The organism is Desulfothermus naphthae (assembly GCF_054657475.1).
Map to the genome: position 1 here is coordinate 1,322,452 of NZ_BAAHYQ010000001.1, position 57,671 is coordinate 1,380,122.

General features: G+C 33.8%; 59 protein-coding genes and 2 pseudogenes (2 of these 61 only partly in view). 20 read left to right on the top strand and 41 right to left on the bottom strand.

Going from position 1 to position 57,671, the window contains the following annotated elements; translation table 11 throughout:
• A protein-coding gene (locus tag ACYQ1E_RS06420; RefSeq protein WP_459876752.1) for a permease crosses the window boundary here: on the bottom strand, window positions 1-100 show its beginning. 386 nt of this gene lie to the left of the window's left edge; 100 of the gene's 486 nt are visible here — the first part of the coding sequence; its start codon is at window positions 98-100; its stop codon lies off the left edge, out of view.
• A gap of 15 nt (window positions 101-115) precedes the next feature.
• Window positions 116-1,204 carry an aminofutalosine synthase MqnE gene (gene mqnE / locus ACYQ1E_RS06425; protein ID WP_459876755.1) on the bottom strand — a complete coding sequence of 363 codons (1,089 nt, stop codon included), beginning with the start codon at window positions 1,202-1,204 and terminating at the stop codon, window positions 116-118.
• Between the two features lie 82 nt (window positions 1,205-1,286).
• Between mqnE and ACYQ1E_RS06430 the strand changes: the two genes are divergently transcribed.
• Complete coding sequence (locus tag ACYQ1E_RS06430; protein ID WP_459876758.1) at window positions 1,287-2,066, top strand: 1,4-dihydroxy-6-naphtoate synthase; 780 nt, start codon at window positions 1,287-1,289, stop codon at window positions 2,064-2,066.
• A gap of 117 nt (window positions 2,067-2,183) precedes the next feature.
• Here ACYQ1E_RS06430 and ACYQ1E_RS06435 read toward each other — a convergent pair whose 3' ends face one another.
• On the bottom strand, window positions 2,184-3,500 hold the full coding sequence (locus ACYQ1E_RS06435; protein WP_459876760.1) for an L-cysteine desulfidase family protein: 1,317 nt from the start codon (window positions 3,498-3,500) through the stop codon (window positions 2,184-2,186).
• A 124-nt stretch (window positions 3,501-3,624) separates the two neighbouring features.
• Between ACYQ1E_RS06435 and ACYQ1E_RS06440 the strand changes: the two genes are divergently transcribed.
• Genes ACYQ1E_RS06440 through ACYQ1E_RS06450 form a run of 3 tightly spaced genes read left to right on the top strand, consistent with a single transcriptional unit; the run spans window position 3,625 to window position 7,087 of the window.
• The gene (locus ACYQ1E_RS06440; RefSeq protein WP_459876763.1) at window positions 3,625-4,893 is read left to right on the top strand and encodes a TIGR04013 family B12-binding domain/radical SAM domain-containing protein; all 1,269 of its coding nucleotides are present in this window, start codon (window positions 3,625-3,627) and stop codon (window positions 4,891-4,893) included.
• Complete coding sequence (locus tag ACYQ1E_RS06445; protein ID WP_459876766.1) at window positions 4,886-6,097, top strand: HD domain-containing phosphohydrolase; 1,212 nt, start codon at window positions 4,886-4,888, stop codon at window positions 6,095-6,097. The genes ACYQ1E_RS06440 and ACYQ1E_RS06445 overlap by 8 nt, the downstream gene beginning before the upstream one ends.
• Before the next feature lie 15 nt (window positions 6,098-6,112).
• On the top strand, window positions 6,113-7,087 hold the full coding sequence (locus ACYQ1E_RS06450) for an aminotransferase class IV (RefSeq protein ID WP_459876769.1): 975 nt from the start codon (window positions 6,113-6,115) through the stop codon (window positions 7,085-7,087).
• A 96-nt stretch (window positions 7,088-7,183) separates the two neighbouring features.
• On the opposite strand, the gene lhgO is transcribed toward ACYQ1E_RS06450, so the two are convergent.
• The 11 genes from lhgO to ACYQ1E_RS06505 all read right to left on the bottom strand — a co-directional run bounded on the left by lhgO (window position 7,184) and on the right by ACYQ1E_RS06505 (window position 21,229).
• Entirely contained in the window at window positions 7,184-8,383 is a 1,200-nt protein-coding gene (lhgO, locus tag ACYQ1E_RS06455; RefSeq protein ID WP_459876771.1) for an L-2-hydroxyglutarate oxidase, read from the bottom strand.
• Window positions 8,380-9,186: a TatD family hydrolase gene (locus tag ACYQ1E_RS06460; protein ID WP_459876774.1), complete on the bottom strand. Its 807-nt coding sequence runs from the start codon at window positions 9,184-9,186 to the stop codon at window positions 8,380-8,382. The genes lhgO and ACYQ1E_RS06460 overlap by 4 nt, the downstream gene beginning before the upstream one ends.
• A 90-nt stretch (window positions 9,187-9,276) precedes the next feature.
• Window positions 9,277-10,509, bottom strand: coding sequence for a menaquinone reductase integral membrane subunit QrcD (qrcD, locus tag ACYQ1E_RS06465; RefSeq protein WP_459876777.1), 1,233 nt, complete (start codon window positions 10,507-10,509; stop codon window positions 9,277-9,279).
• A 6-nt stretch (window positions 10,510-10,515) separates the two neighbouring features.
• Window positions 10,516-11,283, bottom strand: a complete 768-nt coding sequence (qrcC, locus tag ACYQ1E_RS06470) for a menaquinone reductase iron-sulfur cluster-binding subunit QrcC (protein WP_459878469.1) — start codon at window positions 11,281-11,283, stop codon at window positions 10,516-10,518.
• A gap of 26 nt (window positions 11,284-11,309) precedes the next feature.
• Window positions 11,310-13,364: a menaquinone reductase molybdopterin-binding-like subunit QrcB gene (gene qrcB, locus ACYQ1E_RS06475; RefSeq protein WP_459876779.1), complete on the bottom strand. Its 2,055-nt coding sequence runs from the start codon at window positions 13,362-13,364 to the stop codon at window positions 11,310-11,312.
• A gap of 27 nt (window positions 13,365-13,391) precedes the next feature.
• Window positions 13,392-13,928 carry a menaquinone reductase multiheme cytochrome c subunit QrcA gene (gene qrcA / locus ACYQ1E_RS06480; RefSeq protein ID WP_459876781.1) on the bottom strand — a complete coding sequence of 179 codons (537 nt, stop codon included), beginning with the start codon at window positions 13,926-13,928 and terminating at the stop codon, window positions 13,392-13,394.
• 153 nt (window positions 13,929-14,081) lie between these two features.
• Window positions 14,082-15,554 (bottom strand): ATP-binding response regulator, encoded by a 1,473-nt coding sequence (locus tag ACYQ1E_RS06485; protein WP_459876784.1) that lies wholly within the window; start codon window positions 15,552-15,554, stop codon window positions 14,082-14,084.
• A gap of 44 nt (window positions 15,555-15,598) precedes the next feature.
• The gene (locus tag ACYQ1E_RS06490) at window positions 15,599-17,038 is read right to left on the bottom strand and encodes a two-component system sensor histidine kinase NtrB (protein ID WP_459876787.1); all 1,440 of its coding nucleotides are present in this window, start codon (window positions 17,036-17,038) and stop codon (window positions 15,599-15,601) included.
• A gap of 11 nt (window positions 17,039-17,049) precedes the next feature.
• On the bottom strand, window positions 17,050-18,357 hold the full coding sequence (locus ACYQ1E_RS06495; RefSeq protein WP_459876790.1) for a histone deacetylase family protein: 1,308 nt from the start codon (window positions 18,355-18,357) through the stop codon (window positions 17,050-17,052).
• Window positions 18,345-20,036, bottom strand: coding sequence for a hydantoinase/oxoprolinase family protein (locus ACYQ1E_RS06500; protein WP_459876793.1), 1,692 nt, complete (start codon window positions 20,034-20,036; stop codon window positions 18,345-18,347). The genes ACYQ1E_RS06495 and ACYQ1E_RS06500 overlap by 13 nt, the downstream gene beginning before the upstream one ends.
• A gap of 17 nt (window positions 20,037-20,053) precedes the next feature.
• Window positions 20,054-21,229 carry a DegT/DnrJ/EryC1/StrS family aminotransferase gene (locus tag ACYQ1E_RS06505; RefSeq protein WP_459876796.1) on the bottom strand — a complete coding sequence of 392 codons (1,176 nt, stop codon included), beginning with the start codon at window positions 21,227-21,229 and terminating at the stop codon, window positions 20,054-20,056.
• Between the two features lie 293 nt (window positions 21,230-21,522).
• On the opposite strand from ACYQ1E_RS06505, the gene rbp reads away from it, so the two are divergent.
• The 4 genes from rbp to ACYQ1E_RS06525 all read left to right on the top strand — a co-directional run bounded on the left by rbp (window position 21,523) and on the right by ACYQ1E_RS06525 (window position 25,701).
• The gene (gene rbp, locus ACYQ1E_RS06510) at window positions 21,523-21,768 is read left to right on the top strand and encodes an RNA-binding regulator (RefSeq protein WP_459876798.1); all 246 of its coding nucleotides are present in this window, start codon (window positions 21,523-21,525) and stop codon (window positions 21,766-21,768) included.
• Window positions 21,769-22,118: 350 nt separating this feature from the next.
• Window positions 22,119-23,099 (top strand): biotin--[acetyl-CoA-carboxylase] ligase, encoded by a 981-nt coding sequence (locus ACYQ1E_RS06515; RefSeq protein WP_459876801.1) that lies wholly within the window; start codon window positions 22,119-22,121, stop codon window positions 23,097-23,099.
• 27 nt (window positions 23,100-23,126) lie between these two features.
• Window positions 23,127-24,377: a diaminopimelate decarboxylase gene (lysA, locus tag ACYQ1E_RS06520; RefSeq protein WP_459876804.1), complete on the top strand. Its 1,251-nt coding sequence runs from the start codon at window positions 23,127-23,129 to the stop codon at window positions 24,375-24,377.
• A gap of 70 nt (window positions 24,378-24,447) precedes the next feature.
• Window positions 24,448-25,701 (top strand): multiheme c-type cytochrome, encoded by a 1,254-nt coding sequence (locus ACYQ1E_RS06525; RefSeq protein WP_459876807.1) that lies wholly within the window; start codon window positions 24,448-24,450, stop codon window positions 25,699-25,701.
• 44 nt (window positions 25,702-25,745) lie between these two features.
• On the opposite strand, the gene ACYQ1E_RS06530 is transcribed toward ACYQ1E_RS06525, so the two are convergent.
• The 6 genes from ACYQ1E_RS06530 to ACYQ1E_RS06555 form a co-directional block, all read right to left on the bottom strand.
• Window positions 25,746-26,978 carry an ATP-binding protein gene (locus ACYQ1E_RS06530; protein WP_459876810.1) on the bottom strand — a complete coding sequence of 411 codons (1,233 nt, stop codon included), beginning with the start codon at window positions 26,976-26,978 and terminating at the stop codon, window positions 25,746-25,748.
• 84 nt (window positions 26,979-27,062) lie between these two features.
• Window positions 27,063-28,811: an ARMT1-like domain-containing protein gene (locus ACYQ1E_RS06535; RefSeq protein ID WP_459876813.1), complete on the bottom strand. Its 1,749-nt coding sequence runs from the start codon at window positions 28,809-28,811 to the stop codon at window positions 27,063-27,065.
• 55 nt (window positions 28,812-28,866) lie between these two features.
• On the bottom strand, window positions 28,867-30,195 hold the full coding sequence (gene trmFO, locus ACYQ1E_RS06540; RefSeq protein ID WP_459876816.1) for a methylenetetrahydrofolate--tRNA-(uracil(54)-C(5))-methyltransferase (FADH(2)-oxidizing) TrmFO: 1,329 nt from the start codon (window positions 30,193-30,195) through the stop codon (window positions 28,867-28,869).
• A 19-nt stretch (window positions 30,196-30,214) separates the two neighbouring features.
• Window positions 30,215-31,252 carry a DUF2333 family protein gene (locus ACYQ1E_RS06545; RefSeq protein WP_459876819.1) on the bottom strand — a complete coding sequence of 346 codons (1,038 nt, stop codon included), beginning with the start codon at window positions 31,250-31,252 and terminating at the stop codon, window positions 30,215-30,217.
• Window positions 31,253-31,844: 592 nt separating this feature from the next.
• Window positions 31,845-32,606, bottom strand: coding sequence for a TIGR04219 family outer membrane beta-barrel protein (locus tag ACYQ1E_RS06550; RefSeq protein ID WP_459876822.1), 762 nt, complete (start codon window positions 32,604-32,606; stop codon window positions 31,845-31,847).
• Between the two features lie 23 nt (window positions 32,607-32,629).
• Window positions 32,630-35,269 carry a PAS domain S-box protein gene (locus ACYQ1E_RS06555; RefSeq protein ID WP_459876825.1) on the bottom strand — a complete coding sequence of 880 codons (2,640 nt, stop codon included), beginning with the start codon at window positions 35,267-35,269 and terminating at the stop codon, window positions 32,630-32,632.
• A gap of 87 nt (window positions 35,270-35,356) precedes the next feature.
• Between ACYQ1E_RS06555 and ACYQ1E_RS06560 the strand changes: the two genes are divergently transcribed.
• On the top strand, window positions 35,357-36,154 hold the full coding sequence (locus ACYQ1E_RS06560) for a substrate-binding periplasmic protein (protein WP_459876828.1): 798 nt from the start codon (window positions 35,357-35,359) through the stop codon (window positions 36,152-36,154).
• Between the two features lie 27 nt (window positions 36,155-36,181).
• On the opposite strand, the gene ACYQ1E_RS06565 is transcribed toward ACYQ1E_RS06560, so the two are convergent.
• The gene (locus ACYQ1E_RS06565; protein WP_459876830.1) at window positions 36,182-36,526 is read right to left on the bottom strand and encodes a CGGC domain-containing protein; all 345 of its coding nucleotides are present in this window, start codon (window positions 36,524-36,526) and stop codon (window positions 36,182-36,184) included.
• Between the two features lie 152 nt (window positions 36,527-36,678).
• Here ACYQ1E_RS06565 and ACYQ1E_RS06570 point away from each other — a divergent pair, with 152 nt between their 5' ends.
• Window positions 36,679-37,530: a deoxyribonuclease IV gene (locus ACYQ1E_RS06570; RefSeq protein WP_459876833.1), complete on the top strand. Its 852-nt coding sequence runs from the start codon at window positions 36,679-36,681 to the stop codon at window positions 37,528-37,530.
• Between the two features lie 65 nt (window positions 37,531-37,595).
• Here ACYQ1E_RS06570 and ACYQ1E_RS06575 read toward each other — a convergent pair whose 3' ends face one another.
• The 3 genes and pseudogenes from ACYQ1E_RS06575 to ACYQ1E_RS06585 form a co-directional block, all read right to left on the bottom strand.
• The gene (locus ACYQ1E_RS06575) at window positions 37,596-38,201 is read right to left on the bottom strand and encodes a TetR/AcrR family transcriptional regulator (RefSeq protein WP_459876836.1); all 606 of its coding nucleotides are present in this window, start codon (window positions 38,199-38,201) and stop codon (window positions 37,596-37,598) included.
• A gap of 140 nt (window positions 38,202-38,341) precedes the next feature.
• A complete protein-coding gene (locus tag ACYQ1E_RS06580) occupies window positions 38,342-38,494 on the bottom strand; it encodes a hypothetical protein (RefSeq protein WP_459876838.1) in 153 nt (50 codons plus the stop codon).
• Window positions 38,485-38,563: pseudogene (locus tag ACYQ1E_RS06585) on the bottom strand (transposase); the annotation flags it as partial. The gene ACYQ1E_RS06580 and the pseudogene ACYQ1E_RS06585, both read right to left, overlap by 10 nt.
• 126 nt (window positions 38,564-38,689) lie before the next feature.
• Between ACYQ1E_RS06585 and ACYQ1E_RS06590 the strand changes: the two are divergent.
• Window positions 38,690-39,364, top strand: coding sequence for a hypothetical protein (locus tag ACYQ1E_RS06590; RefSeq protein ID WP_459876841.1), 675 nt, complete (start codon window positions 38,690-38,692; stop codon window positions 39,362-39,364).
• 476 nt (window positions 39,365-39,840) lie between these two features.
• On the opposite strand, the gene ACYQ1E_RS06595 is transcribed toward ACYQ1E_RS06590, so the two are convergent.
• Both ACYQ1E_RS06595 and ACYQ1E_RS06600 read right to left on the bottom strand, forming a co-directional pair.
• On the bottom strand, window positions 39,841-40,293 hold the full coding sequence (locus ACYQ1E_RS06595) for a PIN domain-containing protein (RefSeq protein ID WP_459876844.1): 453 nt from the start codon (window positions 40,291-40,293) through the stop codon (window positions 39,841-39,843).
• Window positions 40,286-40,525: a hypothetical protein gene (locus tag ACYQ1E_RS06600; protein ID WP_459876847.1), complete on the bottom strand. Its 240-nt coding sequence runs from the start codon at window positions 40,523-40,525 to the stop codon at window positions 40,286-40,288. Before ACYQ1E_RS06600 ends, ACYQ1E_RS06595 begins: the two co-directional genes overlap by 8 nt.
• A gap of 107 nt (window positions 40,526-40,632) precedes the next feature.
• On the opposite strand from ACYQ1E_RS06600, the pseudogene ACYQ1E_RS06605 reads away from it, so the two are divergent.
• Window positions 40,633-40,773, top strand: a pseudogene (locus tag ACYQ1E_RS06605) (IS1380 family transposase); the annotation flags it as partial.
• Between the two features lie 187 nt (window positions 40,774-40,960).
• Here ACYQ1E_RS06605 and ACYQ1E_RS06610 read toward each other — a convergent pair.
• Both ACYQ1E_RS06610 and istA read right to left on the bottom strand, forming a co-directional pair.
• Window positions 40,961-41,797: a Mu transposase domain-containing protein gene (locus ACYQ1E_RS06610; RefSeq protein WP_459876851.1), complete on the bottom strand. Its 837-nt coding sequence runs from the start codon at window positions 41,795-41,797 to the stop codon at window positions 40,961-40,963.
• Entirely contained in the window at window positions 41,755-42,414 is a 660-nt protein-coding gene (gene istA, locus ACYQ1E_RS06615) for an IS21 family transposase (protein ID WP_459876854.1), read from the bottom strand. The genes ACYQ1E_RS06610 and istA overlap by 43 nt, the downstream gene beginning before the upstream one ends.
• A gap of 424 nt (window positions 42,415-42,838) precedes the next feature.
• Between istA and ACYQ1E_RS06620 the strand changes: the two genes are divergently transcribed.
• The 8 genes from ACYQ1E_RS06620 to ACYQ1E_RS06655 all read left to right on the top strand — a co-directional run bounded on the left by ACYQ1E_RS06620 (window position 42,839) and on the right by ACYQ1E_RS06655 (window position 47,366).
• Window positions 42,839-43,081 carry a hypothetical protein gene (locus tag ACYQ1E_RS06620; protein ID WP_459876857.1) on the top strand — a complete coding sequence of 81 codons (243 nt, stop codon included), beginning with the start codon at window positions 42,839-42,841 and terminating at the stop codon, window positions 43,079-43,081.
• Entirely contained in the window at window positions 43,074-43,427 is a 354-nt protein-coding gene (locus ACYQ1E_RS06625; RefSeq protein ID WP_459876860.1) for a type II toxin-antitoxin system PemK/MazF family toxin, read from the top strand. The genes ACYQ1E_RS06620 and ACYQ1E_RS06625 overlap by 8 nt, the downstream gene beginning before the upstream one ends.
• A gap of 206 nt (window positions 43,428-43,633) precedes the next feature.
• A complete protein-coding gene (locus tag ACYQ1E_RS06630; RefSeq protein ID WP_459876863.1) occupies window positions 43,634-43,885 on the top strand; it encodes a hypothetical protein in 252 nt (83 codons plus the stop codon).
• Between the two features lie 16 nt (window positions 43,886-43,901).
• Window positions 43,902-44,756 (top strand): PGN_0703 family putative restriction endonuclease, encoded by an 855-nt coding sequence (locus tag ACYQ1E_RS06635; RefSeq protein ID WP_459876866.1) that lies wholly within the window; start codon window positions 43,902-43,904, stop codon window positions 44,754-44,756.
• 202 nt (window positions 44,757-44,958) lie between these two features.
• Window positions 44,959-45,342, top strand: coding sequence for a hypothetical protein (locus ACYQ1E_RS06640; protein WP_459876868.1), 384 nt, complete (start codon window positions 44,959-44,961; stop codon window positions 45,340-45,342).
• 5 nt (window positions 45,343-45,347) lie between these two features.
• Window positions 45,348-45,671, top strand: a complete 324-nt coding sequence (locus ACYQ1E_RS06645; protein ID WP_459876871.1) for a hypothetical protein — start codon at window positions 45,348-45,350, stop codon at window positions 45,669-45,671.
• A gap of 96 nt (window positions 45,672-45,767) precedes the next feature.
• Window positions 45,768-45,965, top strand: coding sequence for a hypothetical protein (locus tag ACYQ1E_RS06650; protein WP_459876873.1), 198 nt, complete (start codon window positions 45,768-45,770; stop codon window positions 45,963-45,965).
• Between the two features lie 252 nt (window positions 45,966-46,217).
• The gene (locus ACYQ1E_RS06655) at window positions 46,218-47,366 is read left to right on the top strand and encodes a hypothetical protein (protein WP_459876876.1); all 1,149 of its coding nucleotides are present in this window, start codon (window positions 46,218-46,220) and stop codon (window positions 47,364-47,366) included.
• Between the two features lie 96 nt (window positions 47,367-47,462).
• On the opposite strand, the gene ACYQ1E_RS06660 is transcribed toward ACYQ1E_RS06655, so the two are convergent.
• The 13 genes from ACYQ1E_RS06660 to ACYQ1E_RS06720 form a co-directional block, all read right to left on the bottom strand.
• The gene (locus tag ACYQ1E_RS06660; protein ID WP_459876879.1) at window positions 47,463-48,350 is read right to left on the bottom strand and encodes a radical SAM protein; all 888 of its coding nucleotides are present in this window, start codon (window positions 48,348-48,350) and stop codon (window positions 47,463-47,465) included.
• A gap of 48 nt (window positions 48,351-48,398) precedes the next feature.
• The gene (locus ACYQ1E_RS06665; protein ID WP_459876882.1) at window positions 48,399-49,364 is read right to left on the bottom strand and encodes an MBL fold metallo-hydrolase; all 966 of its coding nucleotides are present in this window, start codon (window positions 49,362-49,364) and stop codon (window positions 48,399-48,401) included.
• Between the two features lie 15 nt (window positions 49,365-49,379).
• Window positions 49,380-49,793, bottom strand: a complete 414-nt coding sequence (locus tag ACYQ1E_RS06670) for a PaaI family thioesterase (protein WP_459876885.1) — start codon at window positions 49,791-49,793, stop codon at window positions 49,380-49,382.
• Window positions 49,790-50,617, bottom strand: a complete 828-nt coding sequence (locus tag ACYQ1E_RS06675) for an SAM hydrolase/SAM-dependent halogenase family protein (protein ID WP_459878472.1) — start codon at window positions 50,615-50,617, stop codon at window positions 49,790-49,792. The genes ACYQ1E_RS06670 and ACYQ1E_RS06675 overlap by 4 nt, the downstream gene beginning before the upstream one ends.
• Window positions 50,618-50,865: 248 nt before the next feature.
• Window positions 50,866-51,171 (bottom strand): DsrE family protein, encoded by a 306-nt coding sequence (locus ACYQ1E_RS06680; RefSeq protein WP_459876888.1) that lies wholly within the window; start codon window positions 51,169-51,171, stop codon window positions 50,866-50,868.
• A gap of 26 nt (window positions 51,172-51,197) precedes the next feature.
• Window positions 51,198-51,368 (bottom strand): hypothetical protein, encoded by a 171-nt coding sequence (locus ACYQ1E_RS06685; RefSeq protein ID WP_459876891.1) that lies wholly within the window; start codon window positions 51,366-51,368, stop codon window positions 51,198-51,200.
• 11 nt (window positions 51,369-51,379) lie between these two features.
• A complete protein-coding gene (locus ACYQ1E_RS06690; protein ID WP_459876893.1) occupies window positions 51,380-51,664 on the bottom strand; it encodes a hypothetical protein in 285 nt (94 codons plus the stop codon).
• A 106-nt stretch (window positions 51,665-51,770) separates the two neighbouring features.
• A complete protein-coding gene (locus ACYQ1E_RS06695; RefSeq protein ID WP_459876896.1) occupies window positions 51,771-52,016 on the bottom strand; it encodes a sulfurtransferase TusA family protein in 246 nt (81 codons plus the stop codon).
• A gap of 231 nt (window positions 52,017-52,247) precedes the next feature.
• On the bottom strand, window positions 52,248-53,468 hold the full coding sequence (locus ACYQ1E_RS06700) for a type II secretion system F family protein (RefSeq protein ID WP_459876900.1): 1,221 nt from the start codon (window positions 53,466-53,468) through the stop codon (window positions 52,248-52,250).
• A 5-nt stretch (window positions 53,469-53,473) separates the two neighbouring features.
• On the bottom strand, window positions 53,474-55,165 hold the full coding sequence (locus ACYQ1E_RS06705; RefSeq protein WP_459876903.1) for a GspE/PulE family protein: 1,692 nt from the start codon (window positions 55,163-55,165) through the stop codon (window positions 53,474-53,476).
• 16 nt (window positions 55,166-55,181) lie between these two features.
• Entirely contained in the window at window positions 55,182-57,131 is a 1,950-nt protein-coding gene (gene pilQ / locus ACYQ1E_RS06710) for a type IV pilus secretin PilQ (protein WP_459876906.1), read from the bottom strand.
• A 36-nt stretch (window positions 57,132-57,167) separates the two neighbouring features.
• The gene (locus ACYQ1E_RS06715) at window positions 57,168-57,647 is read right to left on the bottom strand and encodes a general secretion pathway protein GspB (RefSeq protein WP_459876909.1); all 480 of its coding nucleotides are present in this window, start codon (window positions 57,645-57,647) and stop codon (window positions 57,168-57,170) included.
• A 5-nt stretch (window positions 57,648-57,652) separates the two neighbouring features.
• Window positions 57,653-57,671 carry the final stretch of a hypothetical protein gene (locus ACYQ1E_RS06720; protein ID WP_459876912.1) on the bottom strand. It continues 500 nt past the right edge of the window, so 19 of the gene's 519 nt are visible here — the last part of the coding sequence; its start codon lies beyond the right edge, outside the window; its stop codon occupies window positions 57,653-57,655.

Here is a 57,671-nt window from a genome sequence, read left to right on the forward strand (position 1 = left end):
TTTTATATGCTACATAAATTGCCTTAATGGTTTTATCTTTATCAAAAATAAAGGATATTATTAGTGCACATATTGTAATACTAAGTAAATAATAAAACATATAAATTCCTTTTATTTAATTAGATAAAATATTAAACATTCCATCTCTTTCAACAGGTATGAATCCACACCCTTCTATCATTTCTACTAATTCTTTTTTTGTAAGTACATTGGGTGACTTAGCACCTGCCATGTGGCCAATTTTCTCTTCTACCACTGTTCCGTCAAAATCATCCGCTCCAAAGTAAAGTGCACTTTGGGCAAGTTTTAGACCAAGCATTACCCAATAACTCTTTATGTGTGGAATATTATCCAGCATAAGCCTTGAGATGGCTATGGTCTTTAGGGTTTCTATCCCTAAGACAGACTTTTTAACCTTAATTTTGCTATTTTTTGGTAAAAAAGGAAGGGGTATATAACATACAAATCCATTGGTTTTGTCTTGAAGGTTCCTTAACTTGTCTAAGTGGTCTATTCTATGGACAATTGCTTCTATGTGACCAAAGAGCATGGTACAGTTTGTCTTTATTCCAAGGCTATGGGCAATTTCCATTATTTCCAACCACCTTGTGCCACTTATTTTTTCAGGACAGATCTTGTTTCTTATCTCAGGGTCAAAGATCTCTGCCCCTCCACCAGGCATCATATCAAGCCCTGCTTTTTTTAACTCTATTAAAACCTCATCAACCTTTAGACCTGAAATTTTTGATAGGTGGTCAATTTCAACTGCAGTAAAACATTTTAAGGTAGCCTTGGGTCTTAATTTTTTTATTAATTTTAGCATGTTAATATAGTAGGAAAAAGGAAAATCTGGATGACAGCCACCAACTATATGGATTTCTTTTATTGCTAGAGAAAGACCCTTTATTTTTCTTTCTATATCTTCAAGAGTAAGTTGAAATGAACCTTTTTCTCCTTTTTTTCTGGAAAAAACACAAAACTTACATTGATTAACACAGACATTTGTGTAATTTATATGTTGGTTTAAGACATAGGTTGTTTTTTTTCCGTGTAAACTTTCCCTTTTTAAGTTAGCAAGATATCCTAAAAATAATGGATCCTGGATATTATATAGTTTCAGGGCCTCCTTTTTTGTAATTCTTTGGTTGTTTATAATTTTTTCAAAGATATCTTCAATCTTGTATTTTTTGATTTTTTCTTGCATGATCTTAATTCCTGTTAATTGCATTGAAAGGATTTTAGGAGCAAACTTTTAAAAGTCAACAAAAATTTAGGAGAAAGGTCTTATGGGAAAACTTAAATTTGCTGTATCTCCTTGCCCAAATGATACCTATATCTTTGGGGGACTCTTTTTAAAAAAAGTGAGTTTTCCTTTTGACATAGAGTTTGTATTAGAAGATGTGGAAAGGCTTAATAAGTTTTGCCTTCATGGCCAATATGATGTACTTAAGGTAAGTGCTGCTATTTATTCTCAGGTAAAGGATAAATATGTTCTCCTTAGATGTGGTGGTGCAATTAGCAGGGGTTGTGGTCCTGTAGTTGTATCAAAAAAAGATTTCACTCTATCTCAAATACAAAATAGGACTATAGGGATTCCTGGGAAAAATACAACTGCCTTTTATATATTTAAAAAGGCCGTCCCTGATTTTAAAGGTAAAATTATAGAGCTCAGATATGATAAGATTATTTCCTCTATATTAGAGGAAAAGATAGATGCGGGAATACTCATCCATGAAGCCCGTTTTACCTATGGGGAATATGGTCTGAAGTTGATAATTGACCTTGGCAAATGGTGGGAACATACCACAAACTATCCCATTCCCTTGGGTTGCATTCTGGCAAAAAAGGAACTAGGAGAAAAGGTAATTGGACAAATTGAAGATGCTATAAAGAGAAGTATTGAATATGCAGAGAAAAATTTAGATGATATCTGGCCATTTATTAAACAAAATGGGCAGGAGATGGATGATAGAGTAATAAAAAGACATATTGAGACCTTTGTGAATGAATTTTCAAAAGATATTGGAACAGATGGAATGGCTGCAATTGAATTCCTGACTTCTTGATTTTGGGAATAATATACTCTGCGGATATCTTCCATTGACAATAGAGGGCTTAGGAGGCCTAAGTCTCAAGTATGTTTCTGCGAGGGCTTAACAAGGAGTTCTTCCTTATCTCTTGACTTAAGGGCAGATAAGGTTAGGGGATAAAGATGATTTTCTTTGTGAAATAACTTTTAATAGTTTGATATCCATTTGTGTATAAGCATCTTTTGACAACAACTCTATATTTTTTAAAGTATCATCTAAGGTCTGTCCAGAAATACCATCATATGAAGTAAGGGATATTCCTTTTTTGGCAAGAGAGATGGAATTTAGCGCACTTGATATAGCCATAAGCACTTTTAAAGAACAACCAGGCTTTGCTCCGTCACATAAAATTCCAAACATAGATACAATGTGATTATTAACTGCCCTTTTTGCTATTTCCTTATTGTTAGTCATAAGAAAAGATATAGCTGCTGCAACACCTCCACCAGCAGATAGACCACAACTACAAACCGGGGTAATTCTTCCCATGTGAGATTTTAATTTCGAGGTAAATAAATGAGATAAACAAACTGATTTTAAAAAATTTTGCTCTGATATTTTTAAATGAGATTTTACGACCCATACGGGAACAGTCGCTACTATTCCATTATTTCCACTCCCAGCCGAGCTCATAGCTGGATATGGACATCCTCCCATTCTGGCATCAACCGCTGCAACTACATATTTTTTAATCTCTGTCTCAAGATCTTCTTTTTTAGAATCTCTATAGTCTAAAAATGTTTTTGTCACATTATACCCCCATTTGCCGTTTAGTCCTTCCATAGCCAGATTAACATTCATTTCAACTCCTTTTTTCAAAAAATCAAGGTCCTTAGTGGAGAGTTTATCTAAGAGATCAAACAAGTCATCACAAGAGGTCTCTTTTAAAATATCAATAACATTTAACTCATTTTGTTTATGATTAGAGAAGTGTTTATCCTTTGTGAGAAGTTCATTTCCATTTAATTTTATGGAAATAAGGTTATTGTGAAGGCCTGAGATAACTGCTTCAGATGTATTAGATCCCCCTTTAATTTTTGCCCTACAATAAATACCTCTCTTTTTCTCATCAATCAAAATTGACACTTTGTTTAAAGAAACTAGCTGACGAGCCTTTTGTATGTCAGTGTCAGTATGGGATGAGAAAATTTCTAAATCTTTTGTTGGGTCCCCAGCAATAGCCCCTAAAGCAGCTGCCATATGCACTCCTCTTTCTTGTATGCTACCAGGCAAAAAAACCCCTTTTGCATTTTTATAAAGACCAGGAGATAAAGTTACTTCAATCTCTTCAACAACCCTATCTGGAATCGCCAAGGCTGCGTGAGCACAACTAAGGGCAATACATACTGGTTCTGTGCAACCCAAAGCTGGTCTTATCTCAGCCTGCAAAAACTCCTTTATGTTTAACATATCTTTCCTCCCTTATTCATCCAAAAAATTAATCAATATAATATTTTCAAGTATAAAAAAGCATATTTGACTTTAGTTAAAGAAAATTTATAATTTTTTCCAATTGATTTCACGACTAAATAATATGAGTGATATTGCATTAATTTTTCTTTTTGAAAAGAAGAATAAATATTCTATCAATGCATTGCTTGGTGCCCTGGAAACAAAAAGTTATCTGGACAAAGTTGATATTTTTTTATCCAATAATAAAACCATCTTTAAGCTCTTACCTGAACTTTTTTCAAAATACAAAAAAATAGCTATTGCTTATTCTTTCTTTACCTCTCAAATTGAAGAAGTAATAAATTGCCTAAAACAAATCAAGGCAAGATGGTCTGATATTTTTTTTATAGCAGGTGGACCACATGCAAGTGGAGACCCCAAATCTTGTTTAGCCCTGGGTTTTGATATTGTGGTGAAAGGAGAGGGAGAACAAACAATTGTAGATATTGTAGACTATTTAAATGAAAGAATGTCGCTAGAAAAAATAGGATCTATTTATTACAAAGGAAAGGAATATATAAATTTTACTAGACAAAAAAAGAGTGTAGATTTAGACGAATATTCGCCCTTTAGTGTAAAGTTTAAAAGATTTGGACCTATTGAAATAACCAGGGGATGTCCTTTTGGGTGCTTTTTTTGTCAGACCTCTTATATTTTTGGGAAAAGGCCAAGACACAGGTCTATTGACTCTATACTCAAAGCTGTAGAAATCTTATACAAAAGAGGCATGAATGACATAAGATTTGTAACTCCAAACGCATTTTCCTATGGCTCTTTAGACGGAAAAAATATTAATTTTAAAAAATTAGAAGAATTACTGAGAGGGATTAGGACAATAATAAAAAATAATGGAAGAATCTTTTTTGGTAGCTTTCCCTCAGAGGTAAGACCTGAACATGTGAATGAACAGACTATTGAATTAGTAAAGAAATATGCAAATAACAATAACCTGGTTATAGGATGTCAATCTGGAAGTGAGAGGATTCTTGAGTTATGTCATAGAGGGCATACTGTTTTAGATGTATTCAAAGCAGCAAAATTATGTGTAAAAAACAAATTAATACCTAAAATTGATTTTATTTTTGGATTGCCAGGAGAAGAACAAAAGGATATAGATGAAACCATTAAAGTCATGAAGGAGCTAACAAAAATAGGGGCCAAGATACACGCACACACATTTATGCCCTTGCCAGGCACTCCTTTTGGCAAAATGAGAACTGGAGACATTACTCCTTATTTCCAATTTATTAATCATGCAAAAGCCAGGGGACTTATTTTTGGAGAATTTGAAACCCAAAAAAGGATGGCTGAAAAAATAAAGGGAATAATTGGGAGAATTACCTATGGATAATCTTTTAAACAAATATTGTCCTGAAATATTATCTACAATAAATCTTCTTGCCCAGGTACAGGATGTGGATCTGTTATTGGAAAAAATTTTAACAGAGGCCAGAAGATTGACCAATGCTGATGCTGGCTCTATATACCAAAAAGATTCTAATTATCTTTATTTAAAATACGCCCAAAACGAAACAAAGGAGAAAGAACTTCCACCTAACAAAAAACTTATATATGAGACTTTTTCATTTCCAGCAGACAAAACATCTATTGCTGGTTATGTGGCAGTAACAAAAGAACCTCTGAACATAGATGATGTATATGCAATTCCTGATGATCTTCCTTATAAATTCAACAAAGAAGTAGACAAAAATTCCAACTATAGGACTAAATCTATGCTAACCATTCCACTATTAAACCCAAAAAAAGAAGTAGTGGGAGTATTACAATTAATAAATGCAAAAGATCCATTATCAGGAAAAATTATTGCTTTTGATCCTGCATTTGTTCCATTGGTTACATTATTAGGTGAGTGTGCTTCCATTGTTCTTGAACGAGCAAGTTTGTTAAGGACTATTGTGCTTAGAATGATAAAAATGGCAGAATTAAGGGATCCCAAAGAAACAGGCATGCACGTTAATCGGGTTGGAGAATATTCCGCAATTCTTTATGAGGCCTGGGCATACCAAAATAATGTGACAGAGAAAAAGATAGATAGAAATAAAGATATAATTAGAATTGCAGCCATGTTACATGATGTAGGAAAAGTGGCAATTTCAGATACAATTTTAAAAAAAGAATCAAAATTAACAGATGAAGAATATGAACACATAAAAAAACACACCTATATAGGAGCAAAACTATTTGAAAATCCTACTTCTGAGATTGAAAAAATAGCCAGATTAATAGCCTTAGAACATCATGAGAGATGGGATGGAGATGGATATCCAGGAAAAATTAATGAAATTAATGGTAAAATTATAAAGATAGGTCCAAAAAAAGGAGAAGAAATTTCTATTTGGGGACGTATAGTTTGTTTAGCCGATGTCTATGATGCCCTATCTTCCAAAAGATGTTATAAAGACATGTGGCCTGAAGAAAAGGTGTTAGAAGAAATAGCCAGACAAAAAGGTAAACAATTTGATCCCCACTTGGTTGATATATTTTTTGAGAATATAGACTTGATAAATATGGCGAAAAAGAGATACAGAGAGTAAATTGGAGAAAAATGAATGGAAATTCCTGTTATAGGCTTTGATGAAGTTATAAAAAGGCTGACAAATACATCATATTCCCATCAAAATTTTTATATTGCCATGTATTCTTCATGGCTGGGAGGGATAACTCTTAATCCACGCCTTATGGTCATCCCAATTGACGACCACATGGTCCATAGGGGTGATGGGGCATTTGAAGTGTTTAAATGTATTAATGGTAATATTTATCAATTAGATGCCCATTTTGAGAGACTGGAAAACTCCCTCAATAAACTCCAATTAACTCCCCCTTATCCTTTGGAAAAGATTAAGCAAATAGTCATTAAAACCGTAAAGGTCAGTGGAGAAAAAAATTGTGTTATACGACTTTACATATCAAGGGGACCAGGGGATTTTTCACCCAATCCAGCAAAATCTATAGGACCACAACTCTATGTGGTAATAACTAAATTAGTACAATTAGAAAAAAGAAAAAGAACAATAGGATGTTCCTTAAAAATAAGTAAAGTGCCATCCAAGGGTCCTTTTTTTGCTGCCATAAAATCCTGTAATTATCTCCAAAACGTCCTCATGGAACTGGAGTGTTCTCAATTAGGGGTGGATTATGTCGTAAATACAACAGAAAAAGGAAAAATAGGAGAAGGAGCTACTGAAAATTTTGCTATAATTACAAAAGATAAAAGATTTTTAACTCCCTCCTTTGATCATATTTTAAAAGGTACTACAATTTTACGGGCTATTCATTTTGCAAAACAAATGGTAGATTCAGGACTTCTAAAGGAAGCTACTACTTGTAACCTATATGTGGAAGATTTCAAAAAAGCTGAAGAAATCTTGGTTTTTGGTACAACTATAGATGTATTACCTATCACTACTTTTGAAGAAAATCCTGTAGGAGACGGTAAACCTGGAAAATTCTATAAACTTTTTTTTGAAAAATTTATAGAAGATCAAACAAAAAATAAAAGACTTCTTACTCCTGTATGGTGATTGTGGTTCAAATAAGATTATTCTGTAGAAATTTCAAATGACAATGTTTCTATACCTAAAAATTTTTTAAAATTCCTCTTTACTTCTGAGGGGTAATTATAAAGAAATATAGTTTTCAACAATCCATTTGGTAAAAGGATAGCTCGCTGTAAAGGCGGGTGATACTGCATTTAATATATGGACAGATGTATCATCTCCTTGGACTTTAAAATCCATTACCAATTTTCTTGACTTTATGTCTAATAACTGGGCTCTAATTCCTGGAAGACCCCATTTATTGAATTTTGTTCTATTAATATTTTTTACCAGTCTTAATGCCTGATTAATTAAATAATTTTTATTATATTTTTTTATTTCTTCAAAGGCTAAATTCCTAAACCCAAAGGAGTTAGTCAAAAAAAGTATTCCTTCCCACTTTAATATCTCTAAAAATTCATTTATTTTAAACCTGCTTAAGCCTTTGTAATTTTCCCTCCAAAATGCTGGAATTGCTGTAGGACCTATTTTTATAGTACCATCCACTTTGACTGTATAATGCACGCCTAAAAATGGATTTTTTATATTTGGAACAGGGTATATATTGGTATTTATTGGTTTATCTAAACCGGTATATTCTAAATAAATTCCTTTGAAAGGAATTATTATATAATTTTCAGCAAATCCAAAATCTCTTGCAATTTCATCTGCATATAGACCTGCAGCATTTATCAATTTTTTGTAGTTAAATTGATATTCACCTGCTTTTATAGCATTATTATCTATTTTTGACTTGTAAGATAAATTAAAATAAAAATCAACTCCTGATTGTTCTAACTTTTTCTTTAAAAATATTAATATCTCTTTTGGATTTATAGTAGCTGTTAAAGGTGACCATAATGCCTTTTTATATGTTTTTGCATTGGGTTCATACATCTCTAATTCTTTTTGATCTATTAAATACAATTTAACATTATTTTTATCTCCTCTTTTTTTGAGTTCATATAAAGTTTGCAGATCCTCTTCATTTTGGCAAACAACAATTTTTCCGCATTTGTTTATCTGCAATTTATTTTCTTCACAAAACTTTCTCCAATATAAACAACCATCTTTAGTAAATTTTGCTTTTAATGAGTCTGCTGAGTAATAAAAACCCGCATGCAAAACCCCGCTATTTCTACCTGATGCATGAAAACCTATATCTCGCTCTTTATCTATAACTGCTATTTTTGAGTTTGGAAATTTTTCGAGTAGATTCTTAGCTAATGTCAGCCCAATTATACCACAACCTATAATAATGAAATCATAATGTTTTTTCATATGCTAAAAAATTCCTTTGCATTGTTACTCAATATTTTCCATGTGGTATTTACATCCATGTTTTTTATTTCTGCTATTTTTTTTGCAGTATATACTACATAACCTGGTTCATTCCTTTTTCCCCTAAAGGGGTGGGGTGTTAAAAAGGGTGAATCAGTTTCAACAACCATTCTTTCAAGAGGGATTTGGGATACTGCTTTTTGTAATTTTTCTGATTTTTTAAAGGTAATAGGTCCTGGAATTGAAATCATCCATCCATTTTTCAATATCTTTTCCCCAAGTTCTATATCTTTTGTAAAACAATGCCATATTAATGGCCGATCTTTAAATCCCATGTCTTCTAATATTTTCAATGTATCTGATTCAGCCTCTCTGCAATGGATAACAACTGGAATATCTAATTGTTTGGCAACTTCAAGTTGTAGTTTAAATACTTTTATCTGGTCTGTTTTTTGAGAATAATTTCTATAAAAATCAAGCCCAATTTCGCCAACCGCCCTTAATCTTGAATTCTGTTTAAATATCTCTATCATACTGTTTATATCTTTTTCATCTACTTTAGACGCTTCATGGGGATGGATTCCAAGGGTGAAATATATATTTTGATAGTTTTCAAACAATTTTCTTTTGTTATTATATGAGTCTATGTCTAAAAATACATTTACAATATATGTTACTCCTTTTAATTCAGCCCTTTTTATTACTGCATCTAAATCTTCAGAAAAATTTTCAAGATCTAAATGGGCATGGGTATCAATTCCCTCTGCTGGTAATATAAGATTATCAACTATCTTTTTTTTCATAAATAATACCTCACACCTTTAATAAAGATATGAAGGGGCGATTTATTCGCCCCTTTATGCAAAATTAATTATTTTCAGTAATTTAATATTTTATTTGCTATTTAAATATTTTTCCTGGGGAAATACTGGCAGGTATCTATAAGAGAGAGAGATTATAATTGCAGCATAGGCTATTACCATAACTGATGTTGCCCATTCTGTCCAATTTGGAATGTATATATACCACTTATCAAATGGCATAACAGGAATTGCAAGGGTCTGTACAGTGAAAACAAATCTATTTATAATTATTCCTGTACATGTAAGTATTCCTGCAATATAGAGAAGTGCTGGTATTTGTCTAAGTCTGGGAATAATCAACATAATAGCAGGTATAACTCCGCATATTCCAAGTTCTGTCCAAAGTAGCCATTTTCCATAAACCTCATTATACATTTGATCAAAGGTAAATCCCATTTTAGGGAGTATTCCCGTTGCCCAGCCATAGGTATCTAGGATCTTAAAAAATATATAGATAACGAGCAATATCCCAGATATTTTACCCATTAAGTCTTTGACTGAGTATGAAACCAATTTCTTTTTTGTGAGTTTTTCAATTACAGTGCATATTAATACTGTAAAAAGTGGTCCAGATGCAATTGCAGATAACACAAAGAGAAAGAAGGTCCATGGCCAGATAAAAAATCCTTCCCTAAAAGCAAATGGTCTTCCAAATAGTACTCCATACATTCCACCTAGTGATCCCTGGTGAAAAAAGGACAAAAAGGTACCCACTGCTGCAAATAAAGGCATAAATACATGAAAATTATGTGCCATATGATGACAAAAGGGATTTTTATTTATCTGTCTATTTTCCAATATAATTGGCAGATATTCTATTGTGAGAACCATGAGATAACATGTTATACAAAAAATTACTTCTGTTAACATTGAGTGGACATTTGGATGCCAATAGCCAAACCAAGCCCGTAGTGGTTGTCCAATATCCAGGGCCAAGATCATCATTGCTCCTGAATAACACAAAAATCCTATTATAACAGCAAGGTTTATAATGTGTTTTAGCTCATCTATCCTCAGGATATATCTCAAAAATCCACTGAAAAATGCACCAGCTCCAAGGGCGATTACAGCAAGATCAAAGGTTATCCAGAGGCCAAATCCAAAGTAACTATTAAGACCTGTAACTCCTAACCCTTTCCATAAAATCTTTATGGCAGCAACAATACCTATAAATAAAATCAAGAGCAAAAAAAACATCCAGGCCATAAACTTTGGAAAGGAGCACCTATCTACACCTTCTGGGATAAATTTTTCATCTATCATATTATTTTACCCCTTTTGTTTTTGGTGTTTTATTTCATTATCAGCTTGTTCTCTCACCCATTTTCTCCTGCTTATGTAGTATACCTGGGGTTCTGTCCCCAGTTTTTCCAATAATCTAAAAGCATATTTACTTTTGATAAGTTGTGCTACCTTGTGTTTGGGATTATTTAGATTTCCAAAATAAATTGCCCCAGTTGGACATGCCTCAGCACAAGCTGGCTGATATGCATCCTCTTCCAGATCTAAAGGATTTTTGCCTTCAGCCCTTGCCTTTTCCTTTGCCCGCTGAAACCTATGATGACAGAAGGTGCATTTTTCAACTACACCCCTTGGTCTTGTGGACACAAATGGAGTTAAAGACTTTTCCATACCTTCTGGCCACACTGGATCATACCAATTAAATACCCTTGCATGATAAGGACATCCCGCCATACAGTACCTGCAACCTATACACCTTGGATATATCTGGGAAACAATTCCGCCTTCTTCATCTTTAGTAGTAGCTACAACTGGACATACTGAGGCACATAGAGGGTTTCCACATTGCATACATGGCCTAGGTAGATATGCCTCGTCATAATCCTGGCCTGTTTTTCCATTTGTTAATTTGTAAACAATTAACCAATGTACTGTCCTTAATCTGTCAAAGGGCTTTGTTGCTGGTGGTATGTTGTTTTCTGCTTGACAGGCTACAACGCATGCACCACATCCTGTACACTTATCTATGTCTATGACCATTCCCCATCTAACTTCAAACTCGTGATGAATTTGCATAAGTCCTGACATAGTTTAACTCCACTTTAAATTTTTGAAACATTCACATTAGTTGGGGACCAATAAAATGATCCAGTTTTCTCATCTCTTTTTAAAATAAAAAGATCTGCTATATTCTCTCCAATATCTTTGTTAAATACATCTTCTATGTTTCTTCCAAAACCCATTAAAATAGCAATTGCTCCGTATGTAATCCCTGACTTTGTCTTTATCTTTGCTATTATTTCCCCAGATTCTGTTTTTACCGTTACCAAGTCATTTTCATTCAAATGATAATTTTGTGCAGTAGTCGGATTGATGTAGGCTATAGAATATTTACCTGCTATTTCATCTTCATATATCACATCTAAAGCAAATGGATATAGACCCACTAAATCACTACCTACTTTACTAATACTAATTGGAATAAGTTCTAAACTATTTTTCATATCTGATTTATCTGATAAAAATATATCTTCAAGTCTTTTATCCCAGATTTTAATCCCATATTGTTTTTCAATGGTCTCGTCAGTCCACACATATCCTTGTTTTAATTTATCAATACCAACTCCCAGGTACTCAGATTTTGTCCTTACTATGTCAATAAAAGATGAAACTCCAAGATTTATATCTAATTTTTTTCCTATTTCTATAAATAGATCTGCAGGATTAGGTATATCTGAATCAACAATTTTATCAGCAACGGTGTAGTTGGCGACCCCTGATCCAAAAGGAGTAAAACAGTCATCCAGCTTTTCTAGAAAATACGGAGTTGGTATAATTAAATCGCATTGTTTTGCAGTTTCATTCATAAAAGGAGAAAAACAAACCTTAAAAGGTATATTAAGAAGGGCACCTCTTATTTCTTTTGGTGAACTATAAAATGGATTTGTTTCGTAAAATATAGCTGTTTTTACTTTGGAAATTTTTTTTGTTTTTATCAAATCTATCAAATCATTTTTTAATACTTCTTTATGTTCCATGGAACTTGAGATTATTTGTGGAGGATTTGGAATACATCTAATACCACCTTTTTTGTTAATTCTGTCTAAAAGGATATTTAGCATAAGAGCGGCCAATATATTTTTAATATCACCACTTCCATTTGTTGTTGATCCAGCAATTACAAGAGGACTTTTGGCCTTTTTTAAAGCTATGGCTATTTCTTTTATGTCTGATACACTACATCCAATTTCTTTTGAAACTAATAAAGGATCATATTTATAAGCCAAAAATTCTGTAAAATCTTCTATTCCATAGATTTGAGGTACATTGTTAGATATTTTTATTAAATATGAGGCAATGGCAAATAAAAATTTATAAATATCTCTTTCTGATATTAAAATGGATTTTTTGCATACTACAGATGTATTATTTTTAAAAGGTCCAACAAAATATATTTTTATATTGTTTTTACCAAAGACTTTTTGATTTCTAACATATGTTCCCCAATTATCTAAAAAATTACATCCTGCTATAAGTAGTATGTCTGAATTTTCAATATCAAATCCAATTTCACCACTTCCGTTTAAAAGATCATACCATGCCTTAAAATATTTTTGTCTATCAGATGGTTGATAAAAAAATAGTTTTGAGCCAAGCCGAGAAATTAGCGCAGAAAAAATTTCATTGCAAGAAGATGTATCATCTCCACTAACAAACAAAATAGAATCTTTTTTCCTTTGAGATGCTTTTAATTTAAACATTAATATTTCTTTTGCTTTATCTATAGATATATCCCTAAATTTGCCATTTTTGTCCTTGAGCTTGGCATTTTTTACCCTTGATGGGGAATACATTAAAGCACAGCTAGATGCCCCTAATGGATCAATTCCTCCTAAAGATAAGGGATGTTTCTCATTACCTGATATTGTACAAGGTCTATTCCCAACGAGATTTACAAAAATACCATAGGGAGTGTTTCCTAACTTGACAACAGAACTTTTTTTAACGAGTTCCCCTTTGGGTATTCTTGGAATCCAGGGCCAATTTTGTGACCAAATAGAGATATCATCTGCCAATTTCCAAGGAATTGGAGTAAACAGAGAGCCTATGGCACCACCCACTGCAAATTTTATAAAATCTCTTCTATGTAAAGCCATAACTTGTGCTCCTTGTCCTTGATGTAACTATTTATGACAAATATAACATGCATTGGATGCGTTGTTTTTTGCATGACACCTTTCGCACTGATACATCTTCATTGTATATTTTGAATAACCTGTTATTTTGTTTTCAAAATATGGAGGTAATGTCTTTGAATTACCAACATCTGGATGACAGGTTTTACAATCATATTTTTGGTGGGCTATGTGGGAAAAATATACGTTATCTGGCTGTTTTTGATAAATTTTCCAGGGAACTTCCCTGTTTTTCTTGACATACTCTTCCACAAAGAGTTTTTCATCAGGTGTTCCTGTTATGGGTTCTGCATGGCAGCCTGCACATGATTCAAGAGATGGAATACCATTATATGAACCGTCATCTCTAAAATAGTGGCATGCACTGCAATCGCCTAATTGTTCAAGGTGGGCTTTGTGAGAGAAATTAAAAGGTTGTTCTTGTTTTGAAAAAATTATATTTGGAAAAATCCACCACCCAATAACCAGGGCAGTAAGAAATCCGAGGAAAAAGGGAGTAAGTCCTGATCTTTTTTTCTTATTCACCCTAAAACCTCCAATTTTTTGAAGAAATGTTTATTGTTTTTTGTATTTATATAAATTTCTGACAGTTAGACATGAAATTAGTTGGTTGTCAAGAGAAAAAGCAAAATTAACTTTTGCTCTTGGTGAATACTTTTTTTGATAAATTATACATCTTTAAGCATCGCCTAATATAGGCAATATCACCCGAAATGTGCTCCCTTTGCCAGGAGTACTTCTAACTTCTATTTTCCCTCCTAAATCATCAACTATACTTTTTACCATTGATAAACCCAGGCCAGTGCCTGAAATTTCTTTTGTATGTTCATTTTTTATTCTATAAAATTTATTAAAAATCTTATCTAACTCTTTTTTATCAATTCCAATTCCTGTATCTTTCACCTCAACTATTCCCTTATTATCCATTTTTTTTGTAATAATGGATATTTTTCCTTTCTCAGGCGTATATTTTATGGCATTGTTAACAAGATTATCGAAAAGGATCTTCAGTGCCCTGGGATCGGCCTTTATTTTAAAATCCCCATTTACATCTAATTCCAAGCTTATGTCCTGGTTTTTGAGCTCTGCCTGATCTTTCCAATCCTCAAAAAGGGATCTTAAAAATTTTCCAATATAAATCTCTTTAATATCCACATAGACCTTTCCAGATTCTATTTTAGATAGGTCAAGAAGTTTTTCTATGAGCTCAGTAAGTCTTCTGGTCCTCTGCTTTGCCTTTTCAAGTATCCTTTTATCGGCCTTAAATTCAGGATCTTCAAAAAGATCCTGCAAAACCATTGCAATTTGTTCATGAATTGTAGAAAGACTCCCTCTGAGCTCATGAGATACTCTGGCCACAAACTCAGACTTTAGTTGATCCAATTTTTTTAATGGAGTTATATCCACAGAAATTATCACATACCCCAGAAATTTTCCGCTTTTTGTAACTATACTATTCTTTTTCACCAGAAGATACAACTCATCGGATATCTTAAATTCCTTTGAGCCACCTTCATTTTCGCTTATTTCTGTAGTAATGAAATCTATTATTGCAGGATCCTGGATGTAATAAGATATATTCTTACCAAGTTCAATATCCTCAGGTACATTAAAATGTTTTATGAATGTAGGATTTATAAGCACCACTTCCATTTTGTTGTTGGTTACCAAAACGCCATTTGGAAGTACTTCTAAGATTGTCTTTAATCTACTTTTTTCAGTAATTAAATCTAAAAGTGCCTCTTGTTTTTCCCTGTCTAATCTCTCCTTTTCTCTCTTTAACCTTATATTTTCAATAGCCTTACCAACAACAAGTAATATATGTTCTTTGTCAAAAGGTTTTGATATAAAGTCATAAGCACCTTGCTTCATTGATTCCACAGCAATTTCTAATGTGGCAAAACCAGTAATAACAATTACCATTGTCTCAGGAGATTTTTGTTTTATAATCTTTAACACATCCATTCCATCTATTCCAGGCATTTTAAGGTCCAATAACACTAAATCCATAGTCTGGTTTTTCATTATATCCAATGCAACTTCACCTGATTCTGCTACATATACTTCACAATCAAGTCTTTTTAAAATCCTTTTAAGACCTATCCTTATATATTCTTCATCATCTACCACTAAGATTTTGATTGACTCCATCTTAAATTACTCCACATTTAAATAGAAATCTCTTGATTAAATTTTTATTGTGAGACAGGAAGATCTATTTCAAAACATGCACCACCATCTTCTTTATTATAAGCAAATATTTTTCCCCCATGACCTTCAATAATCCTGTAAGCAATGCTTAGACCGAGTCCAACTCCTTCCCCCTGTTTTTTTGTGGAAAAAAATGGATCAAAGATATTGGGTAGAATATTTTCGGGAATACCTGGGCCAGTATCGCAAAATAAGATCTTAATTGTATTTTTCTCTTTCAAAAAATTTGTCTTAATGCTTAAGACCCCTTTACCTTCCATTGCCTGGGCTGCATTCCAGATAATATTCATAAAAACATGATTTAATTGCTGGAGATCTCCTTTTATTTCTGGGATGTTTTCCTCATATTCTTTAACAATATCTATTAACTTAAACAAAGGATGCTTTTCCAGCAAGAAAATAGTTCTATCAATGGCCTTATGTATATCCACAAAATCATCTTTGCTTTGTGAGGGTCGTGAAAACTCCAAAAGTTCTTTAACTATATCTTTACACCTTCTGGCGTTTTCAAGTATCCTATTTAAATCTTCTTTGATGGGTTCATCTAAATCTTCCTCTAGCAATAGTTCGGTAAAAAGAATTATACTACTTATAGGATTATTTAATTGATGGGCTACTCCTGCGGCTAAATTCCCAATAGCTGCCATTTTTGAGGATTGATAGAGTTGCATCCTGGTTTCTTCTAATTCTTTTTCCATCTTCAGGCTCTCACGAAGGTCTCTAAAAAATCCAATAGTCGCAACTTCTACGCCATTTTCATAGACAATAGAAGCATTTAATTCAACTGGAATAATTTCTCCATTTTTTGCAACCAGTTCCACTTTATATGATTTTAATTTTCCAGGACCTCCATATTCCTTACTTCTGAGTTTTTTCATAACCTCCCTTGCACCATCTCCAGGATATAGATCTCTAATATCAACAGAGTTTAATGCCTCATCCCTTTTATAACCCAATATTTTTGAGGCAGCATCATTAAAAATAAAGATTTTTCCCTTTTTATCTGCAGCTATAACTGCATCAACTGCACTTAATATTAAATTATGTAAAAATGTATTAGAAAGATACAATTTTTTTTCAAGCTTTCCTATCTTTGTTATATCAAAATCCAATTTGACCATACATGGATCACAGTCTGTACCAACTAAAGGAAATAATGTAACTTCATCCTCTAGATAAAGATTATTAAAGTCTTTTCTTTTTTCTTCACCATCTAGAAGTTGTATTATTTTACAATTAGAACAAGGGCTGTCTATACCATAATAAACCTGGTAACACTTTTTCCCCACCATATCCTCGCCATAAATATCTTTAGCAAAATCATTTGCCGCAACAATTCTAAGGTCAGGAGATATAACTACTAGCTCTCTCGGAATAGAATTAACTATTGCAACTAAATATTCTTTTTCCTTTTCTGAGATCATTTTTTTACCTTCTATCTAAATACTTTTTTATTCACCCTATCTATGAACTGGATATGTGAATAACCTTTTTCTTTTGCCTTATCATATTCTATATAGGCAATATTTAAACATTTTTCACAACAATTTAAAGGGGCTTCTATTGCAAGACAATTTTTTACCCGACTGGAAGTGGTTTCAATTTTTAATACTCCCCTGCAATTTTCACAATCCAGTAAATATTCCCTCTGTCTCTCAACAATATAAGAAGTATCATAAAATATCTCTTTATTTCTTACAATCCAATTTCCATCTTTTTCTAGGGTTATATCTGATTGTGGAGGGGAAAAATAATTTCTATAGGCACTTTCGCATGTTCTTTTTATTTGTGCCATGGTATGTTTACCCATTTCAAAATTTTTGGGATTATAATCTGGTTCTTTCACATAGGAATAGTCCAACCCAGCAAGTGCGAGTACTATTCCCAGATTAACATAAGGCAGGGCACCTTGAATTGAATATCCACCTTCTAATACCACTAAATCTGGTTTTAACATTTCACTTAGTTTTGCATACCCCTGGGCAGAAAAGTTCATATTTGTTATAGGGTCTGAAAAGTGATTGTCCTGGCCAGCAGAATTCACTACTAAATCTGGAGCAAAGTCCTGTAAAATAGGCAGGACAACGTTCTCCATGGCATATAAAAAACCTTTATCACTTGTAAGTGGCGGAAGAGGGATATTAATGGTCTTGCCCTTTGCCTTTGGTCCTCCTATCTCAGAAGTAAAACCTGTGCCAGGATATAGTGTCCTACCATCTTGATGGAGAGAAATATAAAGTGTATCTGGATCATGCCAGTATATATCCTGGCTACCGTCTCCATGATGACAATCTGTATCCACTATTGCCACTTTTTTTATTCCATATTTTTCCCGTAAGTATTCTATCATTATAGCTTCTATATTGATATTACAAAATCCCCGACCACCATGAACTACCTTCATTGCATGGTGTCCTGGAGGTCTGACCAAGGCAAAGGCCTTATCTTCCTTTTTCTCCATAACCAGTTTTCCAGCTTTAATACACCCGCCTGCTGAAATTAGGTGGGAATCTGTTATGTTGCTTGAGACATCAGGAAAACAAAAATGAACTCTTTCTACATCCTCTGTTGAGGCTAATTCTGGCTTATATTCCCTAATTCCAGGAATATCAAAAATACCTTCTTCCTGTAATTGATCCATGGTATATAATAATCTTTCCTGTCTTTCTGGATGGGTTGGAGAAATAGCCCAATCAAAGGCAGGAAAAAAAACCACACCTAGCTTATTTTTTACCTGTTGCATACACACCTCACCACCTTTTCATAATCTTTACATATCCTGGGTTTTACCTGGCATTTTACCCTAATATCCTGTCCTACTGTAAATACATCATTTACCATATTCATTGAGCTCTCAAAAATTATCTCTAATTCAGATAAGTCTATATCCCAGCCCAAATTTTCCTTTATATATTTTGACATATATTTTCTTATATCCTCTTTTGCTATTTTAAGATTATAATTTTTAGAAACATTTTCTTTTATTCCAAGGACAGGAATAGTCATTATTTTCTTTTCTGTATCTGCAAAAAGTTCAGCCTGCATTGTTGGTCTAGCTATTGCGGCACCTATGGCATTTGCTACACCAAAGTGTTCTGGCACTATAACTGGAAGTCCAAATACCTTTTCAACATATTTTTTTAATATATTTGCAGGCCCACCCATTAAATAGATCTTTTTTGGTTCTATTTTCCTGAATTTTAAAAGTTCCTGTATTGTATATATTGGTCGCTCATTAATTTCCTCAATAAACTCAAATACCTCTTTTTTTAAAATTTCACACCCCTGTTCCACAATTCTATTTGGAGTGTCTTCAGAAGAACTTTTAAGATCTTCATTTATTTTACGCATACCCTTAAAAGAGGCATCTCTATCTCCGTATGTTTCATCACTTATGCAATTTAAGGCATCTAAAAATGCAGGTACATCTCCACCCTTTGCCATACAAGGACCTAATCTCTTTGGTCCAATTTCTATTTTGCTTCCTTTTACTCTCACAGCAGAGTCACCACCAAGACCAATGGATTTTACCTTCATTGCACGAACTAATGTAGGCCTTTCCTTTAACCGCACATTTTCAGGTTCAATTAAAGGGACCCCTGCTGCAAATACCCCAATGTCTGTAGTGGTTCCACCTACGTCTAAGACAATGGCATCTTCTGTAATATCACATAAACCAAAGATTCCCATGACACTTGCTGCTGGACCTGAAAAAATACTTTCAACAGGAATACGTTTAGCAGTATTATAGGGCATGGTGCCCCCATCGGCCTTTAGGATGTTTAATTGAGGAGAAAGTTTGAACTCCTTTAAGCACCTTTTTACAGAATTCAGAAATTTATCAAAAATAGGCCATACAGCACTGTTGTAATATGCAGTTGCAATTCTCCGTGGAAAATTTAGTTGACCTGATAACTTATGACCAAGGGTAACAAAATCTGCTTTTTCTTGAATCAATTCTGCGATTTTTTCTTCATGTACAGGATTTCTGGGAGAAAATTTTGAGACAACTGAAAAAACCTTGACTCCATAATCTAGTAAATTTGAAATTACCTTATTTGCATGGGAGATATCCAGTGGCTGTATTTCTGTTCCCCTGTGATCCAGACCTCCTGGTATAACTTTATAATAGTTTCCAATGGAAAATTTATGGGGATCAATCCCAGGTCCAGCACTCACTAACACTCCCACAGGTTCTAACAAATCCTGAACAATTGCATTTGTGCATAAAGTGGTACTTAAGTTAAATCTCTTGATTTCAACACCTTTTTCCTGAGATAATATTTCTGAAATAGCCTGTCTAATTGAGCCCAACAGGTCATCTGGGTCTGTGGGAATTTTAACATATGCCCTAACTCCCACTTCACTATCAATGAGTACCCCATCAGTATGGGTACCCCCTACATCAATTCCAAATAACATGTCCCTATTCTCCATTTTTATGGGTTATAAAATTTATAAATACAATCAATTATATAATCCTGAACTTCTTTGTCCAAATATGGATGCATTGGAAGGGCCATTATATTTTCTGATACCCATTCACTTATTTTCATGTCTCCTTGGCTGTATCCAAGATACTCAAATACCTTTTGCAAATGAAGGGGTTTTTTGTAATAAATTGCTGTTGGTACACCTTTTTGTTTTAAAAATTCACATAACCCATCCCTATTATCAGCCAATATACAATATTGGGCATATACAGATTGAACCTCTTCTGGCACATATTGAGGTTTTATGTCAGCAATATCTTTTAGACCATCTCTATATCTTTTGGCAACCTCTTGTCTTCTCGCAATTTCTTCATCAAAGACCTCCATCTTTGCCAGAAGAACTGCAGCCTGAATAGTATCCAGCCTAGCATTTAAACCCAGCCTAAGATTCTCATACTTGTCTTCTCCCTGACCATGAACCCTTATGGATTGTAGAATACGGGCGTACTTTTCTGAATTAGTAAAAACAGCACCTCCGTCCCCGTAACATCCTAAGGGCTTTGCTGGAAAAAAAGATGTGCATCCAATATCACCAAAGGAACAAACTCTATTTAAATGATACTTTCCACCAAAAGACTGGGCTCCGTCTTCTATTAAAATCAAATTATTTTCCTGGGCAATTTTTTCTAACTCTCTGTAAGGCGCAGATACACCAAATATATCAACGGCAATAATAGCCTTTGGATAATATTCTCTAGAATCTTTTTTAATTATCTGGGGAATAGGATAAATAGCTGAATTCTTTTGTTTTACAGCCAAAATGGCCTTTTTTAGATTTTCAGGGTCAATGTTAAAGGTATGGGGGTCAATATCCACAAATACTGGTATTGCTCCACTAAGTGCAATTACCTCTGCTGTTGCAAAAAAAGTAAATGGAGTGGTGAACACTATATCGCCATTGCCAATATCTAAGGCCATTAAACTCATAAGCAGGGCATCTGTTCCTGAAGAACAACAGATGCAGTGTTTGGTACCAACATAGGTTGCAAGAACCTCTTCTAGTTCATATACCTCTGGCCCAAATATGAATTTACCATGTTCAAGCACTCTGCATATATTGTCCTTTACCTTTTTTTCAATTCTTTTATACTGAGCTTTAAGGTCAATAAAGGGAATATTCATTGAATTCTCCTAACCCAATTTTTTCATATATTATCAGGAGTTAGGTTTTAGAGTCAAGAAATAATTTAGAGTCAAAATTATTAACAGATTAATAATTTGCTTAGATATGTATTTGTAATACTTGTTTTTTTAATAAAAAGGAAATATAGCCAAAGCAATATGGTTTTCATGTGTTAATATATTTTTCAAATAGCCTCATTTTTTAATTGACATTACAAAGGAAGTATGAAAAGTTCTTCTCATTGGTAACACTTTAGTGTAACTTTTAATTTTATTTTTTTAGGAGATTTTTTATGAAAAATTTGTATGTGGGAAATATTCCTTACAGTGCAAGAGAAGAACAGGTAATGGAACTTTTTGCTGAGTATGGAGAGGTTCACTCCTTCAACCTTATCAGGGACAGAGAAACTGGTAGGTCTAGGGGATTTGGTTTTGTGGAGATGGACACAGAAAGTGCTAATAGAGCAATCGAAGGTCTCAATGGAAAAGAACTTGATGGGCGAAGGCTGAGAGTAAACGAAGCAAGATCTAGAAGATAAAAAATATATCTGAATTTCTGTGTTAAAAGCCACCTCTTTATGGAGGTGGCTTTTTTATTTTTATTAAGTGCAATTGTTAGTGAATTTTTAGAATTAGGATTTGCCAGGTAATAGAAGCAAAATGTTATAATACATTAAATTAATCTAATTATCCATCATGGAAAATCGCTGCCTTCAAAAAATAGAGTTGAAAATCCTTAGAAGAATGATTAATAGAAATGTATTTGTAATACCAATTTTTTCAGGGACTGTTTCTCTTTTTCTTTTTTTGTTAATTTTTTCCAACTTAAGATATATATTTTTTACATAGTGTTAGGGGAGTCAACTTTTTATAACCAAAATTTCCTTCAATGAAAAAAAGTCCTTTAGAATACATATTAAAACGATTATTATCTGGAGAATTTGTCTCTGGAGAGGAAATAGCACAAAACTTAAATATCTCAAGGACATGGGTATGGAATCAGATTAAAATATTAAAACAGCTTGGCTTTAAGATAGAATCTTCAGCTAAAAAGGGTTATCGGCTCATCTCAACTCCAGATGTATTGATTCCACCACTTATAAAACCATATTTGAGAACAGAGAAACTTGGGAAAAAAATTTATTTTTTTGAGGAGCTTTCATCAACTCAAGACAAGGCAAGGCAACTTGCTGAAGAGAACAAAAGTGAGGGAACGCTTATTTTGTGCGAGAGACAACTTAATGGACGAGGAAGACGGGGAAGAAAGTGGGTTCATATCCCTCAAAAATCTCTCTCATTTTCCATAATTTTAAGGCCTAAACTTTCTCCTTCAGAAGTTATGCAACTTCCTCTGGTAGCAGGTGTTGCTATCTGTAAAGCAATAAATGTATATACAAATCTAGGAGCAGAACTAAAATGGCCAAATGATGTATTAATTAATAACAAAAAGGTTGTGGGCATACTAGCTGAAATGTCTGGAGATACAGATTTTGTTGATTATGTTATCTTAGGCATTGGTATTAACGTAAACCTGGATAAAGCAGACATTCCCCCTGAACTACGAGATTATACTACATCCCTTTATTTAGAAGGAGGGAGATTTCTAAAAAGGGCACATCTTTTAGGAAATATATTAATGTATATTGAATACTGGTACAATATTTATCTTAAGGAAGGTTTTAAATCTATAAGAACGAAATGGATAGAGCTTAGCAACACAATAAACAAAAATGTTATAGTATTTTTTAAAGACAAAGAACTTTATGGAAAGGCCATTGACCTAGATGAAAATGGCAATTTAATTGTTTTAGATGAAAAAAATAAAATTCACAATATAATATATGGGGATGTTACTATACGTACTAATTGAACATAATTAAAAAAGGAGTTGGCTGCTATGCACTATTTTACAGTAAAAGATAATAGATTATGGGCTGAAGAGGTATTAGTCGAAGATATTGTAAATGAATATGGGACTCCTATTTATATCTATTCTGCAAGGACTTTAAAAAGGCATTATCATGCATTTGATTCAGCATTTTATGCTATACCCCACATAATATGTTTTTCAGTCAAATGTAATTCAAATATACACGTGCTTAAAACTTTAAAAGAAGAAGGCGCAGGGGCAGATATTGTATCAGGTGGAGAACTATATAGAGCACTTAGGGCAGAAATCGACCCCCAAAAAATAGTATTCTCAGGTGTTGGGAAACAGGAGCATGAAATAAAAGAAGCACTTTTTGCTGATATTTTAATGTTTAATGTTGAATCCTTAGACGAATTAGTAAAGATTAATGAAATAGCTCTCTCTTTAAACAAAAAGGCCAGGATCAGTTTTAGGATAAATCCAGATATAGACCCCAAAACACATCCATATATATCCACAGGGCTGAAAGAAAATAAATTTGGCATTGATATAAACGATGCAATATACGCATACAAGTCTGCCAAGGAATTAAAAGGAGTAGAGCCAATTGGTATAGATTGCCACATAGGTTCCCAACTAACTGAAATATCGCCTTTTTTGGATGCCTTGGAAAAATTAAAGGTGTTATATACAGAATTAAAGGAAATTGGTATAAATATAAAATACTTAGACCTTGGAGGAGGTCTTGGCATACAATACAAAGAAGAAGAGCCACCCCATCCAAAGGAATTTGGAGAAGCCTTATCAAAATCGCTAACAGGATACCCCTTCACACTTATACTTGAACCTGGAAGAGTTATTGCTGGCAATGCAGGAGTTTTAATTACAAGGGTGATTTACACAAAGGAGACTGAAAATAAAAATTTCCTTATTGTTGATGCTGGAATGAATGATTTGATAAGACCTGCCTTATATGGCTCATATCATAGAATTTCAGAAGTCACTTCAAAGGGAAGACCTCCTAAAAAATATGATGTTGTTGGCCCAATTTGTGAGAGTGGAGATTTTTTGGCCAAGGATAGGGAACTTCCAGAGATCCACGCTGGAGAACTACTCTGTGTTTATTCTGCTGGTGCCTATGGATTTGTCATGTCTTCTCAATATAATTCAAGGCCAAGGGCTGCTGAGGTTATGGTATCTGGTGATAGTTTTTATCTAATAAGGGAAAGAGAAACATACAGGGACCTTACATATTTGGAGGAAAAAATTAATTTTTAATGTATAAATAAACTTAATCAGGTTGGTGTAAAATTTTTTGTAATTTAAATCAAAAAAGCAGGGGATTGCGATGAAAAGCAACAAGTTTTCAACGTCTTCAGGATTAATTTGTGTAGCAATTTTGTTATTATTTGCTACTCAAGGTCTTACAAAAGGTGTTACAAATTGTGAATCCTGCCACGCAAAAATTTCACCCGGGATAATTAAAGATTTTCACAAAAGTAAAATGTCCAAGGCTGGATTAAATTGTGCTACTTGTCATGGCAGAGCCCACAAATCTGCTTCTGATGCTAATAAAGCCCTGCTGCCCACTATTTCAACCTGTAAGAAATGTCACAGAAAACAAGTAAAACAGTACATGAGTGGAAAGCATGCCCTGGGTCTTTTGCCTATTTCAGCTTTTCCAGATTTTGCCCACAAACATCCAAAAGCTTTTATTGCAGGACAAAAAGGATGTAATGGTTGTCACAACCTTGGAATCACAGACAAACACGTAAGAAATAATGAATTCAGAAAATATTATAAATACGGCATGGATTGTCAAAACTGCCATACAAGGCATGCTTTTTCTGTTAAAGAGGCAAAAGAACCTGAAACATGCGCAAGTTGCCATACTGGCTTTGATCATGCCCAGTGGGAATTCTGGTCACATTCCAGACACGGCATAGCATATCTTACTGATAGAAAATCTCATAGAGGTCCTACATGTCAGGATTGTCACATGCCAGATGGTAACCACAGGGTAATGTCTGGATGGGGATTTTTAGCCCTGAGATTACCTGAAAAAGATAAGGAATGGCTGGGTTATCGGGTTACAATTTTAAAGGCCCTTGGTGTATTAGACAAAAAGGGAAAACCTACGCCTAGGCTTGAACTCGTGAAAAAGGTAAATATGGCAAGGTTAGATGAAGCTAGTTTTAAGGCTGAGAGGACTAAGATGTTAAAGAGGTGTGAAAAATGCCATTCTGCCAATTTTGCAGAAAATAATCTAAAAAATGCAGACCTGATGATTAAGGCTGCTGATAAGATCTTTGCAGAGGCAATTGAATTGGTAGCAGGTCTTTACAAAGACGGAATTATTCCCAAAAAGACCAATATGGCAACCTGGCCTTATCCAGATCTTTTGACTTTTTACGAAGTGAATACACCTATTGAACAAAAACTATATGAAATGTTCATGGACTATCGTATGAAGACCTTCCAGGCAGCATTTCATATTAATCCCGATTATACAACCTGGTACGGCTATGCAAAAATGAAAGAAACCCTTGTTGAAATGAAACATCTGGCAGAGCAGATGAGAAAGAAAAGAGATAATGAATAAGCTAAAACTCCCTCTTTTCTCTTTGAAGAGGAGAGAGGGAGTTTTTAAATCATCCACCACGGTACAAGGGAAATATTACCAGGTAATTTGTCTATCTTATCACCTGCATAAATAATGATTTTTCCAATTACATCATTATCCAATATTTTCCCCAGTTTTAAGAGAGAATTGGCATCACTAAAGCTAATTTTGGATTTATATTTTACCTCAATAGCAATTATTCTTTTTTCAATTTCCAGAAGAAAATCAACTTCTATCTCCTTTCCTCCTAGAGTTCTAAAATAATAGAGCCTTCCCCCTAAATTAATACTTAAGGAATACAAATTTTGAAACACGAAATTTTCAAATAATTGGGCATAAAATCTATCTGGGATACTATTTGCATCTTTAAAACCTGCCAGGGCACATATCAGTCCTGTATCCATAAAAAATCCTTTTGGTGCCTTGATTAACCTTTTAGGAATGTTTTTAAAAAAAGGACGCAACCTGTAAAAAATATTGCCTGTTTCTAAAAGGTTAACATATCTGCTGGCTGTAGATGTTGAAATTCCAGCATCACGAGCAGCTTCATTTTGCTTTAATATATTTGCACATCTTAAAGCTAACACTTCCATAAACCTGTGAAAATCTGATAAATTGGCTATTTGAGATAGATCTCTGAGATCCCTTTCAAGATAAGTAACAATATAACCCTGCCACCAAAGAGAAATTTCTAAGCAAGAAGTAAAAGAAGTTACTGGAGGGATTAACCCCCTGAAAAGAAAAAATTTTAGATCTTCTGATTTATCTTGACTTCCAATATCCTGGGGAGGTGAAAAATCACAGCTAATAAAATCACAGAGCCAGGAAGACTTTTGTTTATATTCAGAGAGAGAAAATGGAAGTAGTTCAAAATAAATTGCCCTTCCAGCTAGACTTTCACAAACCTTTTTCATCAAAAGGAGATTAGCAGAGCCTGAAAGGACAAAATGTCTGGTTTTATCTTTATCTACAAGAAGTTTGATGTAAGGAAAAATTTCTGGTGCCTTTTGAACCTCATCAACAACGAGATTCTTATCACTACTTAGTAGCTCTTCTGGATTAGTACGAGCTAAATCTAACACACCTGGATCATCAAAGGAAAAATAGGCCCATTTATTAAATGGTGGCTCATTTAGCAAAAGAGTACTCTTTCCCACCTGACGAGCACCAGAAAGCACTATCACAGGTGTGGTGTTTAAACCCTGCCGCATCAAATCTGCTAATTTACGTTTTTTGTATGATATATTTTGTTTCATGACATGAAACATTATATACCATAAGGTGAAACAAAATGCAAAAAATTTGTAAATGAAATTTTAATGGATCCGGTTCCTTGAAATCTACTTCAATCTATCAATAGATGCATCAAAGTATTTGCCAACACCGTATTCCCTTCTTCTGAAAAATTTCTCTGGATCAGGGCCAATTATCTGCATCTCAGGATGTTTTTTCTGCTCTTCCAGGGCTATTTTCATCTCCTTTGTGCAGCCTGTTGAAAAAGTAGCATCTTTACCAGCCCAGATTGGAGGCACCTTCATCCCCATAAGTTCAAAGCTCTTTTCAATGTCTGAGACAGTTTGAAAACGCCAGATATCTATAAGGCCACTTCTCTGGACTATTTCCCACATATACATAAGATCATCACCATCCATACCAGGTTCAAAGTGTTCAGCTGGATTTATAATGTATGTGGAATCCAGTTTTTCCCTTAAATAATTTACAAAGGTGTTAAGTACCCTGATGGCCATCTTGGTCTGTCCTGGAATACTACCAACAATTGCGCTGTAAAACATCACTTTTTGACCTCTGGCCTTTGCCTTTTTCATCTCCTCTATAATTGTTTTTGCCTTTGCAACTATCTCTTTTTCAGTTATTTTTCTAACCCGTGGACTCTTTTCTTTAAAAGAAAAACTTACTATTCCCTCATCATCCCTATAAAGTGCTATGATATCCCTTGTAAAAAAATGGGAGTTTAGAATAAGTCTTCTGTAGTTTCCATTTCCCTTGGCAATGATAAGGTCTGATTCCTTCCATGCCCTGGCAAAGGTCACCGAGGTCCTATATAAATTTAGTCTCTCCCTTGTTCCATCAGATATAACTACCAGTCTGGCTTCATTTAGATGTTTTAATAGCTCTTTTTTTGAAATCTCTTTATCTTCAATAAACCGTGCATCTTCCAAGAGATGCTGTAGAACTTTACAATTATCAACATCCCAAAAGGTGGGATAATCAAAATAAAATCCCTCTTTTAAGGCCAAAATTACTCTATGTCCCATTTTTATGAGACCTTTTGCAATAAGGACATCAAAGACAAGTCCACCGCTGGAATTTGGTAAATACAATATTGTAAGTTCAGGCTCTGTTTGTGCTTTTGGAAAAAGTCCCTTTTCCAGAATACCTTCAAACCCCTGCATTTGATTTAAGACAGAATTCACCTTTGAAAAATCATTTTTCTTCCATATATCTTCGTATAGAGATAAACAAAAGAGTCTTTTTAGTTCAATTAAATTTAATTTATTCCTAAGTTCTTGAATATTTTTACACTCTAGTACGTCAATTGGACACACACCCACAAAATCTAAAAATTCCTGAGAGGATAAAAAAGAATAGGCTCTTTCATTGTATTTGGATTTTCGCTTTGAATATGGGTCTATTTGTGCAGATTGGGTCAAGATTATGGTCAACATCCTTTTGTTTAATCTAGAGGGAATAATAAATGGAGAACGATATGCCTTTTGAAACTTGTGCTTGCACAAAGTTATTATTTTACGTCTGGAATAGTCATCTTTTACAATGTGATATATGAGTCTCACCAGGTTTTTCCATAAATTTCTATATTCTTTTTTTAATTCGTCATCTTGCTGGGACCTGAGCAGGATCCTGAGCATTGAATCTGAACAGGGAACAAAAACCTGATTTTCATCTAAATCTACCATAAATCGCATTTGTTCAGGAGAGGCATTTTCATATGGATTTGCAAGGTATTCAATGTTGTTTTCAGTCATAAAATGAAGTAACCACGCATCAAGATATGGATTTTTACCATAATAGAGGTCTAAAACTGAACTGAGTTTTGGTATTGGAAACACCTAACACCTCCAAAAGAATAATAGACCATGTTGAAATTTATGGGACAAAAAATATTTAAATTGTTTCTAACCATCTATCAAAAGCTTCAAGAGCCCTTTGGACAATGAGTTCTCTTTTTTTGGATTTTTTTGCACGAACATTTATAGGTTTAATCAGGCCAAAATTCACATTCATGGGTTGAAAATCCTTGACATTGCGCCTAAGATGAGCCATCAACCCACCAATTGCAGTCTCTTCAGGGGGAAGGTTTATATCTTCACCTGCCAATTTTTTTGACAAAATTATGCCCAATACAAGTCCACACGCAGCAGATTCCACATATCCTTCCACCCCGGTTATTTGACCAGCGAGATAAACATCTTTTAACTCCTTAACTTCTAAATAAGGAGTCAGAATTTTTGGGCTGTTTACATATGTATTTCTATGAATACTTCCAAGTCTTAAAAACTCTGCATTTTCAAGACCTGGAATCATCCTAAAAATCCTTTTTTGCTCTTTGTATGTGAGCTTGGTCTGAAACCCAACCATGTTGAACATGGTTTTTTCTCTATTTTCAGCCCTGAGCTGGACCACAGCAAAGGGCCTTTTTCCAGTCCTTGGGTCTATTAACCCAACTGGCTTAAGGGGACCATAGGCAAGGGTAAGCTCTCCCCTCTCTGCCATGACCTCAATTGGAAGACATCCTTCAAAGTGGATTTCTTTTTCAAAGCTTTTAAGTTTTACTTTTTCCCCCTTTATTAACTCCTCTCTAAACTTATAATATTCCTCTTCTGTCATAGGACAATTTACATAGTCTGTGCTCTCTTCATCATATCTTGAGCCCCAAAACACCTTATCCCAATTTATAGACTCAGCACTTACAATTGGGGCAATGGCATCATAGAAATAGAGCTGTTTTCCTCCAATTTTTCCAAGCAAATCCTTAGCTAGGGGCTCAGATATTAAAGGTCCTGCCGATATAACAACCACATCAAAGCCAGTTAAATTGGGGTCTTTAATGGATGTTATCTCTTCTCGCACTATTTCTACATTTGTGAATGATTCCAATTTATTGGTAATATAGTCTGCAAAATGCTCCCTATCAACTGCCAGAGATTTTCCCGCTGGAACCTCTGTTTTATAAGCAGCTTCCATGATCAGAGAATTTAATTTTGTCATCTCATGTTTTAATAGACCAACTGCACTGGTTAGCTCTTTTGAACGGAGAGAATTTGAGCACACAAGTTCAGCTAGTTTGTCTGATTTATGGGCAGGAGTAAATTTCTTTGGTCTCATCTCAAATATACTAATCCTATGCCCTTGTTTTGATAAAAGATTCGCCACTTCAACTCCAGCAAGACCGCCGCCTATAATTGCAATTTTCTTTTTCACAATGATAGTCATAATGTAAACACTTTAAAGTTTACCTGTTTAAAGAGTTTGTAACATCCCTTAATCTTTCTCTAACAGTTATTAAATACCGTGCCATCTTTCCCCTGTGGTCTGCAAAAATAGAATCATGGGCACCTCTTAATACTACTAAGGGATCGTATGTACATATCTTATCCATGGCATCAAATGCCAGCTGCAAATTATCTTTACCACCCCTGCTCTCTATTTCAGGATATAGGTAGGTCAAAACATGTAAAAAGTCCCTTAAAACAAGTATAACTCCCTGAGTGTAGTAAATTCTATTATCTAATTCTAGATATTTTACTTTTTCATTAGGTTCGACAAGCAGCCCCAGAGGCTGATCTAAAAATTCTGGGCTTAATATAAAACTAAAAAGAGAATAGAGTTTATCACTCCTCACATTATACACTGCATCACCCTCAAGCAATCTCTTTTCATATCTTCTTACCATCTCAATGCCTTTCTTGTATTGATTTTCTGAAGAAGGAAACCACCAGCTATCCGGGGTATAGGCAAAATATTCTTCCCTGGCCTTTTTGAGGTCCTCATCTTCAGCGCCTGCTCCACCGTATTTGGCAAAGTTTGTTGCAAAGAAATTTACTAACATCCTGGTAGCAAAGATAACTCCTCTTTGTCTGTTACTTCTATTATCAAGCCATGCAGTAGGCGAGATAATAATATCATTTACTGACCATCCAAGTCTTGAATGTAATTCTTTATTTAATCTATTTATTATTGCCTCACAAAGGGCGACTCCTTTTTTGGCTGGGGGAGAAGAGGAAGAAGTGGTCTTCATTAAATTCACAATTGTATTATCCAGTTTTGGAAATTCTGTTGGGTCTATAAGTTTATAGAGACTATTTCCTGACCAGAGGAGTCCCAGGCCAAGTGGCCATATTAAAACAACAATTAATGCCAGGATAACCAGATATTTGACCCACCATACCATTTCTTTTGCCGGCAAAGGAGGAACCCTTTTTGCAATCTTTTTTTTATTTATAGCCTTTTTCTTTGATGATTTTACTGAACTCTTTTTTTTATCTTGCATAATCAAACTCTCCTTTAAACTTTTTGTTTTTCCTAAAAAATCAAATTGAGCCCTTGATACCTCAGTTCATATTGATTATGCTTTTTAGCTCAAATTAAGAAAAATCACAAGGAATAAAGGGTCTTATTATGAGAAAATTTTCATACCCGTTAATTATCTTTTGTATGGTATTTTTATGAACCATGTTGGTTTTAGCAAAAGTCTATCTCCTCCCAAAGAGAATAGTATTATAACTGATATACTTAAATTTTTTTAAAAAGGTTATCCCAAATTTCCTATAACTGTCTAAGTCGGGAGATATTATGTAAGGAAGGCTCCTCTATGCTTATCCCATCTAATAACTCTTCTATTGTTGAAAAAGCTTTTGCAAAGTCTCCTGAAGGTGATAGTGTATGACTTAACAGAGTTACGTCTAAAAAGAAACAGGTGGTTTCAAACTTAGAATTAAATTGGATTCCTTAAGTCTTTTTCATGTCCTCTCGTTTGAGTCTATATTTCAAAAAAATGATTTTGAAAATATTTCAATGTTTTTCAAAACAATAATGGTGATTAGAAACTCTTAAAAAAGATCATCTCAGTTTAACCTCTCACTCTAAAAACTAATTCCTAATTCCATAAAAGGACCTGCTAACTCAATGTCTGAATCCACATCAGTGTAGTCAATTTCTATTTTTTCATATCTGTATCCTCCACTTAAAAATAATGGACCAAAGGGATGTAATTTGATCCTTCCTATCAAATCATAGTATTTGCTTCCAGAATAAGCAACACCCCTGCCTTCTGTTTCTATGGTGAGCCATTTAACTGGTTTTACCTGGATGCCTATATATAACATTGGGATTGGAATAGTAGTTGACTTTGTTTCCGATAAAGATAAATTTGGCTGTTGAATTTTGCCATAAAAGTCAATTATTTTTAAATTTAATCCAGCTTCTACATTTAAGATTCCAAGGGATAATGTGTTTAAAAAAGGAATACCATAATAGAGGGCAATATCATATTGATTTAATTCTAATTCAGATTTATATGGTATATTAGCCTGAAATGTGACATTTCCAAATTTAAAAGAATTGGACTTTATTCCATATCCATCAAAATCCATTGGAGAATACATTAAATAGATATTTGGTATAAATAGGGGCATATCTATCTTTGCCCTTGCCAGTAATTTACTCTCTGTGTCGTATCGTAATTCATTATCCACACTTAATTGCTCACCCTTATAAGAAAAATATCCATTTGGATCCTGCTGCCATAGGCCCAAACTTACCTCAGCCCCTATTGCAAAAGCCACTGATGGAAGATTAAGTAAAATCAATAAAATAAATACAATAATTACATTTCTCAATTTCATAAAGTTCCCTCCTTTTTAAAAAACTAATGGCCTTTAAAAATTTCTTTTAAAACCTTTTCAAGTTCCTTTATTGTATAAGGTTTTTTAAGTGAACCCTTGAATCCATACTTTTTATAATTTACCATAGCTGGATCATGTGTATATCCGCTGGATACAATTCCAACTACATCTGGATCGATCTTAAGTAGCTCTTTAATTACCTCTTCTCCTCCTTTTCCGCCAGGTATTGTAAGATCTAAAATTACTAACCTAAATTTTTCGCCCCTGTTTAAAGCATCTTGATATAAATTTATGGCTTCATCTCCATGGGTAGCTAAAACAATTTCTTCAAATCCAAGGTGTTTTAAAAGTTCTGTTGTTACTTCAGCAATCATTACGTCGTCTTCTAATAAAAGAACTTTTCCTGAAAATTGAATTTTCCCATTTTCCTTCAACTTCTCATCTCCTTCTATATCTTTTGTGTCTAAGGCAGGGATAAAGATTCTAAAGGTTGTCCCAATACCCAAGCTTGATTCAACGAGGATTTCTCCGTTATGAGCTTTTATCAAAGAGTAACATATAGCAAGTCCAAGGCCATGTCCTTTTTCTTTGGTAGTAAAAAAAGGATCAAAAATTTTATCCATTTTGTCTTCAGAAATTCCTTGACCATTATCTGTAATAGCTATTTCAACATATCTTCCTGGATTGAGAATTTTATTCCCCATCTTTGTCCTTGTTTTAATTTCCCTAGTTCGCACATAAATATTGATTCTTGGATTCTCCACTTGTTCACATGCCTGTTTTGCATTAATTATTATATTTTGGAGTATCTGTGATATTTGAATAGGAGCAATATTAACTTTATACAATGGTTCAATTATATCCACATTCCATCTAATATTAGAGCCAGTTAAAACAAATTGCACTGTTTCTTTTACTATTTTTCTAAGAGATGTCACTTCTTTTGAGGGGGAACCCTTTTTGGAAAAACTAAGCAGTTGAGACACCAGGGAGGATGCGTGATTTACTGCCTTTTCAATAAGATCCAACCTCTTTCTAATATCAATTATAGAATGAGAATATTTCATTAAAGAAATATTGCCCATTATTGAAGTTAAAATGTTATTAAAATCATGAGCAATGCCGCCTGCAAACAAACTTAAGGCCTCTAGGGTTTGTCTCTTTAAAATTTCTTTTTCCAATATCTTTTTTTCTGTAACATCTATACCAACATGAAGAACACCTCTTGCTTTTCCATCTTTGCCCCTAAGACACGTACAATACCATGATATAACTTTTTTGTCTCCCTTTTTAGTAACAACCTTTGATTCTCCCCCTTCTATAGGAATTCCTGTAGCCATTACGTTATGTACTAGTTGTAGCATCCTTTTTCTATATTCTTCATCAGGATAAATAAGTTCCCATCCACGGACAGTCCCCAAAACTTCTCTTCTTAGATATCCTGTAATTTTCTCTGCAGCCCTGTTTCCAAATAACAGTTTGTGGTCTTTGTCTGTAACTAAAATTAATACATTGACAACATCCATAAGTCCCCTTTGAAACATAATTGATCGATCAATTTTTTTTAATAAATCCACTTCAACCGATATATCTGAAAAAACCATCACAACTCCCAGAATATTCCCCTGATCATCTTTAATTGGCGCTGCACTGTCTTTAATTGGTATTTCTCTTCCATTTCTGGAAATCAGTACTGTGTGGTTCGCAAGTCCAACTACAGTGCCCTGATTAATAACTTTTTTTACAGGAGCCTCGACGCGCTTTCTGGTAACTTCATTTAAAATAACGAAAACCTCATCAATATTTTTTCCCTTTGCTTCGTCCTCACTCCATCCTGTAAGCCTGCATGCAACTTCATTCATAATCTCTATTTTCCCATGAGAATCTGTGACAATAACTCCATCTCCAATGGATCGCAAAGTTACTTCCCTTCTTCTGGTCAGTAATAGCAATTCTTCTTCATATTTTTTTAATTCCTGCAACATAAAATTATACTGTTTTGCTAAAAATCCTAATTCATCTTGTCCTAGTTCTGGAATTTTTTGGGAGAAATTCCTTTGAGACACAGAAGATAAACCCTTTGCCAATTTATTTATTCTATTAATTATTATCCTTTGGATAAGCACAATTAAAAGAACACACAAAAACAAAATAATTAGTCCAAATTGAGCGAGTGAGTGTAACATGGAATTTTTTAATTTTTGATATACAAACTTAGGAGTAACAAATACATGGACAGATCCAATTTTTTCTTTTTTGTGTCCTGTATTAATCCAAATATCAGCATAGTTGTATATGAGATTCTCTGTGTCTAGCTTTTTAAAATCAGATATCCTTTTAATCTGCCAATTTTCGTCCCTGCTGAGACCTGCAAAAAGTAAATTATCTTCATCTAATAGGACTATTGCATACACATCTTTATCTACCATCTCTCCCCTTAAGAGTCTAATGGCACCTTTTTTATCCATATTCCATAAAGGTCCTATTGCACTGACTTTTAGTCTTTTTATGAATAATTTCGTCTTTTTATTAATAGAATTGAAAACATTATTTTTTGAATAGTTGTAGAAAAATAGCCCCCCGCCCATATATACTATTAATAAAATCAATACCACCCAGAAAACTATTTTTGTTTTCAAAGAGTTAAATATATAATCTGCCATTGTCTGTCCTTAGTATTTACATAATATTATATTTTTGATAACAAAAAATATAATAAACATTTTTAACCAGGGGGTCAAGTTATTGTAATGAAATACTTTTTTAAGCTAATAAAATGGTTAGTTCCAGGAGTTATAATCACTTACTCAATGATTTTCGCTCGAAGTTTGAGTACTCAAAAAATTCTCCTTTTGACTTTGAACTGGTCGCCATATGTTGGAGAAGAATTTCCTAACAACGGTAGTGTCTATCTATTAGTAAAAAAGGCTTTTGAAAAAATGGGATATTTGGTTGAAATAGAATTTAAGCCCTGGAACAGGGTTATAGCTATTGCCAGAAAAGGGAAAGTTGATGCTTTTTTCCCAGTATATTATTCTAAAGAGAGAACAAAATATTTTTATATGTCAAATCCTGTATTTGGTGGACCGATTGTCTTTTTGACAAGAAGAGAATATCCCATAACACATAGGAATATAGAAGCACTAAAAACATATAGAATCGGACTGGTGAAGGGTTATGTTAATACAGAAGAAATTGATCAAGCAAATTTTCTTAAAAAGGATTTTGCTCCAAATGACCTGATAAATATCAAAAAATTGATAAAAGGAAGGGTGGATCTGATAGTAATAGATAAATATGTGGCATATTATTTAATAAAGAAATATTTTCCAAACCATATTAGTAAATTAAAGGTTTTATCTCCTAGTATTGAATATAAAAATCTATATGTTTGTTTTCCTAAAAAAAGAAAAAATTCTAAAAAACTTTTACAAGACTTTAATACAGGTCTGTCTCAGTTAAAAAAAGACGGAACAGTAGATAAGATATTCAATAATTGGAAAAAAGTTCTAAGTAAAGAGGTGCTAATTGAGGACATGAATAACTAGGGACAAAAAACTGTCCCTAGTTTCAATTTACTTATATTCATGTGTACCTAAAATTACATCAATGCCAAATGTTTCTTTAATTTTTTTTGCCATTTCCTCAGGTTTGTAGTAAGGACATGGTGGAAAAGACCCTGCAAGACAGGAACTAAAATAAATTGCATCTGGTTTTATTTCAGATAACTTCATGGACATCTTTGTATTGGGTATTACTGTTTTTCCCGGACATTCACACCTTATCCAGAACACTACATTAGAGGGTTCATCAAACTTTCCTTCTCCCAGTGCTGCTGCTTTAAGGCACCTCCATTCTCCAGGACATCCATATCCTGAATCTACATATTTGCCACAATAAACTACTGCTACCTTTTTCATTTCAAAACCTCCTATAAATTAAGAGTTATAACCAAAGACCTAAAACTTTAATCTTTTCCTTTACAAGGTTATACTAACTGGTTAATTTTCAATTTTCAAATATATATTCATTTAATGGAATAGTAAAGTCTTTTGAAGAAAAAGGTATTGATATGCCTTATCTAGGTGCCCACATGTCCATTAGTGGAGGAATCCACAAGGCAATTGATAGAATTAAAAAAGTTAATGGCACAGCCCTGCAGATATTTTCTAAAAATCAAAGGCAATGGAAAGCACGACCCTTGGATGGAAATACTATTGAAATTTTCAAACATAAGTGGCGTGAATGGGGAAGTTATGAGATCGCAATCCATACATCATATCTAATAAATTTAGCGGCCAAAAATAAAGAAATTCGAAAAAAATCTATTTATGGACTAATAGATGAATTAAATAGGGCATCTCAACTTGGAATAAAATATGTTGTTGCACATCCAGGATCTCATGGTGGTGATGGAACAGACCCTGGCTTAAAAAGAGTGGTTAATTCAATTGAATCTGCAATAGAGGAAAGTGGCCCAGATAATGTATTAATTCTTCTTGAGACCACGTCAGGACAGGGAAATAGTTTAGGAAGTCGATTTGAAGAATTCGCGTATATTATAAAAAAATGTAAATATTCAGACAGACTGGGTGTATGTATTGATACTGCCCACATATTTCAGGCAGGATACGATATAAGGGATGAGATGAGCTATAAAAGGACTATAGAGCTTATTGATAAATTAATAGGGCTTGATAAAATACGATTTTTTCACTTAAATGATTCTAAAACAGAATTAGGATCCAAAGTAGATAGGCATGAACATATAGGGCAAGGAAAAATAGGGCTCTCAGGATTTAGAAACCTTTTAAATGACCCTTTATTTAAAAACCATTCCATGGTATTGGAAACTCCAAAAGGAAAGGACCTTAAAGAAGATAAAAGGAATTTAAAGGTATTAAATAGCCTTATAAACTATTAAACCTCACTGCTTAACCGAAATCTTTTCAGCCATTCTCCTACCAATGAATTCCTTACTTCTTAATCCTATTTTTTTATCTCTATCCCATCCAAATACATTTCTGCAATCTGTTCAATTACCTGTTCTAAAGAAAGCCCTTTGTCAGGTTTGAACCAAAAATATAACCAATGGATAGCGCTGATAATTGTAAAGGTCATAACCGTTGGATCAAATTTTTTTATCAATCCTTGATCCATAAGCTCTTTTAAAAAATCCCTGAGTTGATGCACATTTTCTGTTTCTTTATCCAGAATAACCCTTTTTTTTTCTGGTGAAAGAAATTCTATTTCATGCAGCAGAATCTTGTTGAAATTTTTGTTTTTAAGATATGTTGTGGCATATTCTAACATTATGTCTTTAAGTTTTTCTTTTAAAGGGACATCTAAATTTTTGTTCCTGGAAATTGCCCTTTTCATATTGCTTATGAGTTCATCAGCACCTCTTAAGCATATTTTAAATAAAATTTCTTCTTTGTTGGTAAAATGATGATATAAAGCCGCCTTTGAAATTCCTACCTTTTGAGAAATCTCTCTGGTAGTTGCTTTCTCATAACCCTTTTTATAGAAAAGTTTCTGAGCAACCTTTAATATTTCAATAGCTGTGTCATGGAAGTTATCCCTTTTATCAGGCATATTTAGAATTCCTTTTTTGTAAATTGTAAATTGAAAAATAAAATTGAAAAATAAAAAAAATTTTATAATAATAATCCTGGTCCATTTTTTTACTGGTCGCCCATTAAAAAACATGTTTTGGAAAATGTCAATGATTATAGTTATCCGCACAATTTCATATAATATGGGGTGACCTTTAAAAATTTTTCTATCCAACTTTTAGCAAAACTTAGTTTTTTACATAACCTATTCCATGCTTCTGATATAACCTCCTCCATCTCTTTTATATCTTTTACAAAAACTAATGAAAGCACTCTTTTTATACTTTTCCAGATATACTCAATAGGATTTAATTTTGGTGAATAAGGGGGAAGATAGACTAGATAATTAACAAACTAAAGTTCCGAAAACTGGATGTTGATTTGTGTTATGAATTTCTTAGTTATTGATAAGTCCCATAACTTTGCCTGAAAAAAAAATTGAATGTTCACAGGTAATTTCCTAAATAGGTGATTAGTCAACACTCCATAAGGAGGAAAATTACCTGTGAACAACAACTTTATCGCTCAATTTTCAAAAAATATCAAGTTTTCTACACATCTTTTGATCGTGTTATTCTTCGCGGTTACATTGTAGACCTCTTCTATGAAGCAGGCGTTGCTTCTTTCCTTAAATCTATGGGTTTTGTTAAACGCTCTAATGGCGTTATGCGCATTTCCACTGACCCGCCTGCCAATAGCCTTGACATTCAGTCTTTTAAAGGACTTATTGATATTGCACTGCTTAGTCTAGTTAACTACCTCATATTATTGGTGAGGCACTGGCGGGCAGGAACCACCATTAACAACCCTAAATCGCTGGGGCTTAAAAAACCTGTTCTCTATCTACAGGCCTATTTATGGAAAGGTCTTGATGCCAATAACAAATTCCTCAATTGTTGTGCTGACGTTGATCTCTCCTCATTATGTGAAGTTGAACCGGACATGTTTTCAAAACCTGTTCTTGACCACCTTAACCATAAGGTCCCTGCTCCTGATCTCAGAAAAGACAGACAACTTGCTCTCATCAAAGAATTGCTTAAAACCAAATATTCCTCTTTTGGATTTAAAACTTCTGAACTCAGAAATGCTCTATCCAACTACTTCCGAAATTCCTCTCAAATTCGCTATGAATTGAAAAATTAATCTCTAGAAAGATAGTCAAAAAGGCAAAAGGTAAATCATTTTATGTGGTTACTAAATTTGGCTGGAAGTGGCTTTGGGCTACAATTTGTGCTAACGACTTTTTTAAAAATCCCATAATTTCAAGGTGTTTTAAAAAGGACTTACAAGGTGTTTTAAAAAGGACTTAGAACATAATGTATCACAACCATCTAATATTGAAAAGTCCTATCTCCTCATCCATCAAGGCTTAACCCTCATTACTCAAGAACTTGCAATGATTTAGGCTCCTCTAAAAAACGTAAATTTTTTTCACGTTTTTAAAGAGAAAAGCTTAATTAGCCATAAGTACTGGATTAAAAAGACTGGCAAAAAAAATATACTCTAAAAACGCCACCAGGAAGGTTTACTGGGAGGGTGGAGGGAAAACTCCGTCTTCCCTCTTGACATACTTATCATGGATGTCCCCTTTTTTGTCCCTTTTTTGTCCCCGTCAACTTTTATTCAATTCCTTGCAAGTCCTTTACAACGACCACATCTGTAACTTTTTTAAAATCTTTTAAATTTTCTGTGTAAAGAATTGATATTCCATTCTCTAACATAGTAGCTATTATTACAACATCCCAAAAATTTACACCTTTTATACCTTTCTTAGAAGAAAGGATGAGGCTTTTTCTCAAAATAAGCTCTGTGACAGGAAGGACAATGAATATATCAGAAGATAACATTTGTTCAATTTCTTCCTTTGCTTCTTCTGGGGTCAATGGTGCTTCTATACCTCCAAAGATTCGCGTAAGAGAAACATAAAACTCACCCACAATTTGAGTTGAAATAAATCCCTGAAGTTCCTTTCTCTTGATTTTCTCTATTAACCGAAGAGCCTTTTTATAATTTGTCCTTGTTGTATCAATTGAAGAAACAAGAACATTTGTATCCAAAAATATTTTACTCATAAAGGTTTTCTCTTGTAAATTCTCTTATCCCTAAAGCCCTTGGTCTTGGCCATTGTATAGTTTTCTTTTGAATCCCTATTGTCTCTTGGAGCGCTTTTCTAATCAATTCTGTAACCGTGATATTCTTTCTTTTTGCTTCCTCTACTAAAGCGATTTTCTCTCTTAGGGGAATTCGTATGGTAATGGTAACCTTCGGTTCCATTCCTTCATTAATCTTTGCTCTTGTTTTCATTTTTTTACCTCCTAAAAATTGCACTTTTAGTATAATACAAATTTGCACAAAATCAAGTTTTTGGATTTAAAAAATGTGCATTATTTGCATGTCCCCTTTTCCTTTTAATCCGCATGTTTCTAATCCATGTTCCAGCTCGGCTGATGCATGCGGGACGACAATGGTTCCTTCGATTATCGAGGGATTATTTTTTCAAAGAACGTTGGATAAAGATAGAAAATTCCATCCGGTCATTACAATTTGCTTAATCTTTTTTTGAGAGTATCCTCCAAAATAGGATTTTGCGTAAGTCCATGTGCAGTGGTGTGCCTTTACACACCCGTAAAGAGTGCCACTGACCGCAGCTTCTACCTGAAAAAGCCTTCCAAGTCACAATGAGGGAGACATATCCTTTAACATAACAGCTCCATATCTAGGTATCTCTGTCCAGAACAATCAGTTGCTTACGATTGAACTGTAATTGCAGATTTTAGGTCTAAGATTATTACCATACCCGCCACCTATAGCAGATGTATCTATTTCAGCAGGAGTTTCAAATAACCCTTGTTCACAAATCTTCTTCACTGATTTAAAAGAGTAACAACCAAATTTATCTGCTCTAATACATGCAGAATTTATTATGGAATCACTGTAATATCTACGTAAAGAAAGAACACCCTGAATAAGCCTAAGATATTCATTAGGTTTGTGGCTCTTTAAATTCCTGAAAAAAGAAACAGCACCCATGCCTATCTGGCTACACTGTTGTTCATAATATTCTGAACTTCTTCGTTGTTTTCTTTTAGGTATATGTTCTTCTCTTGTTATAAAATTGCCAGTGCCTTTATCAATTGGATGGAGAGCTATTTCATTATGTTCTCTATCATAGATTTTTAAAATATCTCTACCAGCTTTAATGGTTACTTCCTCACCTACATATTTATAAGGGACTGAGTAATAGTTATATCTATAAGAAACATGACCATATCTATTGACTCGTCTCTTTTCTATTGCATAAGTTTCATATCTCTTTGCTGGAAGGTTTATCATAAAAGGCTTTTCTTTATTTTTAAATTCTTCTGCAGGTATCTTTCTCGTAGTACTGTGAATCCTCTTATTACAAGTGTTTTCCATCCATTCTTTGAGTTTTTTCCTGGCAGTTTCTAAATCTTTTGTTTCAAGAGATTTTAGAAAGTTATTTTTTACATACTTAATTGCTGATTCTACCTTGCCTTTTTCCTCAGGTCTTCTTACTTTGCAAGTAATTGGACTGCTACCATAATAAGAAAGCATGTTAGCATATTCATGCTGGACTCAGGTTCATAAAAATTGGCCTTTAAAACACCAGATTTAAGATTATCTATCTTTACTATCTCAGGTACTGCTCCAAAGTATTCAAAAGCATTTATATGACACCTGATAAATGTAGAAACATTCTGGCTTGTTACCAATTCATAATAATCATATCTACTAAAGCTTAGCCTCATACAGAATATCCAGGTCTTGACCTTTTTCCCTCCATAGTTAAAATAACCAGCATAACCAAAATCTACTTGAGCTTCTTTACCAGGTGGGGAAACTATAGGGACATAAGTATCTCTATGGCCCTTTAGTTTCCTCACATATTTTTTCACCCCGCTATATGAAATATCTACACCTTTTTCTGTTAGTTTCTGATGAATTAATACTCCTGAAAACCCCTTCTCAAGATAGCCAATAATCTCTTCTTTATAAGTGTCTAATTTACTTTTTCTCTTTATAACAGGAGTCTTTATTTCCCCATTTTTCACCCTATCTCGTATTTTGCGGACAGTCTTTCGGTCAATGCCAAGATCTCTTGCTATTGCTGAAATACTTTTACCATGCTCAAGCATTGTTTTTACAGTGTAATACATAGCTACCCCCTTCATCTTTATTTCACCTCCGAATAAAATATTTTCAGAGGTGATTATCATATCAGGTGGGGAATTTTAAGGGCCTTTTCCTGAGGAATTTATTTTACCTTTGACACTGTAATTGCAGATTTTAGGTTTTAATTTTTATATGAGAATTATACACTATCCAGTCTGCAATGTCAGAAACAAGTAATAGCATCTTCTACTAAATAATAAAGTTTATCCTGCTTTAACACTTCTATTCCCAATAAATTCTCAAGATGTACATATATTTCATGTTAGAAGAGAAGATTTTCTATAGTAACTGCATGAACCCTTATGCCTATCACTACATGTACCACAATAACTGACTATTTATTGATTTTAGAACCACAAATTGACAGGTATCATATTTAGATATATATTGTTGATATCAAAAAAATTAATTAAGAGGTAAAGTATGAGTAAAAAAGCTCTGACATTGCGTTTGCCTTATGATCTATATGAAGAAACAAAAAAGATTGCTGAAAAAAAGAGGAAATCTTATACAGCTTTTATTCTTGAGTTACTGGAAGAAAAATTAAAAGAAGAAAGGAAAAAAAGTTTGTTCGATGCCTTTACTTTAGTCGCAAAGGATATTGAAGAGGCAGATGTGGAATATGCTTTTGCATCTCAAAGAGAAGTAGTGGTTAAAAATGATTAAAAAAGTAAGGCGGGGAGAAATTTGGTTGGTTAACTGGAATCCATGTAGAGGTTCAGAACAACAAGGCTTTAGACCGGCTGTTATTGTGCAAACTGATGCTGCTAATTTAAACCCCAATTATCCAAATACAATAGTTGTCGCCATAAGCACAAAAGGTAAGGCTGTACCTTTCCATATTACAGTAGAACCTTCGTTGCAAAATGGATTAAAGAAAAGATCTTATATTAAAGCCGAACAATTGTTAACTATTTCAAAAGAAAGACTTGTTAAATGTATAGGATTGCTTGAAAAAGAAATTATGTTTCAACTAGAACAGGCTATAAAAATGGTTTTGGAGCTAACTTAAAAAAGATAAGGATATATCCACTCTAGGCAAATTAAAAGTAAAAAGGAAATTTCAGTGCCTAATTTCCCTCTTTTCTTATTATGTTTTTTGACGAAATTTTTCTTAAAAATAAGAAAAAACTTCCATCTTAACGACATATGGTTGTCGTTTTCTGGTTGTTCAAGTAGTTTAAAAAAAATAAAAATAACCCTGAAGGATAAAACTTAATGATTAATAAAACTTATAGGGAAAGCAGAAGAATAAAAAAAGAAAGATTTGATGTCAGGATAAAAGTGGGACTTTTCTCCCTTAAGACGAGTGTTTGTCTTAGGGGACTGGGAGATGGTGGTAAGAAGGTTAGTTCCTGCACCTGGTGGAGGGCTATGGATGGTCAAAAACTGCCAGGTGAGGCTGGCCATCCTGAAAAGGCGGACTACAAATACCCCACCCAAAACTGCTCTAATGTGCAGTTTTGTTAACCAGGATATTAAACAAATGATAAACGGATATCACTACATTAAAAGTAAACAGATTAATTGGGCACTTAATAGAGGACTTAAGCTTCAGGGAAGTAAAAGAGATAGAGGAGAAAAGGCTTATACAATGACCCTGGAAGAAAATCTTTTTGAGCCTTTACTTGATACAGTAAAGGAACAATTTAAAAAAGGTAAAGGTGGAGAGTTAGAAGGAGATCCCTGTCCCATGCAGGCTGTTCATTCATCTGTCGCTCTTGTAGTAAATGTATTTCAATATTGGATAAAAATTAATGATTATTCGTCCATTATTGAAGCTCTTGGATTTCCAAAAATAGAATGTGAATATTGTAAGTTTGAGAAAAAATTTCCTGTTTGTCGTGAAACTCCACCTCACTTAGATGTAGTATTCTCCTGTAAAAATGAAAAAGAAATCATTATTGCCATAGAAAGTAAATTTACAGAACCCTATTCTTCCAGGGGGAAAAAAGAAGAGATGCACGATGCGTATTTTGAAAATAATCTTTTTTATCTCTGGGAAGATATTCCTCATGTGAAAAAACTTGCAGAAAAAATTAGGATAGAAAAGACTTCTGGCTTTAACTATCTTTATGCTGACCAGCTTATAAAACATCTTCTTGGATTAAAAAAACAATATAAGAAAAAAGATTTTTATCTTGTCTATCTTTGGTACAATATACCTGGGGAGGAAGGATATTTCCACGAGCAGGAAATAAAAGAAATTGGGGGAATTTTCAAGGCAGATGGAATTAACTTCCAAACAATTACCTATCAGGAACTTCTCTTTAAGTTAGCAGAAAATTGTAGGGAAACTCATGCCAGATATATTGAATATCTTACAGAGAGGTATTTATAATGGGTACTATACAGTACAAATTTTGGTAGGACACTCTCACCTTTACCACGGTGGGATAAAACCTTCCCATGTTCTTTTTCTTTCAGAAAATGGACGCTCTGCCTGGTGTTTATATCCACTTTTAGAATCTTTCAATAAGGATTGTAAATCCTCTTCACATAAAGTGTGGATTTGCGATCCTTTTACATTTATAGAGGACGCCATGCTAGTGTCAGGCCTTTTTGTCAGAAAAGATAAAGAGTTATTAAAACTAGCTCAACATTCTAATAAAGAGATATTAACAGCTCAACATGTAGAAATAACAGAAGTTTTATCGGAAAAACAAAGAGAGACTCTTTACGAAAGAAGCAAAAGTATCTCTTGGTATCCTTTAAAAAAAATATGTGTCTCGGTATTTGTTGGATCTTCTATAAAAAACATATCAAAACTTGAAGAATATAAAGACTTGGAGTTTGAAGTGGGTGCTTCTTTTTACAGGAGAAGTTACAATCCTTTTTCTGATGATTTTAAAACTACAGATGACACTAAATCTTCGGACTTTTCCCTTTATTTAGAAAGATTGAAAAGTAGAAATTTTAGAAGATAAAATAAATGGTTCCGGAAGGGAAAACAAATTTTTTATACTTTTCAGATCTTTTGCCTTCAAAATACCCAATATTTTGGCGTAACTTAGCTGAAATACTACAACAAGCTGAAATTAATTACAATTTTTTAGCCCATACAAAGGATATATGGTGCAGAGATTATATGCCTGTTCAAATAGATAAAAATGAATTTATCCAGTTCAAGTATGATCCAGATTATTTGAAAGGTTGGACGAAGCCGCTAAAGTGGCAGGCAATTTTACATAATTTTAGCAAACTAAAGTTCCGAAAACTGCATGTTGATTTGTGTTATGACTTTCTTAGTTATTGATAAGTCCCATAACTTTGCCTGAAAAAAAATTGAATGTTCACAGGTAATTTCCTAAATAGGTGATTAGCACACACTCCATAAGGAGGAAAATTACCTGTGAACAACAACTTCATTGCTCAATTTTCAAAAAATATCAAGTTTTCTTCCACATCTTTTGATCGTGTTATTCTTTGCGGTTACATTTTAGACCTCTTCTATGAAAGAGGCGTTGCTTCTTTCCTTAAATCTATGGGCTTTGTTAACGATCTAATGGCGTTATGCCCATTTTCACTGACCCGCCTGCCAATCGCCTAGATACTCTTTCATTAAAACTACAAACTTGCTATACCCTCCCTTCTCTAGTTAAATACCACTTATTGTCGAGGCACTGGCGGGCAGGAACCACCATTAACAACCCTAAATCGCTGGGGCTTAAAAAACCTGAACATTTCCTACTTTAGAAAATTAATGAACTTTACATTGTTCCTTATTTTTTATAAGATTCATCTGATTAGTATGCGACTCCTTTATATCTAAATGGCTAATAAATAGCTTTGGAGAAAATTAATGAGTCGGAAATATATTCAAATAGTTTCAATTCTTTTTTTAGGTATTGCAGCAGGATTTTTAGGTGGTTATTTATTTAAACAGAGTTCAAAATTAAAAGAAGTAAATAGAATTGTCACCCCTCCTAAAAATGCAACTATGAAATCCAAGCCTCAAAAGACAATTGAGGAAAAAAGCAAAATTTTTAAAAAGGATGTCTTAGCATCAATTACTAAAAGTGATAATGGATCTTCTCTCAAAAATGAGGAAACCATATCAAAAAATATGGAAAAAAAGAGTAATATTAAGAAATGGATAACTGAATACATAATTACCCCCTATTTTATTGAAGATCTCGTAGAATTTATTTTAAACAATTATCAATTAGCTGGAACTGAACATAATCCCACTGATAAGCCGAAGTTAACCATCTCTTTGAGGGCACTTAATGCTAGATACGGTATGGAATTAATAGGATTTAAAATTGAAGCTCCTTCTGTTGAAAAGGCGAGAAAGAAAATCTTACAGAAAATAATGGATCCTGATCTCCTTAAAACACAATATGACCATTTTATTGAGATGTTTATAAATGAATTAATAGAAAGTGCTCAGGAAACAGTTAAAGTTTTTAGAGAAGATGATAAAATTGTTGAACGCCAATTAACGAAAGAGCAAATTAAGACCCTTTTAATATTGGTGTCTGACTATGTGGATGATTTATCCAAAGTACTAACAACTATCTCAGAAGATAGTCACTTACTTACAAAGTTGGATAATTACCTCAAGGAAGAAGCTAAAAGCATGCATTATAATTTCATATTGAACCAGATTACAAATAATTATAAGATGGAAATGGAAAAATTAAATGGAAATACAAGTGATAAAGTAGGTAGAGAAAGAATTTTAGCTGAATTGAAAAAAAAGAGAGAACTAGCCTTGAAAAATTACGAAATATCTATCAAAAGGCGGGAGCGACTGAGAACAAAAATTATAGACATAATTAGAAAAAAGAATCCAGAATTGAGTTTTAATTCCTCTGAAATACTCTATATATGTGAATGGGTGCACCGTAGAATAGTGGAGGGCCAATCTCTGGACAAAATAAAACAAATTGCCACTATTTTTAATCTCGCAGCTGAGCAAATGAGACAAAGAGCAATGGAGTTATGATTTTTTATAGGTATAAATAAAAGAGTTGAGGTTTATTTTTAAATAACTATGTGTAATGGAAATTACATTTCTAAGAAAAACCATAAAAATGATACATTATTTGATTTTGTAAAATATACCTCTCTCCAGTCTAACTGGCTGGATTTTTCCTTCATTTAACAAAATTCTTAAATACTTATTTAATTCTTTTTCAGATATATTAAGTATAGTGCTCAAATCCTCTACTGTGCATGGCCTTCTTTTTATAGTTTCAAAAATAGCAGATTCTATGTCCCTTCTATATGATATTCTCCTTTTGGCCCTTGGTATAGAAGAAATTATCTTTACATTTTGCATATTAAAAATCTTTAAAACATTCGTAAGCTCATTATAGTCAGCACCCTTTAAATTATCTACTGTACCAGGTCTATCAAGTGTGTTTATTTGAACTTCATCGGGGTTTATTTTTTTTATTATTTTTTTTAAGAGAAGAAGTTCTTCTAAGTTGTCGTTATAGCCAGGAAGAATAAATACTTCTAACCAAATTTTTTTTGCAAATTCCTCTCTAAAACAAACAAGACCATCAATATAGGATTTTAGTTTTAACTCCTTATGTGGTCTATTTATTTTTTTAAATACATCATCAGTTGCTGCATCAAGAGATGGAAGTACTAAATCTGCATTTAATAACTCTTGTCTAACTTTAGTCTCATAGAAAAGGGTACCATTTGTTAATACTGCAACTGGCAAATTTGGCTTTATATGTTTTATAAAAGCTATTACTTCTCCAATTTTATTATTTAAGGTTGGTTCACCAGAGCCTGAAAAAGTAACATAATCTGGATCGGAATTGTTTTTAAAATAATGGGTCAATTCTTCTTTAACTAAATCAATGGGTACATATTCTTTTCTCTTTAGAGTTAGATCTGTAGTTTTACCAATTTCACAATAAACACAATTTAAAGAACAGACCTTTTTGGGGACAAGATCAACACCTAAAGACATCCCGAGGCGTCTCGATGGAACTGGACCAAAGATATATTTATACATAAATTAATTTGGATAATACTTTATTACTAGATTTTCTTCAAAATTAAGTTTTCCCTGCTCACACAAATAATTTAAATGTGCCTGTGCCTCACCTGTTGCAAACCACCTTTGCCCCATGGGAAACTCATCCCAGGATTTATAATCCATATCCCAGCTCATAAAAGATGCCACACCATAAGCACTAAGTCCCGGATGCTCAAGGACAATTTCTAACACCTCGTTAAGCCTCCTTTTGTGATGTAAAAAAAGCTCATCTATTCTGGACTTTAAATCGGAGAATATCCTTCTGTGTCCTGGCAAAACTAACTCTACCTCAAGATCCCTTACCTTTTTTAAACTCCTTAAATAATCTTGAAGAGGTCTCGAGTTAGGTTTCCACTGAGAAATATTAGGAGTTATGTCTAACAGGATATGATCGCCTGATATAAATATTCTTTTTTGCTCTTCAAAAAGACACATATGCCCCTGTGTGTGACCAGGAGTATGTATAATACGAAATTTAAAATTGCCAAGATCAAACAGGTCCCCATCTTGGATATCATGATAGTTAACTTTACCAATTGGTCTATATCTATACCCTGGATGTCCCATTTTTGCTTCGTCTAGTCTATCCAAAGGCATACCCAATTTCTTTGCAAATTCTATCATTTTTTCCCAATCTGTTGGATTATTTATAATTTCACCGTCAAAGGAATTTATCCATACTTCAAACCCTCTTTTATTTAACTTAACGCCCAATCCACTATGATCTGCATGCATATGTGTAATTATTAGTTTTGTATTTTGTGGAGAAAAGTTTAACTTATCTATTGCTGAAAAGAGAATATTTTCAGCTTCAGGATGATTTAGACCTGTATCTATAATTAGATTGTAGTTTTTACCTTTGATAAAATAAGAATTTAGATATTTTAAAGGATTTTTTGGCATTGGAATTTGTATGTTAAATACATTATCAATTATCTCTTTCATATTTTATTACCCCTTTTAAGTATCTAAAAAATCTTTTAGATCTTGTCTTTTTATATATACAGTTCCCTGGAATATAGCCAGTATATCTCCTGAATCATGGAACACATCTATTTTATAAGTCGCCAATTTTGGATTTCTGGATAGCTCAACAGCTTCAGCATAGATAGTCCCACTTGATACTGCTTTTAAAAAAGATATAGTTGCATTTATTGCTAAAGCCACTTGTCCATGGGAATTGGATGCAATAGCAAATGCATAATCAGCCAATGCAAATAATACAGCGCCATGTACAATATTTACACCATTTAGATGTTCTTTTCTTAAATTAAGTTTTACCTTTGCCCTGCCCTTTGATACCTCCACTATTTCAATACCAACATATTTTGCAAACCTATCCCGTGTGGAAAAAAAATCTCTTATGTCTTTCATAGATCCTCTCCTATTAATCTAAAACAAATCTTGTCTCCAATTTGAAAGCCATATTTTTTTGCAAGGTTTTGCTTATTTATTGCAAGCTCTAAATATCCTTGCGATCCATCTAAAATACCTATTTCTCCATCTGGTATATTTTGATAGGCATCCACTATATGGATTTTTTTTCCTTCAGGTATAAGAAAAATTTCATAATTGCGTAATTTTTCTTTTATATTTTGTTCTATATTTAATACACAATTTCCAAATCTATCAATATGTAGTATTATTGAATTACTATTTTTATTTATTTTAAAATCAGGAATATCTATTTTTTTTATGGTATTTACATCTATCGTATGAGATATTTCTGATATATCTTGTCCATTTGCAATATAGGTTGCTAATGGAGCAAAAACATCCCTCCCATGAAAGGTATTGGACATACTTTTTATACCAGCTTTATCTATAAATTCCTCCATATCCAGTACAAAAATATCATTTGGAGATAAGTAAGATTTTATAACAAGAGACAAGATTCCGTTATCAGGGGCAAGGACAATTTTTTTATCTTTTTTTAAGATTAAAATATCTCTATCGGTTCCTACACCTGGGTCAATCACAACAAGGGTAATTGAATTTTCAGGGAGGTATTTCCACGAAGCTTTTAGAAAAAAACTTCCATGCAATGGATTATGAGGGAGAACACTGTGAGATATATCTATTATTTGGGCATTTACATTTTGAGAAGCTAAAACACATTTTACCTGTCCCACGTAAACGTCTTCAAGACCAAAATCTGTTAAGAGGCAAAAAATTGGTCTGATCTTCGTCCTCCCTATTGTTAGGCTTTATTTCATGACATCCCTTATCAGGAATAAGCATTTTACCTGTAAAACATAACAGATAATCACATAATCCCACATATTTTTCAACAAAATAAACTCCCTTTACCAAAGTACTAACGGATGATTCTATCTTTAGTTTTTTTTCACTGTTTTCTAATTTTTTATAATTGGCACTGCAAGTTTTGATGGGCGAGATACTGTGAGTCCATCAGCCTGTGTATTTAATTCTATTCCAAATTTTTTCAGAAGACTAAATATCTATCACATTCTTCAATCATCTCAGCATTTCTTGCCTGGGTAACAAATTGTTTAAACCCTACTCCAGGCACATCTTTTCCTTCCAATCCATTTGCCCTAAAACTCACATCACAAACAAATAGCTTTGCAACATCTACCAGTTCTTTAAATCTCTCTTCTTGAGTCAAAAGAACACCTTTCCCTGTAAAAAATATTTCTACATCAATACACTTTTTATTCGCCGCCTTAGCCGCATTGATTACATAATCTAAATATTTATTATCCCTCACCATAATTCCTAGTTTTGGCATAACCAAGCCCCTTCTGTATGATATTTTCACCACCAACAAATTACCTTTTCATGGGCAAACACTTCATCTATAAATTTATCCCAGTCAACATCGTCCTGATATAAGATAAAGATATCTCTCTCATTTCCAGATACAACATCCATCAACTTTTTTGTTGTATCATCTGGTTCTGATTTTAAAACATGTAAGACTTTCATAAATCCTCCTATTAAAAAGGAATAACAATATCAGCTTCTTTTAATATCTGTCCAATCTCATGCAATGTAGCATATTTAAATCCGTATTTCTCTACATTGGCCTTGTTATTTGAATACCTCTCGCCTTCCATCTCATCTAAAAATTTCATATTTTCTTCATATGCCTCGTGCATATCTATTTCATGGTCTAAAACAATCATCTTAACAGATGGAATCTCTAAGAGTGCACCTAAACTTGAGCGCAGGGCCTCATATTGTTGTTCTTTATCTCTCACAATAACAGCAAGCTTTTTCATATACATCCTCCAAATATTAAAGTGCCCTCTGAAAATACAAAGTATTTACTTCAGCAGAAAGGCAACCGCGCTCCAGCTTCTTAAAGGGCACCTGCTCTAAATTTGATTATTTTACCCGAATAAGATACCTCGTAAATCCTCCAGGATCGTCTTCATATCCCAAAAACTCATATCCGTGCTTTTCACAAAAAGAAGGAATGTCATTTTTTGATCCTGGGTCAGTCCCAAGGACCTCTAAAATTTCTCCCGACTTCATATCCTTTAACGTCTTTTTTGTCTTTAACATGGGCATGGGACAACTAAGCCCCCTAGCATCTAAGGTTTTATCAACATTCACATCTGGTAAAGCCATATCTAAACCTCCTATTAATTTTTGTTCAAATGAGATTACATAAAATTGTAAATACTGTCAACAAATCTATCTTTTTTACAGCGAATTTTGAGAAGGTTTTATAATAACCATTTACAAAAATTATTTTTATTTTTAGTTACGTGCATAATTTCCTATAATATAGGATGTCCTTTAAAAATTTTTCTATCCAGCTTTTAGCAAAGCCTATTTTTTACATAATCTATTCCCTGGTTAAGTACTTGCTAACTTGGTTAAATCCCACATAGGAAGGAATATTGCGAGGGCAAAAAAACCAACTACAGCTGCCAGACCTACAATTAAAATTGGGCCTAAATTAGCAGACATCTTGGCAACTGCATATTCTACTTCTTCATCATAATGTTTTGAAATTTCAGATAACATCTCATCTAAATTTCCTGTCTCTTCTCCAACTGCCACCATGGAGATTACCATTGGAGTGAAAAATTTTGCAGAACCCAGTGGCCCTGAAATTCCCATACCTTCCCTTAATTTTTCCTTTAGCTTTGAGAACTCTTTAGAAATCGCAGCATTTCCAATTGTTGATGATAAAATGTCAAGGGCATTTAATACACTTATGCCGCTGGCTTGTAATATCGCAAAAATACTAGAAAATCTAGACATTGCCGCCTTTTGAAAAACCGGGCCTAATATTGGCATTTTTAATAAGAAGCTATCTCTAACCAGTTTGCCCTTTTCTGTCCTGAAATAAAAGCCAAGACCAAATACCAGAACAAGCACGCCTAGGACACACAAATACCAGTAACCAGTTAAAAAATGGTAAAGGGCTATTGCGATTTTTGTGGGAAGGGGTAGAGAAATTTTCGCGCTTTTAAAAATTCTAACAAATTTCGGAATCACAAAGGTAAGTAAAAAGAAAAATGCACCAGTTAAAGCCACAGATACGATTATTGGATATTGAAGTGCAGATTTAATATCTTGTTTGATCTTGTATTCATGCTCCAATAAATAACAGATCCTGTCCATAACCTCCACCAAGGCACCACTAGTTTCCCCAGCCCTGATCATTGCACAATATAAATCGGAAAATATATCTGGATGGGAGGAAAAGGCTTGATATAAGGTTTTACCCTCTTTAATATCCTCTTGCATTTTTTTTATAACATTTTTTAGTTTTAAATTTTCTACCTGTTTTTCCAAGATAGAGAGAATTTCAACAACAGATATACCTGCCCTAAACATTGTGCGAAATTGTTTGGTAAACATTATAAGCTCTGGGGCCTTTACAGAAGAAAATTTTGCCCTTAATTCGTCCAGATATGAGTACCCTCTATCGTGGATTTGCTTTTTAACCTCTTCAGGGAAAAGTCCTCTTTCAAAGAGGATGCTCTCTGCTTTATCAGAAGATTCTGCAGTTATAATACCCTTTACCACTTCGCCTTTTTCATTAATTGCCCTATATACAAATTCCATAATCTTTACGAGATAATAACTTTAATTGCTTCTTCTGGAGTTGTAAGCCCCTGTTTTACTTTATCCAACACATCGTCTTTAAGGGTTCTTAATTTACCTGCGTCAACAAGTTCTCTTATAATCCTTTTAGATGATACATTTTGCATTGTAAGTTCCTGGACTTGCTCGTCATTTTTTAAAATTTCATATACACCCATCCTACCAATAAATCCAGTAAAGTGACATTGGGCACATCCTTTACCTTTTTTGTATTTTATATCATCTTTATCCAGACCTAAAAATTGCAGTAATTTTGGATCAGGGGAATACTCTTCCTCACAGTATGGACATATACGTCTAACAAGCCTTTGTGCAATAGACACAAGCAAAGTAGAAGCCACTAAAAAGGGCTCTATACCCATATCGCAAAGCCTGGTTATTGCGCTTGTTGCATCGTTTGTATGAACCGTGGACAACAGCTTATGACCAGTTAGAGCGGCCTGGACAGCTATCTCTGCAGTTTCCCTATCCCTTATTTCTCCAACCATAACAACGTCTGGGTCCTGTCTGAGGATTGACCTGAGCCCACTCGCAAAAGTCATCCCAGCCTTTCTATTGAGTTGTACCTGTCTTACATTCTTCATCCTGTACTCAACTGGATCTTCAAGGGTAATAATATTTATTTCAGGTTTATTTATCATATTTAAAATTGTATATAGAGTAGTGGACTTTCCACTTCCAGTAGGTCCAGTGGCCAGGATCATGCCATGGGGACTTTTTATAACTTCTTCAATAATTTTCCTATTTCTCTCATCAAAACCAAGCTGCTCCAGGGTATACATGCGTCTGCTCATATCCAGCAATCTTAGCACTACATTTTCACCATAAATAGTAGGAAGGGTGGAAACCCTGACATTTATTTCCTTGTTCTCAAGCCTTATTGTAAATCTACCGTCCTGGGGTATTCTGGTGTTGGCTATATCCAAATTTGCAAGTATCTTGATCCTTGAGGCTATGGCCAAAAACATTTTTTTTGGCGGAGCTGGTCTTTCATACAATATTCCATCTATCCTGAATCTCACCTGGATCCTATTTCTTTCAGGTGAGATATGAACATCACTTGCCTTTTCTTTAACTGCCTGGGACAAAATAGAGTTAACTAATTTAATAACTGGAGCTTCTTCAGCAAGCCCAGCCAAATTTGATATATCAAGTTCTCCTTCAATATCTGTTTCATCCCCACTAAAGACCTCTAATTTATCAATTTCATCAATAACCTTTGTTAAATCCCGTTCTGTTCCATATAGGGTATTTAAAAGCTGATCTATTTGAGATGGACTACATACTACAGGATCAACTTCTTTATCTGTATATATTTCCACCTCATCTACGGCCTCTAAATCCAAGGGATCCTCCATCCCCAAAACCAGGACCCTATCTTTTAGGGCCAAAGGCACCACCCTATTTCTAGAGGCAATCTCATATGGCAAAATCTTTTGAAGAGAAGGGTCCAAAGAATAGCGCTCAGGGACAAAAAAGGGTATATTTAATTGCCGACTAAGCGCCCTAACCAACTCTTCTTCCTTTACGATCCCAGATTTAACTAGGTATTCCCCTAGTTTTTGGTTTTGTGGTTTTTCCTTTAGAGCCTGCTGTAATTCTTTAGCACTTAACACACCCTCTTCAATTAAGATTTCACCTAATTTTTTTCTCTTCATATAACAGCCGATAAATTTATTTTTTTAAAAGATAAAAAAGTCTTTTGTGATTTTCACAGGCCTCTTTGAAATCTATGGCACAACCCTTTTCGTAAAATTTTAGTGCCTTATTTAAGTATCCTAATTTTTCAAGGACTTGACCTTTTAAGTTTAAAGCATAACCAAAATTTGAATCCAAAAGCAGTGCCCTGTTTATGTAAAAAAGGGCGTCTTTCAATTTGTTTTTATTATAATATGCTAAAGAAATATTGTAATAAGCCTTTTTTTGACCAGGGTCTAAATCAACGGCAATCTGGGCACACCTTAGCACCTCATCCCAATTTTTCTTTTTAATAAAACCTGTACTTTTTTTAAGCCAATTAGCGGCCTTTTTATCCCCTGTTTTATTGAATATTTTTTGCACATCTTGTAGAGATATACCAGAATCTAAAAGCTCTTGTTCTAATCTGTCTTTATTCTTTAATATTGTTGGGGTAATGAAAATCAAAATATCCTCAAATTCTCTGCTTTTACTATCCCCTTTAAAGAGATAGCCAAACAAGGGCAGATCTTTTAAAACTGGAATGCCCGACACTGTATCTCTAAGGGTCTGTTTGCTAAGACCTGATATAACAATTGTCTCTCCATCTGAAACAACTAATGATGTCTGAGTTTCTTTTTTATTTATTGTGGGATTTCCATCAACAGTCCTGGAAAAATCCACCTCGTCCTTTTTTACCTTAATATCCATTTTCAAATATTTATCAGCTATCACATGGGGAGTTACTTCTAACCTCAAAACTGCGTCTTCAAATTCAACTTCTCTGTTCCCATCTTCATCTATTGTTACATAGGGTACCTTTTGGCCACTTTCTGTAAAGGCCATCTGATTGTCCAGTGTGGTCAATGAAGGACTTGATAAAATGTGGACCTGTCCTTTCTCTTCCAGAGCAGAGAGCTGCATCTCCAAAATATTATGGGCAGGATTTCCAATTAAGATATTCAATCCCCCACCTTTTGCAGTTGATGATGGAGATGCAATACTGCTAATTGGAAATTGTACGCCAAAACCTGTGTCACTTTTTCCTGTTCCAAATGTATCTGTGCTAGTAGAGGTTCCTCCAGTTTCACTAGAACTGCTTACTGGACCAGACAATTTGAGTTGATTTATACCATTTATTGAAGTTGCCCATCTACCACCCCATTGAATCCCCAACTCTCTGGCCACATTTTTATTTGCCTCTACAATATAGGCCTTTAGGTGTATCTGATTTGTAGGCTTATCTAAGACCTTAATAAGCTTCATTATCTTTTTTAGGTCAGGTTCTATGGCAGAAATCACTAAAGAATTTGTATGACTGTCTACTAAAATATTCCCTCTTGTCTTACCCTTTTTATCCTTAGTTAAAAGACCCATAAGCAACTTTTGCAACTTTTCAGCGTCTGCAAAATTAATTTTTATTACCCTTGTTAAAAGGGGGGCTGCCTCAAGCATGGCCTTTGCCTGCTCTTGTTTTTTTGCCTCAATGGACTCAACTGCCAATTCTGCAGCTAGATCTTCCTTTGACACAACCCTGATTATCTTTCCATCAACACTATAGGTCAAACCATGAGATTTAAGGAGGGACAAAAAAACCTGGTCCCAGGGCTGTTTTACAATATCAACATCTATTCTACCTTTTATATTTTGAGTAGTAATAATATTTACATTTGCTGTCTTTGCAAGTGCATGTATTATGGCCTTAATAGAGGCATCTCTCATCTTTAAAGTAACCGGTATTTTAGGCAAAATATCTTTTTTTTCAATTTTTTTTATCTTTTTCTTCTCATCATGAAGGCCTTTTTCTATATCAACAGCTGATATAGTAGCCTTTGGAGATGACCCTAAGTGACCTTTGGCATAGGTCTTCCATTTGTCAAGATAGTGATCTTTCTCAACCTTGGGTGTGGCACACCCAATTATCAAAACTATTAAACCTGCGAACAAAAATATTATCCTTTCTCTCATAGTATAAACTTTAGATTAATTTGTTTTTATGTTATCAACAAAAGGTACAATGATAAAATTACTTTTACCTGGCCCTTTAATAATTACCTTGTCTTCCAAAATAGTCCAGACCCTAAATCCCCTTTCTTTTAGCTCATCTCCTTCACCATATTCTCTCCCATTTATTATGGCAAATCTCCTATCCCCTGAAACAACAAACCCTTTATATTCAAAAGAAATTTTGGGGTTAATATTTTGAGTATCCCTGTTAAATTTTTTTGATTTGAAATACATAAATGGATCATGTATATTTTTTTCAATTAGAGCATAAATTACCCTCTCTTGATTTGACAGATTAATCTTGTTTGCTATAGCAATCGAACTTCTTTTTAAGGATTCCATATTCACTTTTGTCAAAGAAAAATTTTTCTTTTTATGTTCAAATAAATAATTCCAAATTCCATATAAGAGTGCTATTATTGCCATTGCTACAATTATTTTTTCTCTTTTATTCATAGATTTTAAACTCTAATCTTAACT

Excerpts from the sequence above, each read along its gene's own strand:
- ACYQ1E_RS06695 (WP_459876896.1), bottom strand. The coding sequence starts at position 52,016 with ATGGCTTTACCAGATGTGAATGTTGATAAAACCTTAGATGCTAGGGGG.
- ACYQ1E_RS06435 (WP_459876760.1), bottom strand. The coding sequence starts at position 3,500 with ATGTTAAACATAAAGGAGTTTTTGCAGGCTGAGATAAGACCAGCTTTG.
- ACYQ1E_RS06550 (WP_459876822.1), bottom strand. The coding sequence starts at position 32,606 with ATGAAATTGAGAAATGTAATTATTGTATTTATTTTATTGATTTTACTT.
- ACYQ1E_RS06685 (WP_459876891.1), bottom strand. The coding sequence starts at position 51,368 with ATGAAAGTCTTACATGTTTTAAAATCAGAACCAGATGATACAACAAAA.
- ACYQ1E_RS06490 (WP_459876787.1), bottom strand. The coding sequence starts at position 17,038 with ATGATCTCAGAAAAGGAAAAAGAATATTTAGTTGCAATAGTTAATTCT.
- ACYQ1E_RS06565 (WP_459876830.1), bottom strand. The coding sequence starts at position 36,526 with ATGAAAAAGGTAGCAGTAGTTTATTGTGGCAAATATGTAGATTCAGGA.
- ACYQ1E_RS06505 (WP_459876796.1), bottom strand. The coding sequence starts at position 21,229 with ATGAATATTCCCTTTATTGACCTTAAAGCTCAGTATAAAAGAATTGAA.
- ACYQ1E_RS06620 (WP_459876857.1), top strand. The coding sequence starts at position 42,839 with ATGAGTAAAAAAGCTCTGACATTGCGTTTGCCTTATGATCTATATGAA.
- ACYQ1E_RS06690 (WP_459876893.1), bottom strand. The coding sequence starts at position 51,664 with ATGAAAAAGCTTGCTGTTATTGTGAGAGATAAAGAACAACAATATGAG.
- ACYQ1E_RS06665 (WP_459876882.1), bottom strand. The coding sequence starts at position 49,364 with ATGAAAGAGATAATTGATAATGTATTTAACATACAAATTCCAATGCCA.
- ACYQ1E_RS06625 (WP_459876860.1), top strand. The coding sequence starts at position 43,074 with ATGATTAAAAAAGTAAGGCGGGGAGAAATTTGGTTGGTTAACTGGAAT.
- ACYQ1E_RS06430 (WP_459876758.1), top strand. The coding sequence starts at position 1,287 with ATGGGAAAACTTAAATTTGCTGTATCTCCTTGCCCAAATGATACCTAT.
- ACYQ1E_RS06645 (WP_459876871.1), top strand. The coding sequence starts at position 45,348 with ATGGTTCCGGAAGGGAAAACAAATTTTTTATACTTTTCAGATCTTTTG.
- ACYQ1E_RS06445 (WP_459876766.1), top strand. The coding sequence starts at position 4,886 with ATGGATAATCTTTTAAACAAATATTGTCCTGAAATATTATCTACAATA.
- ACYQ1E_RS06700 (WP_459876900.1), bottom strand. The coding sequence starts at position 53,468 with ATGGAATTTGTATATAGGGCAATTAATGAAAAAGGCGAAGTGGTAAAG.
- ACYQ1E_RS06515 (WP_459876801.1), top strand. The coding sequence starts at position 22,119 with ATGAAAAAAAGTCCTTTAGAATACATATTAAAACGATTATTATCTGGA.
- ACYQ1E_RS06680 (WP_459876888.1), bottom strand. The coding sequence starts at position 51,171 with ATGCCAAAACTAGGAATTATGGTGAGGGATAATAAATATTTAGATTAT.
- qrcD (WP_459876777.1), bottom strand. The coding sequence starts at position 10,509 with ATGATAGATGAAAAATTTATCCCAGAAGGTGTAGATAGGTGCTCCTTT.
- ACYQ1E_RS06655 (WP_459876876.1), top strand. The coding sequence starts at position 46,218 with ATGAGTCGGAAATATATTCAAATAGTTTCAATTCTTTTTTTAGGTATT.
- ACYQ1E_RS06610 (WP_459876851.1), bottom strand. The coding sequence starts at position 41,797 with ATGCTTTCTTATTATGGTAGCAGTCCAATTACTTGCAAAGTAAGAAGA.
- qrcB (WP_459876779.1), bottom strand. The coding sequence starts at position 13,364 with ATGGCTTTACATAGAAGAGATTTTATAAAATTTGCAGTGGGTGGTGCC.
- qrcC (WP_459878469.1), bottom strand. The coding sequence starts at position 11,283 with ATGCAAATTCATCACGAGTTTGAAGTTAGATGGGGAATGGTCATAGAC.
- ACYQ1E_RS06705 (WP_459876903.1), bottom strand. The coding sequence starts at position 55,165 with ATGAAGAGAAAAAAATTAGGTGAAATCTTAATTGAAGAGGGTGTGTTA.
- ACYQ1E_RS06555 (WP_459876825.1), bottom strand. The coding sequence starts at position 35,269 with ATGGCAGATTATATATTTAACTCTTTGAAAACAAAAATAGTTTTCTGG.
- ACYQ1E_RS06460 (WP_459876774.1), bottom strand. The coding sequence starts at position 9,186 with ATGAAAAAAAAGATAGTTGATAATCTTATATTACCAGCAGAGGGAATT.
- rbp (WP_459876798.1), top strand. The coding sequence starts at position 21,523 with ATGAAAAATTTGTATGTGGGAAATATTCCTTACAGTGCAAGAGAAGAA.
- ACYQ1E_RS06545 (WP_459876819.1), bottom strand. The coding sequence starts at position 31,252 with ATGCAAGATAAAAAAAAGAGTTCAGTAAAATCATCAAAGAAAAAGGCT.
- ACYQ1E_RS06595 (WP_459876844.1), bottom strand. The coding sequence starts at position 40,293 with ATGAGTAAAATATTTTTGGATACAAATGTTCTTGTTTCTTCAATTGAT.
- mqnE (WP_459876755.1), bottom strand. The coding sequence starts at position 1,204 with ATGCAAGAAAAAATCAAAAAATACAAGATTGAAGATATCTTTGAAAAA.
- trmFO (WP_459876816.1), bottom strand. The coding sequence starts at position 30,195 with ATGACTATCATTGTGAAAAAGAAAATTGCAATTATAGGCGGCGGTCTT.
- ACYQ1E_RS06660 (WP_459876879.1), bottom strand. The coding sequence starts at position 48,350 with ATGTCTTTAGGTGTTGATCTTGTCCCCAAAAAGGTCTGTTCTTTAAAT.
- ACYQ1E_RS06640 (WP_459876868.1), top strand. The coding sequence starts at position 44,959 with ATGCTAGTGTCAGGCCTTTTTGTCAGAAAAGATAAAGAGTTATTAAAA.
- ACYQ1E_RS06525 (WP_459876807.1), top strand. The coding sequence starts at position 24,448 with ATGAAAAGCAACAAGTTTTCAACGTCTTCAGGATTAATTTGTGTAGCA.
- ACYQ1E_RS06600 (WP_459876847.1), bottom strand. The coding sequence starts at position 40,525 with ATGAAAACAAGAGCAAAGATTAATGAAGGAATGGAACCGAAGGTTACC.
- ACYQ1E_RS06500 (WP_459876793.1), bottom strand. The coding sequence starts at position 20,036 with ATGTTATTTGGAATTGATGTAGGGGGTACCCATACTGATGGGGTACTC.
- ACYQ1E_RS06440 (WP_459876763.1), top strand. The coding sequence starts at position 3,625 with ATGAGTGATATTGCATTAATTTTTCTTTTTGAAAAGAAGAATAAATAT.
- ACYQ1E_RS06560 (WP_459876828.1), top strand. The coding sequence starts at position 35,357 with ATGAAATACTTTTTTAAGCTAATAAAATGGTTAGTTCCAGGAGTTATA.
- ACYQ1E_RS06530 (WP_459876810.1), bottom strand. The coding sequence starts at position 26,978 with ATGAAACAAAATATATCATACAAAAAACGTAAATTAGCAGATTTGATG.
- lysA (WP_459876804.1), top strand. The coding sequence starts at position 23,127 with ATGCACTATTTTACAGTAAAAGATAATAGATTATGGGCTGAAGAGGTA.
- ACYQ1E_RS06635 (WP_459876866.1), top strand. The coding sequence starts at position 43,902 with ATGATAAACGGATATCACTACATTAAAAGTAAACAGATTAATTGGGCA.
- lhgO (WP_459876771.1), bottom strand. The coding sequence starts at position 8,383 with ATGAAAAAACATTATGATTTCATTATTATAGGTTGTGGTATAATTGGG.
- ACYQ1E_RS06570 (WP_459876833.1), top strand. The coding sequence starts at position 36,679 with ATGCCTTATCTAGGTGCCCACATGTCCATTAGTGGAGGAATCCACAAG.
- ACYQ1E_RS06575 (WP_459876836.1), bottom strand. The coding sequence starts at position 38,201 with ATGCCTGATAAAAGGGATAACTTCCATGACACAGCTATTGAAATATTA.
- ACYQ1E_RS06485 (WP_459876784.1), bottom strand. The coding sequence starts at position 15,554 with ATGGAGTCAATCAAAATCTTAGTGGTAGATGATGAAGAATATATAAGG.
- ACYQ1E_RS06450 (WP_459876769.1), top strand. The coding sequence starts at position 6,113 with ATGGAAATTCCTGTTATAGGCTTTGATGAAGTTATAAAAAGGCTGACA.
- ACYQ1E_RS06715 (WP_459876909.1), bottom strand. The coding sequence starts at position 57,647 with ATGAATAAAAGAGAAAAAATAATTGTAGCAATGGCAATAATAGCACTC.
- ACYQ1E_RS06670 (WP_459876885.1), bottom strand. The coding sequence starts at position 49,793 with ATGAAAGACATAAGAGATTTTTTTTCCACACGGGATAGGTTTGCAAAA.
- ACYQ1E_RS06495 (WP_459876790.1), bottom strand. The coding sequence starts at position 18,357 with ATGCAACAGGTAAAAAATAAGCTAGGTGTGGTTTTTTTTCCTGCCTTT.
- istA (WP_459876854.1), bottom strand. The coding sequence starts at position 42,414 with ATGAAGGGGGTAGCTATGTATTACACTGTAAAAACAATGCTTGAGCAT.
- ACYQ1E_RS06630 (WP_459876863.1), top strand. The coding sequence starts at position 43,634 with ATGATTAATAAAACTTATAGGGAAAGCAGAAGAATAAAAAAAGAAAGA.